The organism is Phyllobacterium sp. T2-21, from assembly GCF_055378485.1.
The window spans coordinates 1401651-1456537 of record NZ_AP027912.1 but is presented as its reverse complement, the minus strand read 5'-3'; the positions used below and the strand labels follow the sequence as shown (position 1 = coordinate 1456537).

Below are 54887 nucleotides of genomic sequence, written 5' to 3'. Positions count from 1 at the left end.
GCCCGGCATCGAGGCCGATGGGGACGACACCGAGCATCAGCCGGGCGAACCCGGTGTGCCGGCCTTGCAGCGCGCCGTCATCACGATCGGCGGCCAGCCCGTCGAGGCGGAGGACGACGAAGACGACGCGATCAAGCCGCTCCCCGAGCGCCTGGTCATCGAGCTGACGGCCTATCGCACCCTCGCGCTGCGCAACGCCGTCGCGGAGAACCCGCACGTCGCCATGACCGCGCTGCTCCACAAGCTGGTGTCGGACACCTTCATGACCCGCATGTATACGGGCGCCATGGAGGCCGGGGTGAAGCACGTCTTCTTCCCGGCGCAGGACGATGGGCTGAAGGACAGCCCGTCCGCCCGCGCGGTGCAGGACCGTCACGCCGCCTGGGCCGGCGACATCCCGAAGGACGACGATGCACTGTGGGATTGGCTCGCGGGCCTGGACGACGCCAGCCGGATGGCGCTGCTGGCGCATTGCGTCAGCTACGGCGTCAACGCGCTCTATGAGCGGCCGAACCCGCACAGCGCCGGCGGCGTGTCGCAGCACACGCTCGACATGCGGCTCGCCCAGGCCGACCGCCTGACCAAAGCGACGGGGCTCGATCTGGTGGAGGCCGGCTGGCGCCCGACCTTCGGCAACTACCTCAACCGTGTCACCAAGCCCCGCATCCTGCAGGCGGTTCGCGAGGGCATCGGCGAGCAGGCCGCGCAGCTCATCGACCACCTAAAGAAGGGCGACATGGCCAAGGAGGCCGAGAGGCTGCTCGCCGAGACCGGCTGGCTGCCCGAGCCGCTGCGCCTGATCGACGATGCCGAGGCGCCCACGCCGGAAGTCGAGGCTGGCGGCGAGGACGACGATGCGGCGCTGCCCGCGTTCCTCGCCGGCGACGACGAGGTTGTCACGGCGGAGGCCACCGACGACGAAGCGCACCTTGTCGCAGCCGAATGACGAGCACCCGGAGCGGCTTCGGCCGCTCCGGTCCTTTCCCCGATTGAAGGAGCATCGCCATGTCGCGATCCAACCCGTCGCCACGCCGCGTCGTCTTCCAGTACCTCGTTCCCGTACATGTCGAGGTCGAGGACGGCATCGTCGGCCGCGTGACGATCATCGACGAAACCCCGGTGCGCGCCCCCGTCGTCGTCGAAGGCGATCCCGCCTATCTCGCCGACGCCATCCGCGCCGCCGACGACGGCCAGGCCTGGCCATCCTGGCAGTTCGGCTACTAGCCGCGCCACCCCGAACCCACTCCGAGCCCGGCCCGAGCGCCGGGCTCTTTTCGTTTCCGGAGCCCGCCATGACCGATTTCTCCACCCGCTATTCCTGCCTGCTCGATGTCGGCACCTCCGCCAACGTCGCCCGGGCCTTCGACATCTACGCCGCCTTGATGGCCGAGAACGACCGCGAAGACCCGCCGGCCGAGCCGTTTCATCTATCTGTGACACCCGATCACGGTGCGTCGCGGCTCTGGCTGCGCGATCCCGGCACCGCAGATCCGCAGCTTGCGATCACCTTCGTGACGCGCTGCGCCGAGGCCCTCGCGCTGACCGGCCGTTGGGGATTTCAATGGGCCGGCATCGCCTCCGATCCCGTGGTCGATGGTTTCTCGGGCGGCACCCATGTGCTCGATCTTGCCACCGGCGAGACGATCGCATGGACGAGCACCGGCCGCTGGCTCGCCGACCGGCTTGCCAGGGGAGGCGCGCGATGAGCATCCCCGACCATGCCCGCGCCAACTTCCAGACGCTCCTGCGCGCCGCGAACAGTGGCGACCTGGCGCTGATGGAATGCACCGACGTAGCAACCGGCGAACCGCGCTACGTGATCTGCGCCGTCGGCCGCGATGACGGCGAGTTCGTCTTCACACCGTTCGGCCATCTCGCCGATGGCAATCCCTTCGAAATCTACAGCCCGCCGGACGCGTCGACATAGGCGAGCGCGCGCCCAATGTCCTCGCTCGCCGCTACCAGACCGCAACTTCCCACTGCCCGTTGACGCGGGCAAATCCGATTGGCCGGTTTTGCGGGCTCGCGTTCGGCCTGGTCGGATCGAGCACGATCTGCGTCATGCAGGTCACGCCCGGACCGACCCCACCCGGCGAGCAATCGCCGAGCTTCAGCGTCGCGTTCGCCAGCGACGTGCCCGTGAACAGGCGATGGCGCCGCACGGCCGCGGTCGCTTCGCCCTCGCTCGGCTCTGCGACGCCGGCGGCGACGGCCGGAGATGCAGTGACCGGCGAGATCACCGGCCTGAGCACGAAACCCGCACCGAAGCCGACAGCCAGACAGGCCGCGCCGAGAATGCCAATCGCACTGCCCTTCATCTCGCCTCCGATGCTCACTCAGCCGGCGCGGCACGCGCGAATGGTGCGAGGCACAGCGGCTTGTTTTCCTACGAGAACTTAGCGTCCCATCCGCACCGCCGGAAGCCGGTGCGACAGGCCGGGTTCCGGCCGCGCCAGAGTGAGAGGGTGGCCGGGACGGGTTTGAGCCCGTCCGGTCGAGAGAGAGCGCCGGGCCGGCTCGCTCCTGTTCCGCTCTCCGAGGTTCCTCTCATGCTTCATGATCCGCTTCCAGCCGCTCACGCGGCTTCGCTCCCGCTTGTCCCCCACACGCCGCCGGCCGCCTCTATCCTCGCCGCCGCCGAACGCATCCTCTCCCACCTCGAACAGGGCCGCACCGTTGATGCCGCCATGCTGCGCAGCGCCATGGAGGATGCCTTCGGCGCGTCCGACGCAGCCGGCGCGTGGGACTGGAAAGCCGCCTATGACGCCTGCGAGGTCGCGACCGTCCTGTTCCTACGCAAATACGGAAAGCCGCTTTTCCGTAAAGCCGCATCGCCGGCTTCACGACTCTCCGCGCTTGTGAAGATCGTCGGACTGTTACCGACGCACACGCGCCGATCCGAGGAGGCGCAGGCCTTCCAGCAATTCTCGACGCCGATCCCGCTCGGCCTTGCCGCGCTGACGGCGGCAACATTGGCCCCGGCAGATCGCGTGCTGGACCCGTCCGCCGGGACCGGACTGCTCGCCGTCCTCGCCGAGACCGCAGGCGCATCGCTCATCCTCAACGAGCTGGCCGAGACCCGCGCCGATCTTCTCACCTCTCTCTTTCCGGCCATGCCCGTCACGCGCTTCGACGCCGCCCAGATCGACGACCATCTCGATCCGGCCGCTGTGCCGAGCGTCGTCATCATGAACCCGCCATTCTCGGTGATGGCGAACGTCACCGGGCGGGTCGCGGACGCCGCCTATCGGCACATCGCCTCGGCGCTGGCCCGGCTGGCCGACGGCGGACGCCTCGTCGCCATCACGGGCGCGAACTTCTCGCCCGAGCTTCCGGCCTGGCGGGACGCCTTCGTGCGCCTGCAGGGACGCGGCCGCGTCGTGTTCACCGCCGCGATCGCCGGCTCGGTCTATGCCAAGCACGGCACGACCATCGAGACCCGCCTGACCGTCATCGACAAAGCGCCGGCCGAGGACCCCGAGCATTTCCCGGATTCGGCCGGGATCGCACCCGATGTCGCGACCTTGCTCGGCTGGATCGACGCGCAGCTTCCGGCACGCCTGCCGGTCTCGATCATGCGTCCCGCCGCGACACCGGCCGCAACGCCGCGCACGGTGCGAGGCTATCTCGCCCGCGCGGCGACGGCCCAGCCCGCCCGCCGTATCGCCCAGCTCGAAGGCGTGCCGCTCGACTATGAGACCATCGACTGGACGCCGCCGGAGACCGGCCGCCTGTCGGAGTCGATCTATGAGGCCTATGCGCTCCAGTCGATCCGCATCGCCGGCGCACAGCCGCATCCGACCAAGCTGGTGCAGTCCGCCGCCATGGCCTCGGTCGCGCCGCCAAAGCCGAGCTACCGACCGACGCTGCCGGCGCCGATCGTCGCCGACGGCATCCTATCCGACGCCCAGCTCGAGACGATCATCTATGCCGGCGAGACGCATGGCGAATATCTCGCCGGGGCCTGGACCGTGGACGAGACCGGCGATCTCGTCACCGCCGCGCCGGACGATGCCCCGAACGCGGTCCGCTTCCGCCGTGGCTTCATGCTCGGCGATGGGACCGGCGCCGGCAAGGGCCGCCAGTCTGCCGGCATCATCCTCGATAACTGGCTCCAGGACCGCCGCAAGGCAGTCTGGATCTCCAAGTCCGACAAGCTGCTCGAAGACGCCCAGCGCGACTGGTCGGCGCTCGGCATGGAACGCTTGCTGGTCACGCCGCTGTCGCGCTTCCCTCAGGGTACGTCGATCCGGCTGCCCGAAGGCGTCCTATTCACCACCTATGCCACGCTACGGTCCGACGACCGCGGCGAGAAGCTTTCACGGGTCAAGCAGATCGTCGAATGGTTGGGCTCCGATTTCGACGGAGTGATCATTTTCGACGAGTCCCACGCGATGCAGAACGCCGGGGGCGGCAAGGGAGAACGGGGCGATGTCGCCCCGTCGCAGCAAGGCCGTGCGGGGCTCCGGCTCCAGCACGCGCTGCCGAACGCCCGCGTGGTCTATGTCTCGGCGACCGGCGCGACCACCGTCCACAATCTCGCCTATGCCCAACGGCTCGGCCTGTGGGGCGGCGACGATTTCCCCTTCGCCAACCGCGCGGAATTCGTGGAAGCCGTCGAGAATGGCGGCGTCGCGGCGATGGAGGTGCTGGCCCGCGACCTTCGGGCGCTCGGCCTCTATACGTCCCGTTCGCTCTCTTATGACGGCGTCGAATATGAGCTGGTCGAGCACCAGCTCACACCCGAACAGACCCGCATCTACGATGCCTATGCCGGCGCCTTCGCCATCATCCATAATCATCTCGACGCGGCGATGCGCGCCGCCAATATCACCGGCGATACCGGCACGCTGAACCGGCAAGCGAAATCCGCCGCGCGCTCAGCCTTCGAGAGCGCCAAGCAGCGTTTCTTCGGTCATCTGCTGACCAGTATGAAGACGCCGACGCTGGTCCGCTCGATCGAGCAGGACCTGGCGGCCGGCCATTCCGCCGTCATTCAGATCGTCTCGACCGGCGAAGCCCTGATGGAGCGGCGGCTGGCCGAGATCCCCACCGAGGAGTGGAATGACGTCCGCGTCGACATCACGCCGCGCGAATACGTCCTCGACTACCTCGCCCATTCCTTCCCGGTACAGCTCTACGAGCCGTTTTCCGACAGCGAGGGCAACCTGTCGTCGCGGCCGGTCTACCGGGACGGCCAGCCGGTCGAGAGCCGGGATGCCGTCGCTCGCCGCGATGAGCTGATCGAGCGCCTCGCATCCTTGGAGCCCGTGCCCGGAGCCCTCGACCAGATCGTCCAGCGGTTCGGCACGGACGTGGTCGCCGAGGTGACCGGCCGCTCGCGGCGCGTGGTTCGCAAAGGCGACCGCCTTACGGTCGAGAACCGGGCGGGATCGGCCAACCTCTCCGAGGCGGCCGCGTTCATGGACGACGACAAGCGCGTCCTCGTCTTCTCCGATGCCGGCGGGACGGGTCGCAGCTACCACGCTGACCTTGCCGCCCGGAACCAGCGCCTGCGCATCCACTATCTCCTGGAGCCCGGCTGGAAGGCTGACGCGGCGATCCAGGGGCTCGGCCGCACCAACCGTACAAACCAGGCGCAGCCGCCGCTCTTCCGGCCGATCGCGACTGACGTGAAGGCCGAGAAGCGTTTCCTTTCGACCATCGCGCGCCGGCTCGACACGCTCGGCGCCATCACGCGCGGCCAGCGCCAGACCGGCGGTCAGGGTCTGTTCCGGTCCGAGGACAATCTCGAATCCCACTATGCGCGCGACGCGCTGCGCCAGCTCTACCTGCTGCTCGTGCGCGGCAAGGTCGAGGGCTGCTCGCTCGATCGCTTCGAGTCCGCCACCGGCCTGAAGCTGATGGACGACAACGGCATCAAGGATGAGTTGCCGCCGATCACGACCTTCCTCAACCGGCTGCTGGCGCTGACCATCGAGTTGCAGGGTATCCTCTTCACCGCGTTCGAGCAGCTTCTGACGGCGAAGATCGAGGGCGCGATCCGCAGCGGTCACTATGACGTCGGGCTGGAGACGTTGCAGGCCGAGAGCTTCGTGGTCACCGACAGCCAGGTCATCCACGTCCATCCCGGCACCGGCGCCGAGACGCGGCTGCTCACCATCACACGCCGGGAGCGCAATCGCCCGATCTCACTCGCCGATGCACTGGGCCATCTCGCCGATCCTCGCGCGCGCCCGCTGGTGAACGGTCGCTCGGGGCGCTCCGCCGTGCAGATGCCGGCGCCGTCGATGATGCTCGACGATGGCGAGATCGAACGCCGCGTCTGCCTGATCCGGCCGATGGAGCAGCATTATGCGCCACTGCGCATGATGGACGAAAGCCATTGGGAGGAAGCTGATCGCGCTCGCTTCGCCGCGGCATGGCAAGCGGAGCTTGCCGACATCCCGGAGTTCTCCGACAGCACGATCCACATCGTCGCTGGCCTGCTGCTGCCGATCTGGAAGCGCCTGCCGGACGAGTCGACGCGGGTGTATCGGCTCCAGACCGACGCGGGCGAGCGCATCATCGGCCGCCGGGTCTCGCCGGCCTGGGCCGCCAACGCCGCCTCGCAGGGGGCGAGCACGCTGACGCCGGAACATGCCTTCGCCGCGCTGATGGAGGGCAGTACGGTCCTCGATCTCGCCGAGGGCCTCCAGCTTCGCCGCGCCCGCGTCATGAGCGCCTATCGCCTGGAGCTGACCGGCTTCACCGAGGCGATGCGCGAGCGGCTGCGGGCCTATGGCCTGTTCAGCGAGATCATCTCGTGGAAGCTCCGCTTCTTCGTACCGGCCGACGCCAGCGGCGTGAGCATCCTCACCAAGCTACTCGACACCTATCCGGTGGCGCGCATCTCCGAACGGGAGGCCGCGTGATGTCGCGTCGCGATGCTTCCGATCTCGCGCAGCGTCTCGGCCGGCAGGCCGAGGCGGTGTGTCGCCATTACCTCTCCAGCGGGCGGCGCGAGGGCCGCTACTGGCTGGTCGGCGACGTGCGCAACACGCCCGGTCGCTCGATGTATGTGCGGCTCAAGGACTCTCCGAAAGGTCCGGCCGGCAAATGGACCGACGCCGCGACCGGCGAGCATGGCGATCTTCTCGACGTGATCCGGGAGAGCTGCGGCCTCATCGACTTCAAGGACGTCGCCGACGAGGCACGGACCTTCCTCAGCATGCCCGCATCCACGCCGATGCCGGCGAACCCACGTCAGGCGCCAGCGCCGCACGGATCGCCCGAGGCAGCCCGCCGCCTGATCGGCATGTCGCAGCCGATCACCGGCACGCTCGTACAATCGTACTTACGCGAACGCGGCATTACGGATTTACGCGGAACCGGAAACCTGCGCTTCCACCCGCGCTGCTATTATCGGCCCGACGAGCATTCTCCGACCGAGACCTGGCCGGCGATGATCGCAGCCGTCACCGACCTCCGCGACAGGATCACCGGAGCGCATCGGACCTGGCTCGACCCGCGACGCCGCGACAAGGCGCCACTCGACACGCCGAGGCGGGCGATGGGCGATCTTCTCGGCAACGCGGTGCGCTTCGGCACGGGCGGCGAAGTCATGGCGGCCGGCGAAGGCATCGAGACCGTACTGTCGGTCAGGCAGGTCTTGCCCGACATGCCGATGCTGGCGGCGCTCTCCGCAGCCCATCTCGCCGCCATCCTGTTCCCGGACACGCTGCGGCGGCTCTACGTCCTGCGCGACGACGATCCGGCCGGTGACGGTGCGCGCGACAGCCTGGTCGAACGGGCGAACGCGGCCGGCATCGAGGCGATCGTCATCTCGCCCCAGCTCGGCGACTTCAACGAGGATCTCCGCACCCTCGGCATCGACGCGCTCAGAAGCCAGACCCGGATGCAGATCGGGCCGCAGGACGTGGTGCGTTTCATGGCGCTAGTGGCATAGCCGGCAGGCAGGAAGGCGGCGGCGGTGCCGTCAGGCCCGTCCGGATGCCCCATACCGTCTGAGAGGACCGCGCCTCGGCCTTCGAGAGGGCGATCGGCCCACAGTCGGGCCGGCCCGGCAATGGCGGCGGCCGACTATTTTCCGGCGGCGCGTGCCGCGCCTTTCCATCGCGAGGCAAAATAGCCGGCCTTCGCCATCCTCCGCTGACGCTCCTGCCCTTCGCTGCGCTCCGGGTGCAGAGCCGTCCCGCCGATGGGCTTCGTCGCCATGAAGGCCGCGACGGTCGCGGTCCTACCGACGGAGCATCCCATGGACGACCACGACGACTTCGAACCCCACCACGAATCCTCACCCACCGACCACGTCCTCAACGAATTGCAGCTCCACGGCTACCGGCCCTTCGCCGACGAACCGGACCAGCGGCTTCTTCCGGACGGAAACGCAGTCGCGGGCGCCGTCGCCGACATCTTCGACGCGCTGATCGTCACGCTGGAGGACACACGCCTCGAACCCGACCTCGACGATCTCCTCTGGTCGACCGTCAACGTCTTCCATCGCGCCACCGAACGGATCGCACGCGAGCTCGACGATAACGAGCAGGCCCAGAAGCGCTCGCAGCGGGAACAGGACGGCAGCGAGGTGAAATCGGTCGAACTCGAGCGCCAGATCGCCGAGGGCATGACTCTCATCGAGCGCCAAGCCGCCTTCGAGCTCATGCGCGACCAGGCCGCCGAGCACTACGAGCGCCACGTCGGCAAGCCCTGGCTCCCGCGCAGCGGATCGAAGGTCAACCATCGCAATCTCACCTCGGCAATGATCGACAGCCGCGATTTCCTTATGGCGAAGAAGCGTGCCGAACAGGAAGTCCTTCTTCCTCCCGGCCCGAAGATCGTCGTCACCGGCGGGCTCGACTTCAACGATCACCCGCTGATCTGGGCCAAGCTCGACCAGGTGCACGAGAAGCACCCCGACATGGTCCTCGTTCACGGCAAGTCGCCGAAGGGCGCGGAGAAGATCGCCTCGCTCTGGGCGAAGAACCGCAACGTGCCGCAGATCGGCTTCGCGCCCGACTGGACGAAGCACGGCCGCGCAGCGCCCTTCAAGCGCAACGACGAGATGCTGGAGATCGTGCCGAAGGGCGTGATGCACTTCCCGGGCACGGGCATCAACGACAACCTCGCCGACAAGGCCAAGAAGCTCGGCATCCCGGTCTGGAAGTTCGGCGGCGCGTGAGCGCCGTCAGACTTCGCAATACTTGCCGATCGCGAGTATTATTGCGCGCCGGAATATCAGAAAGGAGACGCCGCTGAATCTCGACCTGGACCTTCCGCCGCGCTCAGAACCACTCATCATTCCCTGGCCATCGCCGGGAATGCCCGGTGGATTCCTTCAATTCAACGATCCCGAGACTTGGCGGAAATTCATCGTCAGCCTCGGCATCGACGAGCGCATCCCGGACGTCGTGCGCGCGAAGTTCGCACGAGCGCAGACGCTCTACCTCCTGGGCTGGGTCGACCTCGACGTGCTGAAAGCCGGCGAGCTTGCGGCGCTGATCGCCCTCGAACTCGCCACGATGGACCGATATGGCGACAAGATTCCGAAGAAGAGCCGCCCCTTCGCGGCGTTGCTGAAGCATATGGTCGACGTCGACGGCCTGACCGACGCGCACATCCCGATGACCGTCCGCACCGGCGGCACCGCGATCGGCTTCGTCACCGGCGACGCGAAGCCCAGCCTCAGCCAGCGGCGCAACGGCATGGCGCATGGCGATCCCTTCGACGGACTGCCGGTCGGCGGGCTGCTCGAGCTGGTTCGCGACCTTATCAACTATGCCTACCGGGACTTCATCGCCAACGCACCGGCATGGCGAATGCAGGTGCTTCCCGACTGACGGGACAGGACCGGCTCGCGGCGCCGAGCACCACACCCGCTTCTCTGCGCTGATCCTTGGTCAGACTGGCCGCTTGGTGCCATCAACCCGTAAAGGGTCGGCTATGCGAGCATGCCGCCGCTGCGGCTGCGCCTGCGCGGTGATTGCAGCGACCAGTCCGACACTTCGGGCGCCTGTCAGCGGGGGATGGTCCTCCGCTCGAAACAGGAGCCGGGTCGATGTCCCTCAAGCAAGCACATGCCTTCGCCTTCAGCCTCGCCACCTCGCTGATGGCCGCCATCGTCATCTTCCAGGCCGGCGACGGCACGCATTCCGTGATGCCCGCCAGCGAGTACGACGGCGACACCGCCGCGATTGTCCATGAGATCGATCCTTTCGCCTGACCGGGGCAACCCGGTCCGCCGAAGCGGAAATCCGCCGCGATTTCCGCTCCCGGCGCAGTCGACCTTCAGCTATAGTGCGGTCGCGCCGTGGTGGTGGTGGCAGGCGCAACCGTCAGACCTTTTGGCACGGAGGCCACCACTATGATCATCCTCGCTATACTCGCATCCCTCGCAGCAATAGGCCTGCTTTGCTGGCTGTTGTTCACGCTGGCCGTCTTCGCGCTGCCGGCCTTCGTCGGCTTCGCCGCAGGAGCCTGGGCCCACGGCACCGGCGCCGGCATTCCCGGCGCGATCCTGGTCGGCCTCGTCGCCGCGGCCGTCACCTTCGCGGTCGGCCAGCTCCTCATCACCTTCGCGCGGCCGATGTGGCTGAAGCTCTGCGTCGCCGTCATCTTCGTCGCGCCCGCCGCCGTCGCGGGCTTCCACGCCACCCATGGCATCGTGAAGCACCTGATGCCGTCGGACGCTTGGCAGATCACATTCTCCGTCGTCGGGGCCATCGCTGTCGGCATCACGGCCTTCGTCCGGGTCGCGGGAATGGCCACGGCCAGCGGCCCCACCGGCCGGGACCTCGCGCGGGCCTGACGTCACGCATGTCGTCATGGTGCGGGCCAGCGCGATGATCGAAGCGGCGATCCCCGTCAGGAGAATGGGCGGTTGCGGGGCTTGGAAAGCGGATCGTCGTTCGGCCCTGAGAGCGACCCACGGCGGGCGCAGGCGAAGCGTCAGCCGTCGTAGCGAGAACCGAGATCCGTTGATGCGGGGACGTCCGCCGGAGGCAGGCCGGGTCAGGATGCCGTGATCGGCCCAGACAAAGGACGACAGCTCGCCGGTGAGGTTCGTGGCGATGTCATCTTGGCGGCAGCGGCGGGCCGCCATCTCTTCCTTTCTGTCCGTCACGCGACCGCTCCAAACGGCCTCTCCAATGGCCTGATCTGGCCGAAGGCCGGCTTCGCCTCGATCGCCTATGACGCAACAGCCGCGTCAAACTTTCTTCCCCTGCCGGCTGCGCCGTCATTCCTCGCGAGACAAGAAAGCCCTCCTTAGCTGTCAGGCCCCTTCGGGGTGCGCCGTCGATCGCCTCCGGCCAACCGATCGCCATCGAGGCCGCAATGGTGCGGCTCGGGAACGGAAAACGGAGACTTACAATGGCGACCATCGGCACCTTCAAGAAGAGCGGCTCGAACGAGTTCACCGGCGACATCGTCACCCTCAGCGTCCAGGCCAAGAACGTACGCATCGTCCCCGACCAGCGCGCCACCGGCGAGAACGCTCCCAGCCACCGGGTCCTGGTCGGCCGCGCCGAGATCGGCGCCGCCTGGTCCAAGCGCTCCAACGAGGGCCGCGACTATCTGGGCCTCAAGCTCGACGATCCGAGCTTCAACGCACCGATCTACGCCAACCTGTTCGACGACGAAGGCGAAGACACCTTCTCGCTGATCTGGTCCCGCCCCAACGGGCGGCGCGGCGACTGAGGCTCCGCGCAAGGCCCCGGCCGGAAGGTCGGGGCCTTCGGTTGTGACAGCCAGGCGACCGAATCAGTCGCCGCGTTTTTGGATCGCACCGAGCCCTCGCAGGCACTTCTTGCTAGAAAATCACGCCGAGAACGACTATTATAGTCGTAGTTTTGGCGTGCGCGTAGGTCCGTATGGGAGGTGATCATGCATGATCACCGCCCGACAGTTTCGGGCCGCACGCGCGTTGCTGGGTTGGACACAGGAGACGCTCGCTGACAAGGCCCGGGTCTCATTGACTGCGCTCAAGCGCCTCGAATCCACCAGTGGTCTCGAGGTCTTTGAGAGTACGCGCGATGAGGTACGAAGGGCCTTCGAACGCGCCGGCATCGTCTTCCTGAACTCCGATCAGGGCAAGGGAGTGCTACTCGTCGATGCAAAGAAGGAAACCTGACGTTCGACACCTCGCCGCGTTGGCTCAACCTCCCGCAGCCGGGCCTTGCGTCATCCTTCCGATAAAATCATCGTTAACAATTCCCTCCGGATTGGATACATCTCGCGATCGGGGGATGTTGTGACCAAAGACGACTTTCTTGATCAGCCGCCGTCCGGGGCAGCGCTCACGGCCTATGACCACGCACATCTGAAGCTCTACGTCCGGCTGCTCGACGCCGAGAGTGAGGGCGCGGATTGGCGTGAGGTCGTCGCGGTGCTGTTCAATCTCGATGCGGGCGCCGATCCGGAGCGCGCCTTGCACGTCTACACCAGCCATCTCGACCGCGCGAAATGGATGACGAAAAGCGGCTTCTGCGAGCTTCTTCAGTGTCGCCTTCATTAAGGTGATGCGCAAACCGCATCACGTCGCGCCCACTTCGTCCTTCCCCCGCCTCGTTCAACCGGGAATCGTATCTGCCGCATAACTCGCGTTGCACGAATTTGCGCAGAGGCAGAGAAGGATGTCCGAAGATGAAGATTGGCGGTCCGAGGCCGCCTATGACTACATCGATAAGTTGACCCCCGGCGATCTTGCTTGGGAGTTCTTGCGTCGTAACCCCGATTATCGGAACGCATACCGTGACTTGGTAGCCACCGGGCGCCTTACCGAAGCTATCGCTCAGGAATTCGCTGAACGATGGGGGTTGCGATTTCGTCGCCGACCCTCGCAACTCGGCGCTAATCCAGCCGATCTTCTGGACCCCGCAAACCGATCCCGCGACACTTCCGTTCACCGTCGGACCTAACCCGGCGAGACATCTCCGCCTCCGCGTTGAGGATCTTCACGCCCACGCCATCATCGAGCATGATCCTGGTCTGATCCGGCTCGTACTGCGCGGCGAACCCCACGACGTCGCCCTGATCGGCGTTGATGATGCCCGCCCTCTTGGCGCGTTCATCATGTTCGATGAACTGACACCCGACCGGCTGACCGCGGTTGAACGCCTCTGGCACGCTATGTTCGGCAAGCGCGTGCCGCCCGATCCACGCCTGACGCCACAAAGACGTCAGCGCGCCCGCCAGATGTTGCGCGCCATCGACGCGCGCGCGAGCGGCGCCATCTACCGCACCGTCGCGGAGCATCTCTTCCCCCAGCACAAGATCGATGCAGCATCCTGGGTCGGCGACCCGATCCGGGAGATCACCATCCGTCTTGCCCGCGACGGCATGAAGCTCGTTCGCGGCGGCTATCGGACATTGCTGCGTCGCCCACGCCGGGATCGCTGATACCCGCTCGCGTGTCGATTTTAGCATCTTACTTCGACATCGTCCGGGGCGCCGTCTTCGCGCCACCGTGCTCGCAACCCGCCGCTTATTCGCAGCGGCCACCCGCGAGACCACGGAGGTTCGATCATGGCCGAAAAAGCCGCCAATCTACCGCCACGATACCTGAGAACGCAGGAGGCAGCCCGCTTCCTCGGGCTTTCCGAGCGCACCCTCGAAAAGCATCGCACCTACGGGACCGGCCCGACCTACCGCAAACTCGGCGGCCGCGTCGTCTATTCCGTTGACGACCTTCAAGCCTGGGCTGATCGCGGTCTCGTCACCTCGACCTCCGATCCGCGCGGCGGCACCGTTCTTCCGGCCAAGCGCCAGGCCGTCTCCCCTGCGGTCGCCGAACGTTTCCCGCGCTGAGTCCGGGCATGTCGGCGCGCCATCACAGCAGCGAACGCGAGCAGCTCGATCTCTTCCGGGCGCTGCCCGGCGATCTCGCGCTGCGCGATGCGCAGGACCTGATGGCGTACCCGTTCTTCGCGCTCGGCAAGTCCAAGCGGGTGGCGCCTATCGACTTCAAAACCGGCTCCATCGTCATCCGTGTCGAAGCCGTCCCCGAGCACGGCATGGCCACCATCTGGGATGCCGACGTGCTGATCTGGGCGGCCTCCCAGATCGTCGAGGCACGAGACCACGGATTGCGCCCATCGCGTCTGATGGCGACCACGCCCTACGAGATTCTTCAGTTCATCGGCCGCGGCGTCAGCCTGCGGGACTATGAGCGGCTGAAGGCCGCGCTCGACCGACTTCAGTCGACCACCATCGCGACGTCGATCCGCCAGCCGACGGAGCGGCGGCTGCACCGCTTCTCCTGGATCAACGAGTGGAAAGAGCGCGCCGACGGCAAAGGCCGCCCGCTCGGCCTCGAGCTGATCGTGCCGGACTGGTTCTACGCCGCCGTGCTCGACGACGCGCTCGTACTGACGATCGACCGCAATTATTTCGGCCTGACGGGCGGCCTGGAGCGCTGGCTCTATCGCCTCGTGCGCAAGCACGGCGGCAAGCAGGAATTCGGCTGGAGCTTCGATTTTCCGCATCTCCACGCCAAGTCCGGCTCGCTCTCGCCGCTCAAGCATTTCGCCTACGACCTGCGGGACATCGTCCGCCGGCAGCCTCTGCCGGGCTACCGCCTGACCATCGAGCAGGGCCTCGGCGGACCGGAAATCCTCTCCTTCGTGCCGACCGACCCGGATGCCCTCGGCATCCCGCGCCGTCGTCGCCGGAGCAACTCTCGCCCTGGGGATAAGCTGTGAATCGTCTCGTGCTATCAGGGACCGGCACTATCGTGCCATCGGGGACCGGACTCTCGTGCTATCGGGGACCGGAATCATCGATTCCTCGCGGTGAATCAGTAGCTTGCGAGCCCTCTAACTTATCTAACTTAGATTCCTACGGAATCTTTCTAACGCGACCGCGTTTTTCGGCCGCTGTGGACGAGTCCCCGATCGCCGGGAGATCGTCATGATCGTCGCGCTGCTCAACCAGAAGGGCGGCGTCGGCAAGACCACGCTCGCCCTGCACCTTGCTGGCGAATGGGCTCGCCGTGGACAGCGCGTCACGCTGATCGACGCCGATCCGCAAGGGTCTGCGCTCGACTGGTCCCAGCAACGCAGCCGGGAGGGGCTGGAGCGGTTGTTCGGTGTCGTCGGCCTGGCCCGCGACACGCTCCACCGAGAAGCGCCGGAACTGGCCCGCAACGCCGACCATGTCGTGATCGACGGCCCGCCCCGTGTCGCCGGGCTGATGCGCTCGGCGCTGCTCGCCGCCGATCTCGTGCTGATCCCGGTGCAGCCATCGCCGCTCGATGGCTGGGCCTCCGCCGAAATGCTCGCGCTGCTCGGCGAGGCGCGCATCTATCGCCCGCAGCTCGCCGCACGCTTCGTGCTGAACCGCTGCGCGGCCCGCACGGTTCTGGCCCGCGAGACCGCCGAGACGCTGGCGGATCACGACCCGCCCTTGCTCTCGACGACGATCGGCCAGCGCATCGTCTTCGCCGATGTCGTTCAGACCGGCCGGCTCGCCGCCGAGCAGGACGAGAATTGCCCTGGCGCGCGCGAGATCGCCGCGCTCGCAGCGGAAGTCGCGAGGATCGGCGCATGAGCGAACGGTCCCCGAAGCGCAGTTTTGCGGCGCGTCCGGCCGATCCCGAAGACTGGATCAAGGCGCCCGAACGCCATGCCTCCCGCAGTCAGCCCGCCGAGGACTTCTCGGCCCGGCTGACGATCGACGTCACCGCCGACATGCGCGGCCGCATCAAGATCGCCGCCTTTCAGCGCGGCCAGACCGTCGCCGACATGCTGCGTGCGCTGTTCGAGCGCGAGTTTCCACCCCCGTCAGGAGAAGGACAATGACCGGCCTTGTCGCCGTGCCAAAACGCGTCGGCCGTGCTGCCGACGAGCTGCCGCCCGAAGCGTTCACCCAGGTCGAACTCGTCTGGATCGAGAAGCACACGGAGTACTGGGTCCGCTTCGGCCGCGAGCGGCGCGAGCAGATCCTCGACCGCCGCCGTCGCATCCTCTTCTTCCCTCCCGGCAGCGTCTTCGCGCTCGTGCGCTGGGCGGCCAACGAGCACGGCACTGTCCTCTCGCGGCTCGACATCCTGCGCACGGTCGAGCGCAACGCAGCGTGCCAGACCGTTCCGACGGTCGCGCCCGGCGCAGAGGTTCTGCTGCATGTCGATGGCTGGCCGAAGGTCGAGCGCGTGCTCCAGCTCATCGACGCCATCGAGGCGCGCGGCATCGACCCGATCGACGTTTCGCCGGACCATTGGCGCCACGTCCACAACCGGATGACCGTCGGCGAAACGCCACGCGCTTATGGCCTTCGGCAGCATCGCGCATTTCTCCTGCGCCGGGAGATCGGCGCATGACCCGGCTCTCCTATGCCATCGTCACGACAGTGGCCGTGTCGCTTCTCGGCATCGCCTCCGTGGCATCGTTCGCGCCGAAGCTGATCTGGAACGCGTCCGCCAGCACGCCCGTCGGCTTCTACACGATAGAAGAACCCGGCCCGGTCGCCGTGACCGATCTGGTCGCGGTGGATGCCCCCGAGCCACTCGCCACTTTCCTGTCCGACGGCGGCTACCTGCCGCGCGGCGTGCCGCTGTTGAAGCGCGTCGCCGCGCTACCGGGACAGCGGGTCTGCCGGTCCGGGCTCGCCATCACGGTCGACGGTGTACCGATGGGTGAAGCCCTTGATCGCGATCGTCGCGGTCGCCCGCTCCCGATCTGGCAGGGCTGCCGGTTGGTCGCGAACGGCGAACTGTTCCTGATGAACTGGCAGGTCCGCGACAGCCTCGACGGCCGCTATTTCGGCCCGCTTCCGGCCACCGCCGTGATCGGCCGGGCCACCCCCCTCTACACCGACGAGGACGGCGATGGCCGCTTCGTCTGGCGCGCGCCGACGCGGTGACGGCCCGCCCATGACCCTGCCCACCGCAATCTGAAGGAGACGACCCATGCCCGTGATCGGTCAATTCATGCGCGAAAATGATGGCTTCATCGGCCACCTGACGACGCTGTCCTTGCATCAGGACATCATCATCGTCGCGGCCGAACCGTCCGATGCCGAGAACGCGCCGGACTACCGCGTCCATGTGCTTGACACCATAAGCAACGAGACCGGCGCGGAGATCGGCGCGGGCTGGAAGCGCACCGGCGAGAAGGCCGGCGAATACGTCTCGCTGCAGCTCGACGATCCGACCTTCGAACATCCGATCCGCGCCAATCTGTTCCAGTCGGCCGACGACAAGTCCGCCTGGGGCCTGCACTGGAATCGCCCGCCGAAGCGCGGCGAGCGGGACTAACGATGCCCGCCGCGCGCCGTCAGCCTGCCGTCGGAGGGAGGATCACCCTCCGACGTGCAGCCCTCCTTCTCCTTTCCGGCCTGATCCTCGCCGCGCCGGGGGCGAGCCCGGCCGGAGCACAGCAGGCGTCCGCCGAGCGGCCGTCGCGCAGTGATCCCTATGGTGCTTTTATCACCGAGGCGGCGCAGCGGTTCGGCGTCCCGGAAGCGTGGATTCGCGCCGTCATGCGCGTCGAAAGCGCCGGCGACGTGCGCGCCATCTCGTCGGCCGGGGCGATGGGCCTGATGCAGATCATGCCCGCCACATGGGCCGAACTGCGCGTTCGCCATCGACTCGGCAGCAACCCCTACGATCCTCGCGACAACATCCTGGCGGGCGCCGCGTATCTGCGCGACATGCACGATCGCTACGGATCGCCCGGTTTCCTGGCGGCCTACAACGCCGGACCGGGCCGTTACGAAGAGTATCTCGCCGGTCGCCCATTGCCGGCCGAGACGCGCGCCTATGTCACGACGCTCGCCCCAATTGTCGGCGGCGAAGAACTCGCCGGCCCAGTCGTGGTGGCGGCTGCCGATCCGCTCGCCTGGACGCGGGCGCCGCTCTTCGTCGTGCAGTCGGCCGGCAGCGGACCTGCCGCGCCAACGCAGTCCGAAGGCGCGCCCGGTAACAGCACGGCGTCTGCACCGGAGCGCGATCAAGGCCCGGCGGCTTCGCGCACCGATGGCCTTTTCGTCGCGCGCAATGTCGCCGGTGGCCCGCAATGACCGCGTTCGCACCCGTTCGCATTGTGGCGTGGTCTGGCGGGCAAATGGCGGTCCGGAGAGGAGGAGCAGTCAGCACAACCGCACGATGGCGAGATAAAAGCGCGCGAGGTGCGGCTTGGTGCGGTCGTGTTTTTTCAGGGACTTATGGCGCATTTGCGCGAGGTGCGCCTGATCGGCGCAGCCTGCGCTCTCGCGTTTTATTGAGGAATTTCCTTGGCTTTGCGCGATGTGCGGGGCCTTGGCCATGAGCGGAGAGGACGATTTCCGCATTCGCCCTGGCCGCATCCGCTCGACCCGGGCTCAAGCTGCGCGGCCCTTTATCGCGCAGGCGCTGGCAGCCGCGCAGCGAGCCGGTGGACGCGTCTCGCGCTCCGGCCAGATCAGCAAGGGCAATCGCTCGCGGTTTGGACGCGGACAGCGCGCGACCGTGCAGGCCAATCGGCTGCTCACGAGCCGATCGCGAAACACGGTCATCAAGACACGCGTCGTCCGTCATAGCGCGCGGGCTGCGCCGCTCTCCACCCACCTCAGCTATCTCCGCCGCGAGGGCGTCACCCGGGATGGGGAGAAGGCCCACCTGTTTGGTGCCGAGACCGAGGACTCCGATCCGAAGGCCTTCGCCGAGCGCACCCAGGACGATCGGCATCACTTCCGGTTCATCGTCTCACCAGAGGACGCGACCGAGATGAGCGACCTCAAGACCTATGCCCGCGAACTGATGGGGCAGATGGAGAAGGACCTGGGCACGAAGCTCGACTGGGTCGGCGTCGATCACTGGAACACCGACAACCCGCATGTCCATATCATCCTGCGGGGACGGACTGACGACGGCCAGGACCTCGTCATCTCCCGCGACTACATCAAGGAAGGCATGCGCGCCCGCGCGCAGGACCTCGTCACCCAGGAGCTGGGACCGCGCACCGATCACGAGATCCGCCGCAACCTGGGGCGTCAGGTCGAGGCGGAACGCTGGACCGATCTCGATCGCCAGATTGCCCGCGATAGCTATCGCACCGGCGTCGCCGACCTCGCCCCACATCCCGATCGGCAGCCAGACGAATTCCACGCGCTGAAGGTCGGTCGGCTGCGCAAGCTGGAGACACTCGGCCTCGCCGATCAGGTCGGTCCCGGCCAATGGGTCGTATCGGAGAATGCCGAGAAGACGCTGCGCGCGCTCGGCGAGCGTGGCGACATCATCAAGCGCATCCACCGCGGCCTGACTGAACGCGGCATCGAACGCGGCGCCGCGAGCTATGTGCTCGCCGGCGAGAGCATCGACGATCCGGTCATCGGCCGGCTGGTCGACCGCGGCCTCGATGACGAGCTGAAGGGCACGGCCTATGCCGTAGTCGACGGCACCGACGGGCGCACCCACCACATCAAGCTCGCCGATCTCGACGCCGCCGGCGACAGCGCACCGGGTTCGATCGTCGAGCTGCGCAAGTTCGACGACGCGCAGGGCCGCCGGCGTGTCGCGCTCGCCGTTCGCTCGGATCTCGATATTGAGCGGCAGGTCCATGCGACCGGCGCCACCTGGCTCGACCGGCAGGCGATCGCCCGCGAGCCGGTAGCCCTTGGCGGTGGCGGCTTCGGCGCGGAGGTGCGCCAAGCGATGGACCGACGTGCCGAGCATCTCGTTGGCCAGGGCCTCGCCGAGCGGCAGACGCGCGGCGTCAGCTTCTCGCCGGGCCTCATCGAAACCTTGCGCCAGCGCGAGGTCGAAGCGCTCGGCGAAAAGCTCGCGGCCGAAACCGGGCGTCCGTTCACCAAGGCCGGATCGGGCGAGTATGTGGCGGGCACCTACCGCCAGCGCTTCGCGCTCGCCTCGGGCCGCTTCGCCATGATCGACGACGGCCTCGGGTTCCAGCTCGTGCCCTGGTCGCCCTCCCTCGAACGGCAGCACGGTCAGCACGTCTCGGGCGTCTCGCGCGGCCCCGGCGGCGTCGACTGGAGCTTCGGCCGCAATCGCGGCCTCGGCATGTAACCCAACTAAGAAAGGAGTGCCCGCCATGTCGGCGACGAAGATCCTCTGGGGCCAGATCCTCACCGTCTTCCTGATCGTGCTGATGACGACCTGGGGCGCGACGCAATGGACGGCCTATCGTCTTGGCTTCCAGCCTCAGCTCGGCCAGCCCTGGTTCGAGCTCGTCGGATGGCCGATCTACTATCCGCCGGCCTTCTTCTGGTGGTGGTATTTCTATGACGCCTATGCCCCGCCGATCTTCGTCGAGGGCGCCTATATCGCAGCGTCCGGCGGGTTCATCTCCATCGCCGTCGCCATCGGCATGTCCGTGTGGCGGGCACGCGAAGCGAAGAATGTGGAGACCTACGGCTCAGCCCGCTGGGCGCGGCCTGAAGAGGTGAAGGCCGCCGGCCTCCTCGGTCCAGACGGCGTCGTGCTCGGCAGGCATGAGCGCGAGTATCTTCGCCACGACGGCCCGGAGCATGTGCTGTGCTTCGCGCCGACACGTTCCGGCAAGGGCGTGGGCCTGGTCGTGCCGTCGCTCCTGACCTGGCCGGGCTCGGCGATCGTTCACGACATCAAGGGCGAGAACTGGACCCTGACCGCCGGCTACCGCGCCCGGCACGGCCGCGTGCTGCTGTTCGATCCCACAAACGCGAAGTCGGCGGCCTACAATCCGCTGCTCGAGGTGCGCCGCGGCGAATGGGAAGTCCGTGACGTGCAGAACATCGCCGACATTTTGGTTGACCCGGAAGGCTCGCTCGAGAAGCGGAACCACTGGGAGAAGACGTCGCACGCGCTTCTGGTCGGCGCGATCCTGCACGTCCTCTATGCCGAGGCCGACAAGACATTGGCGGGTGTCGCGGCCTTCCTGTCCGATCCGAAGCGGCCGATCGAATCGACGCTCGCGGCGATGATGAAGACCGCCCATCTCGGCGAGGCCGGGCCTCATCCGGTGATCGCCAGCGCGGCTCGTGAACTGCTCAACAAGTCGGACAACGAGCGGTCGGGCGTGCTGTCGACCGCGATGTCCTTTCTCGGTCTGTATCGCGATCCGGTGGTCGCGGAAGTAACCCGCCGCTGCGACTGGCGCATCGCTGACGTGGTCGGCGGCAAGCGTCCGACGACGCTCTACCTCGTGGTCCCGCCATCCGACATCAATCGGACCAAGCCACTGATCCGCCTAATCTTGAATCAGGTTGGACGCCGGTTGACGGAGGACTTGCAGGCTAAGGGCAACCGGCACCGCCTGCTGCTCATGCTCGATGAGTTTCCCGCGCTCGGCCGCCTCGACTTCTTCGAGAGCGCGCTCGCTTTCATGGCCGGTTACGGCCTCAAGGCCTTCCTCATCGCGCAATCGCTGAATCAGATCGAGAAGGCCTACGGCCCTAACAACTCAATTTTGGACAATTGCCATGTCCGCGTGAGCTTCGCGACCAATGACGAGCGCACGGCCAAACGCGTTTCGGATGCCCTCGGCACCGCGACCGAGATGAAGGCGATGAAAAACTATGCTGGCCACCGGCTATCGCCCTGGCTCGGCCACTTGATGGTATCGCGCTCGGAGACCGCCCGACAGTTGCTGACGCCCGGCGAGATCATGCAGCTCCCGCCCTCCGACGAGATCGTCATGGTCGCCGGCATTCCGCCGATCCGGGCGAAGAAGGCCCGCTACTACGAGGATCGCAGATTTCAGGAACGCATCCTCACGCCGCCCACACTCACCAAGCCGGCGAGCGCAATGACCGACGACTGGAGCACGCTCGCCATACCGGCGGCTCCCAAGCTGAGCACGGTCATCGCAGTGCAGGACGGGTCCGATGACGATCCGACGGATTCCGAACGCCGGCATCAACCCGAACTGAGCCGGACCCAGGCCGTCGAGCGAAAGCCGGTGCTCGAAAATGAATTCGAGATCGATCCCCGTGACGATGTCGACGAGGATGCCGCACGCCTGAGCCGCATGACGCAGACGATGCGCCAAGTCGCCCGCCAAGCCTCGCTCGATCCGGGCGACGGTATCGAACTTTAGGATGTGTCGGTGAGCAAGCCTCCGAAAAAGCAACGCCTCTCCGTGTATCTCGACCCGGATGTCATGAAGGCGCTCGCGGCCCATGCGGCGCGGCGAGACCTGTCCCTATCGCTGGTTGCCGAGGCTGGCATTGCTTCGTTTCTCTCGCCGGACGCCGCTGAGCGGCAGGAGGCAGCCACGACGAAGCGGCTCGATCAACTCGACCGTCGCCTGGCGCGAATGGAGCGCGACCTCGGCATATCGGTCGAGACGCTAGCTGTATTCATCCGTTTCTGGCTGACGTCCAATCCGCCGTTGCCGGAGCCGGCCCAGGTCGCGGCACGCGCCAAGGCGGCCGAGCGCTACGAAGCCTTCGTGACCGCGCTCGGCCGACGACTCGCGCAGGGACCGAAGCTCAGACAGGAGATTGCGGAAGACATCCCGCCCGCGCGTGACGCGGAATAATCACTGATCCGCGCATCACAAGTATTCGGGCGTTCCGCCGTTTTCCTGTCTTTGTACGCCACAGTACGACTGCCACATCATGGTTGTTGTCAGGCCATGATTTCTGCCTCTTCTACTCATCCCCGATCCAGGGCCGCGCATCGCGGACCCGCAAGAGAACGGGGACGACGTGGCGGCACCTCACCAGAAATCGGAGGCGATCCTTCGCGGCGCGCGCATGCTGCGCACAGCCCTCGGGTCAGCGATCGCCACGTTTCTGGAAGATCCCGCGATCGTCGAGGTGATGCTCAATCCCGATGGGCGGCTCTGGGTCGACCGGCTTTCAGAGGGTCTTTCCGACACCGGTGAACGACTGTCGCCCGCCGATGGCGAGCGGATCATTCGCCTTGTCGCCCATCACGTCGGCGCCGAAGTTCATCCAGGCGCCCCGCGGGTCTCGGCCGAACTGCCCGAGACGGGGGAGCGGTTCGAGGGGCTGTTGCCTCCCGTGGTGTCCGCGCCGGCTTTCGCGATCCGCAAGCCCGCCGTCGCTGTGTTCACGCTCGGCGACTATGTGGCGTCCGGAATCATGGCGGCGGATCAGGCCGAAACGCTGCGCCAGGCCGTTGCCGATCGGCGCAACATCCTCGTCGCCGGCGGAACCTCGACCGGCAAGACGACCCTCACCAACGCGCTGCTGGCAGAGGTCTCGAAGACCTCGGATCGCGTCGTCCTGATCGAGGACACGCGCGAGCTGCAATGCGCCGCGCCCAACCTCGTCGCCATGCGGACGAAGGACGGCGTCGCCTCGCTCTCCGATCTTGTTCGCTCCTCGCTCCGCCTGCGACCCGACCGCATTCCCATCGGCGAGGTCCGCGGCTCCGAGGCGCTCGATCTTCTCAAGGCTTGGGGCACCGGCCACCCGGGAGGCGTGGGGACGATCCACGCCGGCACCGCCATCGGCGCGCTGCGCCGAATGGAACAGCTTATCCAGGAAGCCGTCGTCACGGTCCCCCGCGCGCTGATCGCCGAGACGATCGATCTGGTCGCCGTGCTCTCCGGCCGCGGCGCCTCGCGCCGGCTTGCCGAACTCGCCCGCATCGAGGGCCTCGGCCCCAACGGCGACTACCGCGTCACGCCCGCAAGCCAACCCCTCACAGGAGACCCGTCATGATCAAGCATGCTTTGCGCTTTCGCCGCCACATCGCCACGGCGGCGTCCGTCACCTTCCTCACGCTCGCACTGGCACCGGCCGCGCATGCGTCGGGCTCATCGATGCCGTGGGAAGCCCCGCTCCAGTCGATCCTGGAATCGATCGAGGGACCGGTCGCCAAGATCATCGCGGTCATGATCATCATCATCACCGGGCTGACGCTGGCCTTCGGTGACACGTCGGGTGGCGCCCGCAAGCTGATCCAGATCGTGTTCGGCCTGTCGATCGCCTTCGCCGCATCCAGCTTCTTCCTGTCGTTCTTCTCGTTCGGCGGCGGGGCGCTCGTCTGATGGCCGACGGCGCGGATCATGGCGGCGAGGTTCCGGGCTTTTCCGTGCCCGTCCACCGGGCGCTGACCGAGCACATCCTGCTCGGCGGCGCCCCACGTTCGCTCGCCATCCTCAACGGCACACTGGCGGCCGCGCTCGGTCTCGGCCTCCGCCTCTGGCTAGTGGGTCTCGCCCTTTGGGCGGTGGGGCACTTCGCGGCCGTCTGGGCAGCCAAGCGCGATCCGCAGTTCGTCGACGTCGTGCGCAAGCATCTGCGCATCCCCGGCCACCTGTCGGTCTGAGGAGCGACACCGATGATGAACCTTGCCGAATATCGTAATCGTAACACCCGGCTCGCCGACTTCCTTCCCTGGGTCGCGCTGGTCGGCGAAGGCGTCGTACTGAACAAGGACGGCAGCCTGCAACGCACTGCACGCTTTCGCGGACCTGACCTCGACAGCGCCGTACCGGCCGAGCTGGTCGCGGTCGCCGGCCGCCTCAACAATGCCTTTCGCCGCCTCGGCTCCGGCTGGGCCATCTTCGTCGAGGCACAGCGGCACGGCGCTGCGACCTATCCCGCCAGCATGTTCGCCAACAGCGCCTCGGCGCTGGTCGATGCCGAACGCAAGGCCGATTTCGAGGAAGCCGGCGCGCATTACGAGTCCAGCTACTTCCTCACCTTTCTCTATCTGCCCCCGGCCGAGGATGCGGCGCGCGCCGAAACCTGGCTCTACGAGGGCCGCGAACATACCGGCGTTGACGCACATGAGATCGTGCGCGGCTTCGCCGACCGCACCGACCGCATCCTCAACCTCATCGACGCTTTCATGCCGGAATGCGCGTGGCTCGATGATGCCGAGACGCTGACCTACCTGCATTCGACCATCTCGACGAAACGGCATCGAGTCCGTGTTCCCGAGACGCCGATGTATCTCGACGCGCTGCTGGCCGATCAGCCGCTCACAGGCGGCCTCGAGCCCCGGCTTGGCAACGCGCATCTGCGCATCCTCACCGTCGTCGGCTTCCCGACCGCGACCACGCCCGGCATTCTCGACGAGCTGAACCGGCTGGCCTTTCCCTACCGCTGGTCGACGCGCGCGGTACTGCTCGACAAGACCGACGCCACCAAGCTGCTGACCAAGATCCGGCGGCAATGGTTCGCCAAGCGCAAGTCGATCGCGGCCATCCTCAAGGAAATCATGACGAACGAGGCCTCGGCGCTCGTCGACACCGATGCGGCGAACAAGGCGGCCGACGCCGACATGGCGCTGCAGGAGCTGGGCGCCGATTATGCCGGCCAGGCCTATGTGACGGCCACGATCACGGTCTGGGACGACGATCCGCGCATCGCCGCCGAGAAGCTCCGGCTGGTCGAGAAAATCATTCAGAGCCGCGACTTCACCGCGATGGCCGAGACCATCAATGCCGTGGACGCCTGGCTAGGTTCGCTGCCCGGCCACGTCTACGCCAACGTCCGGCAGCCACCCATCAGCACATTGAATCTCGCCCACATGATCCCGCTGTCGGCGGTGTGGGCGGGACCGGAACGGGACGAGCACTTCGATGCACCCCCACTGCTTTACGGCAGAACGGAGGGCTCGACCCCGTTCCGGCTTTCCATCCACGTCGGCGATGTCGGTCATACGCTGATCGTCGGGCCGACCGGCGCCGGCAAGTCGGTGTTGCTCGCACTCATGGCGCTCCAGTTCCGGCGCTATCCGCAATCCCAAGTCTTCGCTTTCGACTTCGGCGGATCGATCCGCGCCGCGGCGCTCGCCATGCGTGGTGACTGGCATGACCTGGGCGGTGGCCTAACGGACGGCGCCGACGACAGGGTGTCGCTGCAACCGCTGGCCCGCATCGACGACGTCGCGGAGCGGGCCTGGGCCTCCGACTGGCTGATCGCGATCCTCTCCCGCGAGAGCGTAACGGTCACGCCCGAGGTCAAGGAGCATCTCTGGTCGGCCCTGACCTCGCTGGCATCGGCGCCCGTCGCGGAGCGCACGTTGACGGGCCTCTCCGTCCTGCTCCAGTCCAACGACCTGAAGCAGGCGCTCCGACCCTATTGTGTCGGCGGGCCCTATGGTCGGCTGCTCGACGCTGAGGCCGAGCATCTCGGCGAAGCCGATGTTCAGGTCTTCGAGACCGAGGGATTGATCGGCACCGGTGCTGCCGCCGCCGTGCTGGCCTATCTCTTCCACCGTATCGAGGACCGCCTCGACGGGCGGCCGACGCTGCTCATCGTCGATGAGGGCTGGCTCGCGTTGGACGACGACGGTTTCGCCGGTCAGCTCCGCGAGTGGCTGAAGACGCTCCGGAAGAAGAACGCCAGCGTTATCTTCGCCACCCAATCCCTCTCCGATATCGACGGATCGGCGATTGCGCCCGCCATCATCGAGAGCTGCCAGACCCGCATCCTGCTCCCGAACGAACGCGCGATCGAGCCGCAGATCACCGCCATCTATCGCCGCTTCGGCCTAAACGATCGCCAGATCGAGATCCTCGCGCGGGCGATGCCCAAGCGCGACTACTACTGCCAGAGCCGCAGGGGAAACAGGCTCTTCGAGCTGGGCCTGTCGGATGTGGCGCTCGCGCTTTGCGCGGCCTCGTCGAAACAGCATCAGGCACTGATCGCCGCGGTTCACGCCCGTAGCGGCACGGACGGGTTTCTCACCGAGTGGCTGGCCGAAAACCGGCTCGCCTGGGCCGCCGACCTCGTAGCCGACCTCACCAACGTCACCCCCCAACATAATCCGGAGGCACGCCCATGACCCGTTCCGTTCATTCCCGCTCGCGCGCGCTGCGCATGAGCGCCGCGCTACTCGCCGCGCCGCTCGCGCTGTCGCCGATCTTCGCCCCGCCGGCAGCCGCGCAGTGGGTCGTCTACGATCCGACCAACTACGCCCAAAACGTCCTGACGGCCGCTCGCACGCTTCAGCAGGTCAATCAGCAGATCACCCAGCTTCAGAATGAAGCCACCATGCTGATCAACCAGGCGCGCAATCTGGCGAGCCTGCCTTACTCCTCGCTGCAGCAGCTTCAGCAGTCCGTCCAGCGAACCCAGCAGCTCCTGCAACAAGCGCAGGGCATCGCCTACGATGTCCAGCGCATCGACCAGGCGTTCACGTCGACCTACGGCAACGCCTCGATGTCGGCCTCCGATCAGGCGCTCGTCGCCGGAGCGCGCGAGCGCTGGCAGAACACCGTCGGCGGTTTGCAGGACGCCATGCGCGTGCAGGCGGGCGTCGTCGGCAACATCGACACCAATCGCGGCGAGATGTCGGCACTGGTCGGCCAGAGCCAGGGCGCGACGGGCGCCTTGCAGGCGACACAGGCCGGCAATCAGCTTCTCGCCCTTCAAGCCCAGCAGCTCGCCGACCTCACCGCCGTCGTCGCCGCCAACGGGCGTGCCCAGAGCCTTTCCGAGGCCGAGCGCGCCGCCGCGGCTGAACAGGGTCGCGAACAGCGTCGCCGATTTCTGACGCCAGGCAGCGGCTATCAGCCCGGCAACGCCCGCATGTTCCCGAGCGGCAACTGAGGACGTGGTCATGGACGGCAAGATGCTCGCGCGGGTCGGGGCGGTTGTATTCGTCGCGGTCGCGGTCACCGCCACGGCGATCGAGATGACCCGGAAGGAGGAGCCGCCCGAGCTATGGCCGTCCGGCCGCGCCACTCAATCGCAGAGCGATCCGCTGCGTGACGAGTTGATCCGTTGCCAGGCGCTCGGCGAAGCCGGCCCGCGCGATTCAGCTTGCCTACGCGCCTGGGCGGAAAACCGTCACCGCTTCCTCGCGCCTGGCGCGCGGCCCGCCGAGCGGTTGCCGGACATGCCGCCCGCGCAGCGCGATGGCCTCACGCCTCAGTCGGAACGAAGCAACGCACCAGCCGCGACGCCCGCCACGCCTGAGCTCGACGAGGCGCGATAGCATCATGGGCAGCACCGGCGTCATCGACCACTTCCTCGAGGTTTTCACCCGCTATATCGACAGCGGGTTCGGCCTCCTCAGCGGCGAAGTCGCCTTCATCGCAACCACCCTCATCGTCATCGACGTGACGCTTGCGGCGCTGTTCTGGTCGTGGGGCGCCGACGACGACATCGTAGCGCGGCTGGTGAAGAAGACGCTGTTCGTCGGTGTCTTCGCCTACATCATTGGCAACTGGAACAACCTCGCCCGGATCATCTTCGAGAGCTTCGCCGGTCTAGGTCTGAAGGCAAGCGGCACGAGCTTCTCGACCGCCGACCTGATGCGCCCGGGCAAGGTCGCCCAAACCGGCTTGGATGCTGGCCGGCCGCTGCTCGACTCGATCTCCAGCCTGATGGGCTACTGGTCCTTCTTTGAGAACTTCATCCAGATCGCCTGCATGTTCCTCGCATGGGTGCTGGTGCTGCTCGCCTTCTTCATTCTCGCGATCCAGCTGTTCGTCACGCTCATCGAATTCAAACTGACCACGTTGGCCGGCTTTGTGCTCATCCCGTTCGGTCTTTTCGGGAAGTCTGCCTTCATGGCCGAGCGCGTCCTCGGCAACGTCATTTCCTCCGGCATCAAGGTCCTGGTGCTCGCCGTCATCATCGGCATCGGCTCGACGTTATTTTCCGAGTTCACGTCCGGGTTCGGGGGGCAGAACCCGTCGATCGACGAGGCTATGGCGATCGTCCTTGCAGCTTTGTCGCTGCTCGGTTTGGGAATTTTCGGCCCCGGCATCGCCAGCGGCATCGTTTCCGGCGGCCCGCAACTCAGCGCTGGCGCTGCGGTTGGTACCGGCCTAGCCGCAGGCGGAATGGTCGCACTCGGTGCTGGCGCTGTCGGTGCCGCCGCATCCGGAGGTGCAGCCCTGGCTGGCGGCGCCGCCGCTGCGGCTCGTGGCGGCGCTGCGGTCGCCGGCGGCGCTTCGACCGCTTACAGCCTTGGCTCTGCCGGTCAGTCGGGCGCGGCTGGTGTCGCTTCCGGTCTCGGTGGCGTTGCCCGCGCTGGCGGAAGTGCCGCTGTCTCTCCATTGCGTCGGGCCGCATCGCGCGCCGCCGAAAGCATGAAGTCCAGCTTCAACGCGGGCGGCAAGGCCGCCTTCGAGGCGACGGGCGGCTCCTCCACCATGGGCTCGATCGGCGGTGACGCTGCCGGTGACGGTGCCGCGTCCTCGGGTTCCGCCGGTGCCGGCGGGCCACCCGCCTGGGCGCAGCGGATGCGCCGCTCCCAACACATGACCCATGCCGTGCAAGCCACGGCCCACGCTGTCCGCTCCGGCGACGCCCACGGCGGCGGCTCCTCCGTCAACCTGTCCGAAGGCGATCGCTGATGTTCAAACGACCCTCTACCCACTACGGCAAAGCCCCCGAACCCGAGACGCCCTACCAGCGTGCCGGCCAGGTCTGGGATGAACGCATCGGCGCCCCGCGCGTGCAGGCCAAGAACTGGCGCTTGATGGCATTCGGCTCGCTGATCCTGTCGGCCGGCTTCGCCACCGCGCTCGTCGTGCAGTCGGCACGGGGAACGATAGTTCCTTGGGTGGTCCAGGTCGATCGACTCGGTCAGGCACAAGCGGTCGCTCCCGCCGAGGCGGACTACCGTCCGACCGATCCGCAGATCGCCTTCCACTTGGCGCGCTTCATCGAGCAGGTTCGCTCGATCCCGGCCGACGCGATCATCGTGCGGCAAAACTGGCTGCGCGCGTATGACTTCACGACCGATCGCGGTGCCATGGCGTTGAACGACTACGCCAGGTCCAACGACCCGTTCACACGGGTCGGCCGCCAGCAGGTCGCCGTCGACGTCTCCAGCGTCATCCGCGCTTCGCCGGACAGCTTCCGCGTCGCGTGGGTGGAGCGCCGCTACGAGAACGGCCAGCTCGCCGAGACAACCCGCTGGACTGCGATCCTGACGATCGTCGTGCAGGTCCCCCGAAACGCCGATCGGCTGAGGGCGAACCCGCTCGGCATCTACGTCAACGCCATCAACTGGTCACGGGAGCTTGGGCAATGAAGCCGTCTTTCCGTAAAGCCGGAAGCCCGGCTTTACACACATTCGTATTCCCGGCTCTCCGCAGGGCCGCAATCCCGATGGTCCTGCTGGCGACAACCGCACTCGCCGGCTGCGCTACGACCAACCCCCCGCCTGAAATATCCTACGACAACGCGGCTCCCGCGGTGCAGACCGTCGATCCACCAGCGCCCGTCACTGTGGTCGAGCTGCCGCGGCCGCTCCCGCTACCCGGCCAGTTGCAGCGCGTGCCGGAGACGCGACGCGCGCCCGAGCCGGCCAACCCGACGGCGCGCGTCAACCAGGCCAACGAGGCGGCCCGCGTCCAGCCGGTGCGTGATGGATTTATCAATTCGATGCAGGTCTATCCCTGGACGCAGGGTGCGCTCTACCAAGTCTATACGGCGGTCGGACAGATCACTGACATCGCGCTCCAGCCCGGCGAGCAGCTCGTCGGCGCAGGACCCGTCGCCGCAGGCGACACGGTACGGTGGATCATCGGCGACACCGAGAGCGGATCGGGTGCGACGCGCCAAGTCCACATCCTGGTGAAGCCGACACGGGCCGACCTGATGACCAACCTCGTCATCAACACCAACATGCGCACTTATCACATGGAGCTTCGCTCGACCGAGCGGACCTATATGGCATCGGTCTCGTGGCAGTATCCACAGGATCAGCTTATCGCATTGCGTCGGCAGAATGCCGAGGCGCAAGCCGCCCAACCCGTGGCGAGCGGCGTCGATCTCGCCAACGTCAACTTCCGCTACGCAATCGAGGGGGACCGCGCGCCGTGGAGGCCGCTCCGCGCCTTTGACGACGGCCGACAGGTCTTCATTGAGTTCCCGCGCGGCATCGGCCAGGGCGAGATGCCCCCGCTCTTCGTCGTGGGCGCCGAAGGCAACACCTCCGAATTGGTCAACTATCGCGTCCGCGGCCATCACATGATCGTCGATCGGCTCTTCGCCGCGGCCGAACTGAGGTTCGGCTCCGGCGACCGGCAACGGCGCGTTCGCATCACCCGCACCGATGGGAGGCCGACCTCGTGAGCGAGAGCCCGCCCCGGAGTGGGGATGCCCCGGACGACGATCCGCAGCCCTTGACCGGCGAACCCGCCGGTCCCGCGCCAATGCGGCTGCGGGCCGAGCCGCCGCGTGTGACGCGGCTGTCGCGTAAGGTGTTGGCAGGGCTCGGCCTGATCGCCAGCGTCGGGCTTGGCGGCGCATTGATTTACGCGCTTCAAACGCGGGACGGCGCCCGGCCGAATGAGGAGCTGTATTCCACCGAGAACCGCTCCACAGCCGATGGCCTGGCCGGGCTACCGCGAGACTATGCTGGCGTGCCGCGGCTTGGTCCGCCGCTTCCCGGAGACCTCGGCCGGCCTATCCTCAGCACACAGGATCGCGGCCAGCCAGTGCCGACCCCTGGCATCGCCACGCCCAATCCCGGCATCAGCCCGGAAGAGCAGCGGCGCCTACAGGAGATCGAGACCGCGCGGACGAGTCGCCTATTCTCCGGATCGGAAAGCCGGGGTGCGCCCGCTGCGGCGGGGGCGGCCCCGGCACTCCCGCCCGCACCGGATTTGGCGAGCCTTGGCCTCGCGCCGCCGCCAGCAACTCCCTCCGCACAGGATCGTCAGAACGCCTTTCTCAACGCGGCCACCGATCGACGAACGGTGTCTCCCGATCGCGTCGTTGCTCCGGCGTCGCCGAACATCCTTCAGGCCGGCGCAGTCATCTCGGCGGCACTCATAACCGGCATCCGATCGGACCTCCCGGGCCAGATCACCGCCCAGGTGACCGAAAACATCTACGACAGTCCCACAGGACGCATCCTGCTCGTGCCACAGGGCACGCGCGTCATCGGCCAGTACGACAACAATGTGCAGTTCGGGCAAAGCCGTGTGCTGCTTGTCTGGAACCGGCTGATCTTTCCGAATGGTCGCTCGATCGTTCTCGAGCGCCAGCCTGGTGCCGACGCCGAGGGATATGCCGGCCTGCAGGATGGGGTGGATTACCATTGGTGGGATCTCGCCAAGGCGGCAGGACTTTCGACGCTCCTCAGCGTTGGCGCCGAACTTGCCGTCGATAATGATGACCGGCTTATCCAGGCGATCCGCAATGGCGGCCAGGACACGATCAATGACGCCGGACAGCAGATCGTCCGCCGTCAGCTCAACGTGGCGCCCACTCTCACAATTCGCCCAGGCTACCCAGTCCGCGTCATCGTAACGCGTGATCTCGTGCTCGAACCCTATGGGGAATGAATATGTCTAAGCTCAAGCTAGGTCCCCTCGCGGACGATAAACCCGTAAAGGTTCAGGTCGAGCTGCCAGCCCCTCTGCATCAGGACTTGGCCGATTACGCGGACCTCCTGGGCCGCGAGCAAGGCCAGCCGGCGGTGGAACCCGCTCGGTTGATCGTCCCGATGCTACAGCGGTTCATCGCTACAGATCGCGGCTTCGCGAAGGCGCGGCGAGCGTCCACGCAGCGGAAGGCTGATTAGGCGGCGCCTACTTTCATACCGGGTAGAGCGTCGAAACACTTCAGTAGAAGGGGCAGCGCTGGATTATCGTTGTCGCTAGACGAGATCATTGCTGCGGTCGGCGCCCGGCTGGATCGAAGTGGCACCAGAGCAAGGTCTGGACGGCGAACCGCACTCGTGATGGTAACCCCAAACCCCTGTTCGACCATCGTCAGCAGGGTCTCTCGACTGACCTGTTGAATTGAAAGTTGGACGGCACTCTCGACCGCCCCGACCATCCGTCGCAGCATCGCAGCGAGTTCTCGTCCGGCCCCATCGGAGCGGGACAGAAAGATTTCTCCGCAGAGGTCATCCCAGACGAGATTAGGCCGCGATGCCAATTTGTGACCTGGGGACAGCGCGACGAACAGATCCGGTTCACATAGGCGTCGGATTTGGAGCGCAGGGTCTCTAGCCGCGCCCAGGCTGATTGCCGCGTCTAGCAACCCCCGTCTGACACCCAGTGTGTTTGCTTCTGACGTTCCTTCCTCGAGTTTGACCTCAATCGTCGGGTATCGGAGCCGGAAGCTCGCTAGAAGGTCGATGATAGGGCACGCGGGAAATGCTTCGAGCATTCCGAACCTGACGACACCGGTCGTCTGCTTCCGTGTAGTGCGGATTTCCGTCGCGGCTTCGCGAAGGAATCTCGCACCCACTACCGCCTGCTGAAGGAAGCGTTCCCCCTCGGGCGTCAAATCAGCGCCTGATCGCGTGCGGTGGAATAGCGAGCACCCAAGCTGGCGCTCAAGTATCTGAACCCGACGGCTCACGGTGGATTGCGATATCGCAAGGCGCTCGGCCGCGCGTCGAAAACTACCCGCCTCAGCGACCTGAACGGCGTACTTCAAGTATCGAAGGTCCAGCGTCAGATCGGGCATGACACTTTTCCCATGGCTGTGGCCCGCTTGCAGGAGATCGAGCCCAGAAGCCGGAGCCGTCGGAAGCGCGCCCGCTCAAGCCGCCTCGCGCATGAAAAGGTTGCATGCGTATCGATCCCAGATGTGGAATCCGAGCCGAGCCCTTTGTTGAGCATGACCATATCCGAATCCGTGAGAGATGTATGCGTCGGTCATACATTTCTCCCATCTTGATGTCTATGCGCGACGCATATATTATTTCGGAATGGAGCCTGAGGTCGCCAAATATCATTTTGGTGCTCTGGCGCTGGCGGTCGCCGAAAGCATCGCCAGCGTCTCGGCCTCGCTTTCACCCAGCGGCTCCGCGACCGCGATGATGATATTTCTGAGTTTGGAGCCTGGGCTTCCAATCAGTGTTCTAGCGACCCGGATTAGGCTGTCGCATGCTGAAACGGCCCCCGAATTCCCCGGACAGGTCTCACCCTTAAAATAAGGGTTGGGAGTAATGTCGTGCCTATGACTGGTTCTTATCCGAAGATTGAGGTCCTGACTGGACCTGAGCGGCGTCGCCGGTGGTCGGTAGCCGAGAAGTTGGAGATCGTCGCGCAGACGCGTGAGGCGGGCGTCACGGTCAGCCTTGTCGCACGCCGGTGCGGCGTGTCGCCGAACCAGCTTTTCACCTGGCGGCGGCTTGCCGAGCAGGGGGCGCTGACCGCGACGGCGGCTGAGGAGGAGGTTATCCCGGCGTCTGCCTTCCGGGCGCAGCAGGAGCAAATCCGGGAATTGCAGCGCCTCCTGGGCAAGAAGACCCTGGAGGTGGAAATCCTGAAGGACGCCCTCGACGTGGCGGAGGATATAAAAAAACGGAGATTGCGGTCGCTGTCGCTGCCCAAGGACGGTTTGCCATGAGCACCGTCGCCGCGACGCTGGAAGTGGCCCGTTCGCATCTCGCCGCGCGGCTGGCGCAGCGGACGGCCGGGCGCTCTCCACAGCGCAGAGGCCGTCCGCCCCTGCCGGAAGAGGCGCTCCTGGCCGAGATCGAGACGGTCATCGACGACATGCCGACCTACGGCTATGCCCGCGTCTGGGCCAGGTTGCGCCGCAAAGCCCTGGCCGAGGGCCGTGCGCCCGCCAATCGCAAGCGGGTCTATCGGGTGATGAAGGTCCATGGCCTTCTGCTCGAACGCCATGCTGGTGGGGTCGAGCGCCGTCACGACGGCCGCATCGCTGTCGAGCGCTCCAACCTGCGCTGGTGCTCAGACGGCTTCGAGATCGGCTGCGACAATGGCGAAAAGGTCCGCGTCGCCTTCGCGCTCGACTGCTGCGATCGTGAAGCCATGGGCCATGTCGCCACCACCGAGGGCATCAAGGGCGAAGATGTCTGCGACCTGATGGTCACCGCCATCGAGCACCGCTTCGGCAAGGTCAACCGCCTGCCGCAGACCATCGAATGGCTGACCGATAACGGCTCCTGCTTCATCGCAGGTCCGACCCGCCGCTTTGCGCGCGATATTGGCCTGGAGCCGCTCACGACCCCGGTCCAGAGCCCGCAGAGCAACGGCATGGCCGAAGCCTTCGTGCGAACCTTCAAGCGCGATTACGTCTCGGTGAATCCCATCCCCGATGCCAAAACCGTCATGCTCGCCCTGCCGGAATGGTTCGACCACTACAACGAGCTTCACCCGCATAGAGCGCTCGGATATCGTTCACCCCGCGAGTTCATCGCGGCCCATGCAGCACCGTGAGAAATGTCCGGGCTTTTGGGGGCTACAGCACATGCTGGAACAGTGAGGCTGATCGACAGACTGGTACAGGACGATTTGGTGGAACGACGCCGGAATAATGCAGACCAACGCGCGCGACTTATCCACCTCACCGGTTCGGGGGAACGTCTGACTGGAGCTTTACTCAAAGCGCGAGAGCGCGTCATCGATGAGTGTGTCTCTGCGTTGTCGCGCGGAGATCTCGACATCCTCGGCACTCTATCCGAACGGCTGCTTTCAGCTAATGGGTTCGACAAATCCGGCTCTAGCAGCCTCTGCCAACTGCTCGGCTACGGAAAACAAGTCCATTCAGGACCCGTGGGCCAGACAGGGCGGTCCCGGCGCCGAAACGTTGCCCGTTGAGGCTGACAAGATGATTGAGCAGGTCTACAATTGGCTTCGATAGCCCTCGAATTTCTGCTTTGCGTGCTTGCCTTCTGGTTTGGGTATTCCGCCAATCAAGGTGGAACGTGCCTAGTCGTCGCTGCTCACGAAATCCAGAAGCGACGCCCGCCGAGGATGTTTGTTGGATTTCTAGCGGCGTCAGCAGCTGCGGGCCTTATCTCGATACCGCTTGTCTGGTCTGGAGCGCTGGGCGCTACTCTCACGCCGTCGACTAGCATCAACTGGCTTCTCTTAGTTGGAGTGACCTGCCCCCCGGAAGTTCCCTCGCTGTGATGTAGAGTCTGCCCAACCTGAGAAGGAGCAGACGAGATGAGGAAAAGCCGTTTTACCGAGGCGCAGATCATCGGGATGATCAAGGAACATGAGGCGGGTTTGCCGACCTCCGAGCTTTGCCGGAAGCACGGGTTGAGCCCCGCGACCTTCTACAAGCTGAAGGCCAAGTATGGCGGGATGGACCTGTCGGACGCAAAGCGGCTGAAGCAGCTCGAGGACGAGAACGCGAAGCTGAAACGCCTGCTGGCGGATGCGATGTTGGACAACGTGGTTCTGAAAGATCTGTTGGGAAAACCCTGACGACACCGATGGCGCGGCGGGACGCGGTTCTGCGGGCGATGAAGGGTCATCCGATCTCTCAACGCCGGGCCTGCGTCCTGATCGGTGTCGATCCGAAGACTGTGCGGCGTGAGCGGCCGCCCGATAACCCGGAAATCCGTGAGGAGATGCACAAGATCGCCGAGAAGCGTCGTCGCTTCGGGTATCGGCGTGTGGGCATCATGCTGGAGCGCAAAGGCATGATCATGAACGAAAAGAAGCTCTACCGCATCTACCGGGAAGAGGGTCTGTCAGTGCGCCGCCGTCGTGGCCGCAAACGGGCACGCGGCAGTCGGACACCAATGCCGGTGCCGCTGCGGCCGAACCAGCGCTGGTCCCTGGACTTCCTGTCCGACACGTTCGGGGCATGCCGCAAGTTCCGCATTCTGGCGGTCAACGACGATTGCTGCCGCGAGAACTTGGCCCTGATTGCCGACACCAGCATATCGGGGGCCAGAGTGGCGCGAGAACTTGACGCCTTGGTTCGCATCTACGGCAAACCGGCTTGCCTCGTCAGCGACAACGGAACCGAGTTCACCAGCAAGGCGATCCTGAAGTGGGCCAACGAGAACGGCGTCGAATGGCATTACATCGATCCCGGCAAGCCGCAGCAGAACGGCTACATCGAGTCCTTCAATGGCAGCCTGCGCGACGAATGCTTGAACGAGGAGATCTTCGACAGCCTGGCCGATGCCCGCCGAAAGCTGGCCCTGTGGCGCTACGACTACAACAACGTCAGGCCGCATTCCTCACTGGGCAATCGGAGTCCAGCAGAAGCGCGCCGGGCGCTTGAGCAATCTGAGGGCTCCGCGCCCGGCGCGCTTGCCCAACCCGAAACCGACCACTATCAACCCCAAGGACTCTCGTTATGAACGAGGGAACTTCCGGGGGGCAGGTCACCGCCAATGGGCAAGTGACAAGCGGTCGGAAAAGGGCCCATTTAATGTGGTGGAGGGGTCTCCACTTTACGGGATCTTCTGCGAATAAGTCAGACAGGAAGGCGACGATGGAGCAGGTACCGGCTGTTGAGTTGGATTTGGCAAAGCCGGTTGGCTAGGTTCACGGCGTCAACGCACAGTGCAATGTGCCCTGATTGGGACGCACAGCAATGTTTTCGAGCCCAGCGATGCACCATTCGGGGTCATAACGCGCCTCCGTCCCGTCTGAGCGCCATATCCAATGATCCCCATTTATGTCCTAGTTCGATCCGTCTTTCCGGCATGCGGTCCTATCAGCGATACTGATCGGCCAAGGCGGAAGGTGCTCGCTCAATCGAACGCGCGCGCAATGCTGGTGTTGGGTACCGCAGCTTGCATCCTAGCCCAGCATTCAGCCATGCCGCCGCGCGATCCATGTCCAGGCGGTCTCGCGTTCACTGCCGCATCCATGTCTACCAACTGATCATGTTACCTTAATCTCTGCTTCACTTGGCGCGGTGCTTCTCCCGTGACGCGAGCGAACACCCGTGAGAAGGCTGCGGCACTATCATATCCGACGCTGTCGGCCACGGTCTTGACCGGCTTGCCTGCGGCAAGAAGGTCACGCGCAATCGTCATTCGCCACCGGGTCAGATAGTCGATCGGCGTCCGCCCAACGCAGGCGCGAAAATGCGTGGCAAAACGGGTGCGCGACATGCCGGCCACCTCTGCCAGATCATCAAGAGTCCACGAATGCCTTGGCTGTTCGTGCATCGCCGTCAGCGCCTTGGCCAATCGCGGATCGGCAAGGCCGCCCAGCACACCATCATTCACCAGGCCACTGGCGACAACATGACGCACTACCAGGATCAAGAGATAGTCGAACAAATGGTCGATGGCGGCCTGACGCCCATTATTGTCGCCAAATCCTTCGACAAGCAGAAGATCGCAGGCGGGCCCCAGCGTCGGGTTCTCGGCCAGCGGCAGGATGACAAGGTCGGGCAGTCCTTCGCCAATCGGGTTGCCATTATCGCCGCCCAGATCGACCTTCGCGCAGACCAGATCAGCCCCGCCTTCCGCAGCGCCAGTGAACCGATGCGCCTGTCCGCGCGGGAAGAAGAGCAGCGTTGGTTCGTTCAGAATGAGATCGGCCTCACCAGATCGGCTCAGCGTCAACGCGCCGCTCTTGAGAAGGTGGAGGTAGCCGCAATCGGCAAATTGCGCGGTCGTACACAAGTTGCCGGTAAAGAATGTCCGGGCGCTCACGGCAGTGTGGGCAAAGAGAGCGGCAAAGATGTCCATGTGAACGATCTGCAATGAAGTTGGCACCAATCTGCACCGATAACAGCCGATAGAGGCGTTGTGCAAGCCCGCACTGACCAACAGAGGAAACGCAAATGCCCCGCATCAACCCCGTAGAACTCGCCACTGCCGACACCGGCGTCCAGGCCACCCTCGGCGCTGTTAAGGCGAAGATTGGCATGGTCCCGAACCTTTTTGCGACCTTCGCTCATGCTCCTGCCGTGTTGAATGGCAACCTCGCCTTCGCAGATGCACTGGGAAGTGGTGTGCTGACCGCTGCACAGCGCGAAATCGTTGCGCTTGCCGTCGCCCAGTACAACAGCTGCCACTATTGCCTGTCGGCGCACACGCTGCTCGGGAAAGGTGCCGGCCTTTCGCCAGAGGCTATCCGCGCCGCCCGTCTGGGCAAGGGCCAAGATCCCCTCGACGATGCGATCGCGACGCTTGCCTTGCGCATCGTTGAAACACGCGGTCAGGTGAGCGACAGCGATCTGTCAGCAGCCCGCCTTGCCGGCCTCGACGACGCCCGCATCGTCGAAATCGTCGGTAACGTCGCGCACAATGTTCTGACCAACTTCATGAACAACGTCGCCCAGACCAAGATCGATTTCCCGGTCGTCGATGTGGCGGTTGCGGCCTGATCATAATGCGTGCGGGCCGGTGCAGGACATCGGCCCGCTCCTCAATCACTTCCATAGGGAACCCTTGCCATGAAACTGCAATTCCTTACCCCTGCGCTGCATGGCGTGCTTGACTATGTCGCCGCTGCCGCCCTTATTGCGCTGCCATTCCTGCTCGGCTTTCAGGGTATTGAGCTTTGGCTCTCTGTTGCCGGTGGGGCGGGCTTGATTGCCTACAGCCTGCTCACTGACTATGCATTCGGTGCGGTCAAGCTGGTGTCGTTCGATGCACACTTGTTGCTCGATCTTGCCGCAGGAGTAGCCTTCATTGCCGCGCCATTCTTGCTTGGCTTCACCGCTCTGGCTTCGATCTACTACCCGGTTATGGCAGCTGGCGTGATCGCGGTGGTTACCTGTACCTCGCGAGCCAACCAATCAGGCCGAAAGAACGCCGCTGCCTGAGCACGTGTGGATCGGCGTGCAAAAAGAACCCCGTTATGGGGGTGATCGGCGTCTAAAAGGGACCCCCACCTCGATGGTTTAGGTGCGTCGGCTTGGTTGTAGCCAAGCGGCGGGATCGGGATGTTGATTTTGGAGACGGTGGTAAGGATCCGGCGCGAGCACGCCGATGGTAAGTCGATCAAGGCGATCGCGCGAGACCTGCGGGTGTCGCGCAAGGTGGTGAGGAAGGCGATCCGCGCTCCGGAGGCGGGCTTTGCTTATCGGCGGTCAGTGCAGCCGCTTCCCCGGATCGGCCCGTTCCAGGAGCGCCTAGACACTCTGCTGACGGAGAACGAGGCACGGCCCCGGCGCGAGCGGCTGCGGATGACGCGGATCCATGACCTGCTGCTGCGCGAGGGGTTCGACGGCTCCTACGATGCAGTGAGGCGCTATGCGAAGCGCTGGCTGGATAACCGGCGCAAGGATGCGGGCGACGGCGCAGCGGCGTTCATCCCGCTGATGTTCCGGCCCGGCGAGGCATACCAGTTCGACTGGAGCCACGAGGATGTGGAGATCGCTGGCAAGCCGATGCGCGTGAAGGTCGCGCATATGCGGCTTTGCGCATCGCGGGCGGTGTTCGTGCGGGCCTATCCTCGCGAGACGCAGGAGATGGTCTTCGATGCCCACGCGCGGGCGTTCGCCTTCTTCGGCGGCGTGCCGACGCGGGGGATCTATGACAACATGAAGACCGCGGTGACGACGGTGTTCACGGGCAAGGAGCGGGTCTTCAACCGCCGGTTCCTGATCATGGCCGACCACTACATGATCGAGCCCGTCGCCTGTTCGCCGGCGGCCGGTTGGGAGAAGGGCCAGGTCGAGCACCAGGTGCAGACGATCCGGGGCCGGTTCTTCCAGCCCCGGCTGCGCTTTGCGAGCCTGGAGGAGCTGAATGGGTGGCTGGAGGCTGAGTGCCGCCGCTGGGCAGCGCTGCATCCTCATCCCGATCAGCGCGAGCTGACCATCGCCGAGGCATGGGACGCCGAGCGCCCGTCGCTCCAGGTGATGCTGGCGCCGTTCGATGGCTTCCACGAGACGCCGCACGCGGTGACCGGCACCTGCCTGATAAGCTTCGACCGCAACCGCTACTCGGTCATGGCCAAGGCGGCCCGACGCGCGGTGCAGGTGCGCGCCTACGCCGACCGGATCGTGGTGCGCCTGGACGACGAGGTGGTCGCCGAGCATCCCCGCTTCTTCGGCCGGGATCGGATGATCCTTGATCCCTGGCATTACCTGCCAGTGCTGGCCAAGAAGCCGGGCGCCTTGAGGAACGGGGCACCGTTCCAGGACTGGGATCTGCCACCGGCACTGGCGCGGCTCAGGCGCAAGCTGGGGACGGGCGATGAAGCCGACCGCCGGTTCGTGCGCGTGCTCTCTGCCGTGCTGACCGACGGGCTCGAAGCGGTCGAGGCCGCGATCCGCGAGGCGCTGGCCGCCGGTGCTGCCAGCGATGACGTGATCCTCAATATCCTGGCACGGCGTCGTGAGCCGCCCCGGCCACCGACCATCGCCACGTCCGAAGCGCTGGCGCTCAGCCGCCCGCCGGCCGCGGACTGTGCTCGCTACGACCTGCTGCGAGGCGCCCGTGCAGCGGCATGAGATGATCGCCGCCATGAGCGGCCTGGGCCTCAAGGGCATGGCTGGCGCCTTCGACGAGGCGGTCACCACCGGCATCCAGCGCAAGCGCACCGCCATGGAGATCCTGACCGATCTGCTGCGCGCTGAGGCTGCCCATCGCCATGCGGCATCGATCCGCTATCGCATGACCGCGGCCAGGCTGCCGGCGGTGAAGGACATCGATGCGTTCGTGTTCGAGGGGACGCTGATCGACGAACAACTGGTGCGCTCGCTACATGCCGGCTCGTTCCTGCCCGGCCAGCGCAACATCGTCCTGGTCGGCGGCACCGGGACTGGGAAGACTCACCTGGCGATCGCAATCACCGCCAGCGTCGTGCGTGCCGGCGCCCGCGGCCGCTACTTCAACACCGTGGATCTGGTGAACCGGCTCGAGGAAGAGAGCCGCCTCGGCAAGGCCGGTACGCTTGCGGCCCAGCTCTCCCGCCTCGACCTCGTCGTGCTCGATGAGCTCGGCTATCTGCCGTTCGCCCGCTCGGGCGGCCAGTTGCTGTTCCACCTCGTCAGCAAGCTCTACGAGCGCACCTCGGTGATCATCACCACGAACCTGGCGTTCGGTGAATGGCCGACCGTCTTCGGCGACCCCAAGATGACGGCCGCGCTGCTCGACCGCATCACCCATCACTGCGACATCGTCGAGACTGGCAACGACAGCTGGCGGCTCAGAAACCGGAGCTAAAACCCTCCCCCCAGACCCCCCACCCGGCGGTTGACCCGGTGGGTCCACAGGAACCTCCCACGGCCGGCACCGCCAGCGCTTGAGGGGGGCGCGCGGCGCCGGCCGTGGGTCCCTCCTATGGACTACCGGGACAACCGCCCCCCAACCCGCAAAGGGGGTCCCTATTGCACGCCGATATGGGGTCCCGGTTCGACGCCTATTTACACCGCAAATCGTGTAAGAGTTTGGCTTGCTGTCTATGCTCCGCGCACATATAGATGCGGCAATGGATGGACCTCGAGATCGCAACATTTTCGGGGCGTTCGCACTCATGATCAGCGACGACATCGTTCGCGCTAGTTCATCGCGGGCGCCGGAAGCTGGCCCTGCTGCCTCTGCATTGGCGCTGCTCGCGCACAAGCCTGGGCTATCTATTCGTATGCTCGCGGTCGGCGTGGGCCTGTCACACGCAGGAACGGTTCGTCTCGTGGACCGGCTAGCGGCCGAAGGGCTGATCGAACGCCGGGGTCATTCAACAGACGGACGCACGCGGTCTCTCTATCTCACTGAGTCAGGGAAGGTTGCGAGCGACGGCGTGCTCGCATCGCGGGACGAAGTCATCGCCGAGGGTCTTTCGATCCTCGATCCTGCCGAAGTGAAGCTCCTGTGCGATATCGCCGAACGCGTCCTCCGCGCTCGTTTGGAGAACCTCGAGCACTCATATCGGATTTGTCGGCTCTGCTGCTACGATGGCTGCACCAACTGTCCAATCGACGCCGAACTGCACGAAAGAGGCGTGGATCGAGAAGGCAGCGACGGCGCGTAACCAGCTTGTTGACGTGGCGGCGTCAGTGCTGCGCGATCAAATAAGCTGCGAGGAAGCCCACAACGGTTATGAAACCGATGAACGGAGGCGCCTTTTCGAAGGCTTCTGGAATCATTGCCTCAGCCAGCATCGCGATGACCGCGCCCGCAGCGAAGGAAAGAATTGCGGGAGCTTGCGTATCGGCCGAACCAAAAAGCAGATTGCCCAAAGCTGCTGAAATGCCCACGAGAAGTGGGATGCCGATCCAGATCGTGAAGATGTAGCGTCGAGATCGCCCGGCGACTTTCATACCCGATGTACTCGACAGACCCTGCGGCACGTTTGCGAGAAAGAATCCAGCGATCACCGCAACGCTGATCGCGCCGCCGTTCGCGACCGACATCCCGATCACCATCGCTTCCGGGATGCCGTCAAGGACGCTGCCGAGCGCGATCGCAGCGCCGCTCCCGTGCTGCTCGCCCTCACGCGGCTGCTCGGTGCATTCACCGCATCGCTTGCGATTCTTCGCGCCACGCCGAGACAGGTAGAAATTGGCTCCGCTGAAGATCGCAGCGCCGGCAAGCAGCGCGATGACCGCTGTGGGCCCGAGATCGTCCGAGACCCGTTCTCCAATGAGCTCGGTGGCTACAACTGCTATCAAAACACCGCCGCCAAAGCCCATGACGGCTGAAATCATGCGGTGAGTGAGCTTGCCAAAGAGGGCATCCGCGACGATCGCGCCGACAAGCAGCCCACTGCCTGACAGCAATCCCCACAGGCCCGCGATCACGTACTCAGGCATCACGACCTCGCTTCGCATCGCGAGACGCGAAGCCGAACATGAGACAAAGCCGCGCCAGTTTGGAACTCATCGATCTGACCTGTCCAAGCGCCAATTCGCTCGCTCGAAATGGCAGCTATAACCCTGGGGATTCCGGGCGAGATAGAGTTGGTGCTCAGCTTCCGCCTCCCAGAACGGCTCCTCCGGGTTGATTTCGGATACCACCGGGCCAGGCCAGCGGCCTGACGCTTCGATCTCGGCGATCGTTTTTAAGGCCACGTCCATTTGGGCCTGCGACGTGTAAAAGATCGCCGAACGATAGCTTGGACCGACGTCGCTACCTTGCTGCTCGTAAGTTGTCGGGTCGTGGATCTGGAAGAAATATTCCAGGATCTTGCGATAGCTCGTCACCGCCGGATCAAATGTGATCTCAACCGCTTCCGCATGGCCATGATGACGAGCATATGTAGGGTCAGGCATCTCTCCGCCTATGTAGCCAACGCGCGTGCCTACGACCCCCCTGGCTCGCCGAAACAAATCCTCCAAGCCCCAGAAACACCCACCAGCAAGGATTGCGCGTTCTCGACGCATGGTTTCGCTAACTGATTGACCGTGACTTTTTGCGGAAGTCACGATTACGGCTCCACCTTCGTGGGCGTGATGAATGCTAATCCGTCTATCAACTCGGTTTGCACATCCGACCCTCGGAGGAGCGTCAAGTCCACCGGACAGCGATCAGCAATCTCAAGTATCCGCGCACGCTGCTCATCACTCAACGGCCCCTCCAGAACGACCGTCCGTTTGAAGCGATCGGGGGGCATCATATCTGCCACTTTCATGTGCTCGACGGTCGTGCTCGCGCGCTCAAGCGGAAATCCCTTGCGGTTCGCGTAAAGTCGCATCGTCATGACGGTGCAGGCCGCTAGACCGGCTGACACCAATTCATAAGGGGACAATCCGCTGCCAAGTCCGCCGACCGACGGCGGCTCGTCCGCAAACAAAGTGTGCTCGCCGCTGCGCACCGTAAGCTGGAACTTTCCGGCTAGCGTCTCCGTGGCGCTCACGCCCTTCGCCGCTTCAACTTGCGGGAGGTCGTCCACGAGTGGCGGAAGAAAGCGGTTGGCCCAGGCAGCGACCATAGCGGCAGCGTAGTTCGCGTCGCCTGCATCGCTGAGGAGGTGATCCGCCGTATCAAGCGATATGAAGCTCTTTGGGTGGCGCGAGGAGACGAAGATGCGCGACGCATGGTTGATCCCAACCACCTGATCGACCGGGGAGTGCATAACCAGCACCGGACGTCGTAGTGAGTTGATGGCCGTCTCCACATCGATTGCTTGCAAAGACTCGATGAAGCTACGACTGATCACGAATGATCGACCGGCGATTTCGACCGAGGCTTCCCCGTCTTCCCTGATGGCGTCGAGGTCATCTTGCTTAAAGATGCTCAGGATATGGTGCAGGTCCGCCGGCGCACCGATCGTTGCCACCGCAGCGACATCTGGTAGCTCTGACGCGGCTACGATTGCTGCAAGGCCGCCAAGACTATGCCCGATAAGAAGAGAGGGGGTCTTACCGGCGGCCTTCATCGCCTTTGCGCCTGACCTGATATCCTGAACGTCCGAGGCGAAGTTCAAAGCATCGGCGGTCGGCTCGCCGATCCCAGCGCCGGCAAAGTCAAATCTCAAGACGCCGATGCCCGCGCGCGACAACGCGCGCGATATGTGAACTGCGGCACGGTTGTCTTTTCCGCAGGTGAAGCAATGGGCGAAAATCGCCCAGCCGCGAGGTGTTCCCTCCGGGGGTTCTAGCCGCCCGGAAATCCGTGAACCTGCCGCGTTGAGAAACGTGAACGCAGTGCCTGCCATGTCTTCGAGCCTCCCACACGCCGCGGTGCGAGCGTGCCAGCGCGCAAACTCGGCCGAACCGATCGACATATTCGCGACCAAACCCAGCACCGCAGGACATCTCTTTTATATGCGTGGCGCATATAGACAAGCCCCTCGGTCATGATTATATGCGTCGCGCATACTTCTGTAGGGCGTCCGCGGGGGACGTTCAGTCAGCGGTAGCATCTGTCAGGCGCACGGGCCGAAGGGCTATGGAACTCAATCAGGTCAGCTATTTCATCAACTTGGCCGAGACGCTGAATTTCACGGCAGCTGCTCGTCTTAGTGGTGTCTCCCAACCAAGCCTGACCCGCGCGATCCGCCGCCTGGAGGAAGAACTGGGTGGACCGCTGATTTATCGTGACGGGAAGAACAGCAGGCTCACCGGCCTCGGTCAGGATGTCGAACTCGAGTTCCGCCGCATGCTGGTCGCGATGAAAAGCGTAAGGCATCACTCGGAAAACTGGGCCATGGGACGACACCGCGTTCTCGATGTCGCGGTCGCTCCGACGGTCGGCCCAAAGGCTTTCACGACATTTTTCGACAGCGCCTTGGAAGAGGTTCCGTCAATCGAGATCAAACTGCATTCGCTACAGTCGAGCGAAGACACGTCGGAGGTGCTCTCAGGTAAGTACCATGCTTGCATCCTACCCCGCGAATCGAGACCGGACCGCAAGCTCGATGTCCGGCCCCTGTTCAAGGAACGGTTCGTGCTGGGCTGCTCCGTCAATCACCCTTTAGCGGAGACCGACACCGTTCGCGGCGAAGACCTCCTGGCCTTCCCGTTCGTGGATCGGCTGAAATGCGAGTTCCGCGATCAGATCCTCGATCACTTCGCTCGGCGGGAGGTGCTCGTCCGCCCTCGTTTTCGCTCAGATCGAGATGATTGGGTCCAGCGTGTCGTCGCTGAAGGGCGGGGGATTTGCATTCTGCCTGAACGATCGGCTGCCGCGCCTGGCTTGGTAACCAGACCGATTGAGGGTTTCGCCCTGGAACGTGAGGTGGTGATCGCGACCGTTTCAGGGTCCACGGCGCCGGTCGAGATACGGAAAATTGCACAACTCGCAGCGCGTTACGAGTGGAGTTGACCTCGCAAGCAAAGTGCACGGGCGGTATCAAAACTATACACACGACGTATTGGATAAAAACTGGAGCCGCTGCGATAGTTGAGGCGACCACCGCAAAGATAAACTGAACGTAGTGTGCCTGGACCTCTAACTAAGTATTGGAGACCATCATGAAGTTTGAGAAATCAAAGGAAGCAATTGAGCGCCTGACGCCGGAACAGCGCCGGGTCACCCAGCAGGACGGCACCGAGCGGCCCTTCACCGGCGAGTACAACGATAACAAGGAGGCGGGCATCTACGTCGACGTCGTATCCGGTGAGCCGTTGTTCGCGTCGACGGACAAGTTCGAGTCGGGCACCGGCTGGCCGAGTTTCACCAAGCCGATCGTCCCGGCGCACGTCAACGAGGTTCGAGACAGCTCGCATGGGATGGTACGGACTGAAGTTCGCTCAGTACACGGCGACAGCCATCTCGGTCACGTGTTTCCGGATGGTCCGTCCGACCGCGGCGGCCTGCGCTACTGCATCAACTCAGCAGCGCTTCGCTTCATCCCACGCGATGAGATGGAAGCCGCGGGCTACGGTGAATATCTCGATCAAGTAGAGGAGGCCTAACATGCAGCAGCGCGCTGTTCTCGCAGGCGGGTGCTTCTGGGGTATGCAGGATCTGATCCGCAAGCAGCCCGGAATCGTCTCGACCCGCGTGGGTTACACCGGTGGCGACGTGCCAAACGCCACCTATCGCAATCATGGCACGCATGCCGAAGGGATCGAAATCATCTTCGACCCCGAGGTGACGAACTATCGCAACATCCTGGAGTATTTTTTCCAGATCCACGATCCGACCACGAAGAACCGTCAGGGCAATGACCGCGGACTCTCATACCGGTCGGGCATCTACTACGTCGACGACGAACAAAAGCGCGTCGCAGAAGACACGATCGCTGATGTTGACGCATCCGGACTGTGGGACGGCAAGGTGGTCACCGAAGTCGAACCCGTTGGGGATTTCTGGGAAGCAGAGCCAGAGCACCAGGATTATCTGGAGAAGCGGCCGGGTGGCTACACCTGCCATTTCCCTCGCGCAAACTGGGTGCTCCCCAAACGTAATGACGCTGGCGACACTCAGCGCACCGCCGGAGAGGCAGCGGAATAGCTGCAACGGCCAGCGCGGCTAAGCCCCTGGATCGTAAGCATCGGGACCGCATCGACCAGCGATGCGGTCCCCGAGCCAGCCAATCAGGCGGTCACGCTTCTTCGCTGAAATCACGTTGTGGGATCGCCCAGCATGCCAGACCTTTCATCGTTTCCGATCACTCAGCGCTGGCCCGCCTCCAACACTGATCTGTTGCAGCTCTATGCGGCTCCGACGCCAAACGGCGTCAAGGTCTCCATCATGCTGGAGGAGACCGGCCTCCCATACGAGCCGCACTTCATCGACATCAGCCGGAATGAGACCAAAGACCCGGCTTTCGTGTCTCTAAATCCCAACGGCCGCATACCCGCGATCATTGACCCATCCGGTCCGGACGGTGAGCCGCTCGGTCTTTGGGAATCCGGTGCGATCCTCGTCTATCTTGCCGAGAAGACCGGCCAACTGATCCCAGCGGCGGCAGCCAGGCGTTACGAAGCGCTCAGTTGGGTATTTTTCCAAATGTCGGCGATCGGCCCGATGTTCGGTCAACTGGGTTTCTTCCTGCGTTGGGGCGGCAAGGACTATGAGGACAAGCGGCCTCAGCAGCGGTTCGCCGACGAGTCCAAGCGCCTCCTGGGGGTGTTGGATCGCCAGCTCGAAGGGCGCAACTGGATCGTCGAGGACTACTCCGTCGCCGACATTGCGACGCTCGGCTGGGTCAATGCCCTGGTCGGCAGCTATGACGCCGGCGACCTGCTGCGCCTTGACGATCACCGGAACGTCCGAGCGTGGCTAGACCGCGGCCTTGCTCGGCCAGCTGTGCAGCGGGGCCTGCTCATCCCGGCGAGGCCGGCATGAGCGTCATCGCCGCGTATTACTACAACGAGGGTCGGCGGATCCGCGAAGTCGCGATCGACGAGCGCGTCGAGCTCGACAAGAGCCGTTCGGGCTTCTGCTGGATTGGGCTCAGCGAGCCGTCAATAGGCGAACTGAAGACGCTTCAGGCGACCTACAATCTGCATCCATTGGCGATCGACAACGCGATGCACCCGATGTGCCCGCCGAAGCTCGAAGTTTACAATGGCGAGCTTTACGTCGTCGCCCAGACGGCCGAGCTGGTTGGAGATCGCATACGCTACGGCAAAACGATGTTCACTGGCCATAACCACCTCATCACCGTGCGCCACGGCAACGCCGGGGCATTGGGCAATCTTCGAGAGCAACTGGAGGGCTCGCCCGCCCAGTTCGGAAAGGGCGTCGATTACGTCCTTCACGCGATCCTGCACCGGATCGTAGATCAGTATCTTCCCATCTTCGAAATGATCGAAGATGACGTTCTCGAGATGGAGAGGCGGTCGCTCGACGATTTCCTCGGGCGAGAGGAAGTCGCCCGCATCTTCGGCTTACGATGCGAGCTAACGCGCTTTCAGCGTACGCTCGGCGCTATGGCGGAGCTGGTGCGCAAGCTCGTGCGCGGACACTTTCCATGCATCAGCGCTGAAGTTCGCCCCTACTTCAACGACGTCGCGGACCATGTCGATCGCGTTCAGTCCATGGTCGACGGCCTCCTCCAGGTGTTGTCCACTGTTTTCGAATTCAGCAGCCTGCTGGAAGCGCAGAGAACAGGTGTCATCACGCGCCAACTCGCGGCCTGGGCGGCCATCCTTGCGGTCCCGACGGCCATAGCGGGGATATACGGGATGAACTTCAGGAACATGCCTGAGCTGGATACAGCCTACGGCTACTTCGTCGTGCTCGGACTGATGTTGACGTTCTGCCTGTTCCTGTTCGTGCGCTTCAAGCGAGCAAAATGGCTATGACGGAAGCCCACGCTTCGCGCGCTGATTGGTCGATGCGCCATTGCGTGCTCTCCGCCCTGGCGCGATCCTTCCAATGCGAATTCGAGGTGCGTTTATGCCGACCCAAGTGACAGACGTTCTGGATGCCGTGCAGTCCTTCGTGGCGAAAGGCTATGACCGAGAATATCGCGTGAAGGACGGCGCTCTCGTCGATCTCGAACTCGGATCAACGCTCGATCCATGCAGCATTCGCGTCGACGCAGCATTGCGTCTCGAAAGCGGGGACGGGGCCGAAGACGCGTCCAACATTTACGCCATCACCGATCCGGCGACCGAGCACAAAGGCCTGCTGATCGATGCGTTCGACGTATTTGACGAGATATGTCACCGCGACCTGTCTGAACGGCTTATCGAGCACCGCGAGACAGCCCCGGCTGGCGACGAGGACGTCCCGAGCAAGCATGGGCTGCGCAAGGTCTATAAAAGCGAGTTCGATCGCGATCCGGAGCGCTACGTGTTGAGAGAGGGCTTTCCGGACTTTCCAGCGTGTCCGTTCGGGGGCGCATTCAGCATCCTCGGCTTCGATACTGCAGAACAGTCCTACGTTTGGCTCGTCACGAGCATCATTCGGGACCCTCGGCTAATCAGAATTCCCTACCAGGGCGAAGACGTCATTAGCGACGAATGACTCGTTCGCTGTTCGCGGAGACCGCTTCTCGAGCAATCGCCCAGGATGTGCGTCGGCTCCAAATCACGAAGTAACGAGGACAAGATGGACTGGAACAAAGACCACATTCGGGAGACCATGCTGTCGCTTGAGACGGCCGCACTACACAGCGCTCGAGACAACTATCTCGATTACGTTTCCACCGCGCGCCTCGATCGGAGCGAGCCGATAGAGAACGACGAGCAGGCGCAAGCCGAGGTCGCAAGCGATTTCGCTGAAGCGCTCGACGACACTCTCGATGATTATGCGGATAAGCTCGACAAGCTGCGTGCGATCGATTTCGGGCCGAAGTCAGCCGTTGCGGAGGGCGCCGTCATCAAGCTGTCCGGCAAGTACTTCGTGATCGCAGTGTCGACGAGTAGGTTTACCTGTCATGGGCGTGAGCTCATGGGTATTTCCACGATGGCCCCGATCTTCGAGGCGATCGAGGGTGCGCGGGCGGGTGAAACCGTGCAGTTCAACGGCCGGGACCTCACCGTTGAGGCCGTTGCCTAGGCGAGGACCCGCCGTGCTGCATTATGCAGCCCCACAGAAATTCAATCCGGATCTTAGGCGGCCGCGGCCCAGCGGTTGGCACACACAACATCTGGGGGGTGAGGCTGCGGACAGATAGCGTCAAAAGCCTTGCCGACCCAACGGCTATCTCCCGGGGCCGTTACATCGAACCGATGTTGAGTTTATGCCCCTAGAGACGCTCATGATCCCCACGCCCCACCACGGAAAGCCTACCTGCACAGCCAGAAGACCGAAGGCCATGCCATACACGCTGGCTCCCAACGCCAAGGGAAGGATGGCAAGAGCACCCCGCTTCATTTCATGGGCCCCGCTTTGAGCGGGAGCACACACTGTCTCGTCCATGGCGGGCTTCGCTTCGTTTGGGCCAAGCGTCTGCATCAGCTGACTGGCCTTCGGCCGCGAATGATCATTTCTGTGGCTTAGCTTGCGTTGTTATCATCGCATCGAGGGATCCGGTGATCATCGCCGTGCTTGGGCAGCGTATGGCGCGTGTCTCGATGGCGCGGTGAGTACGCCTGCGCGCACCGGCCAACACCGCCAGCGCAGTGAGCAACGCCGCCGCGTAGAGAAACAAGCCGCCGGGCCCCACTAAATCCATCACTACTCCCCCGATGAGCGGCCCAGCAGCGGTCCCGATACCGTTGAGCAGAAGAAGCCCGCGAGCTGTGCCCAGAAGCCGACCCGCAGGAAGATCGTCGTTGGCGACGGCTAGACATAGCGAATAGATGGGAATGCCGAAGCCGCCGAACAGCGCGCCCGCGGCGAGTAGCAGAGGCAGAGGCGCGTCCGCCGCCATCGCTACGGCGATAGCGGACGCTGCGGAAGCCAGGGCCGCGCCGGCGATGACGAGGTTTCGCGACACCTGGTCCGATAGCCATCCGAGAGGCCATTGCAGGGCGAGCGTCCCACCAAGGACTGCCGCCATGAACGCGGATATGCCGCCCACATCGAGGCCGATCCTCTGTGCAAAGTTAGGTCCCAAGCCCCAGAAACCGCCTATGGCCAGGCCCGCCAGGAAGACGCCGACCGATGCTAGAGGCGAGACCGCGAAAAGATCGCGGAAGGCGACGGGTTCCTGTCGAACATCGGCCGGCGGATGGCTGGGCAGCAGAGTGACTGGGACGACCGCCGCCGATATCAGCAGTGAGACGATCAGGAACAGGGTCACGTCTGCAGGTGGGGCCACGTTTAGAAGTGCTTGGCCAAGAGCCCACGAGCCCATCGAAACGACGCCGAAGATCGACAAGAGCTGACCGCGTGTGGACGGAATAGCGTGAGCGTTGAGCCAACTCTCAGTCGCAAGGATCATGCCGGCATAGGCGAAGCCGGTTACAAGCCGAAGTGGCATCCATGCGCTCGCGTCTACGAATGCGACATGGAGGAGAGAAGTCATCGAAGCGATCGCCGCGAAGCCAGCGAAGGTCCTGACGTGACCGACAGACACGATGATCCGGGGCAAAACCAGCGCGCCGATCGTGAAGCCCGCGAAATAAAAGGACATCATTGCGCTGATCGTCCCGGCCGAGAAGCCTTCCTGACCAGCTCTCACAATCAGGAGAGTACCCAGCAGACCATTGCCCAGGAGCAGTGTGGCGACACTTAACAACAGCGCCGCAACCGGAGCCAAAACGAGTCCCCGCGCGCACGCTGCCTTTACGTCGTCCATCGCCTGGCTCATTTCCGAGCCTGACGCGGAGGCTGATACTCCGCGGAACTGATGAACTGAGCAAAGGCTTCGCACCAGATGACAACGGTGCTGTAGTCTCGAACATCGATATCGGCGGGCACCTCTACGATGAAGCCGTTGAACGTTTTCACATCGCCCACCCGAGCGGATGCGTCCTTGATCGCGAGGAACGCTTCCTCTGTGTCGACGAAGTGTGGGGTGAGATAGAGCTTGTAGTCCGGCCCCGGCGAGAGGCGGCCGATGTGCGCGATCCGGAGAGGCAAGACCCGCACTTCACCTTCGCCCCAATGCAGCAGGTCGCTGCCGGCGAGATCCCGAACAAGCCTTCCGGAATAAAGCGCTTCAGGCGTCGAGCTGCGCAGGACAGCTTCGGTCGGCGAAACCGGCGCGGTCAGGATCGGGAGCATGTAGATGCCACCAGCAAAGCCTGCGGCGGCGGCGGCGATATGGGTGGCGGCTAGAATGAGCCAACGTGGCATCTTTCACGTGCTCTCCAGTTCCGCCACCAAACGATCCGCGTCGAGATGAAAATCCGAGAAGACGATGCGACCGTTGGCGTTGATGACGGTAAACCACGGCGTTCCCCGTGTTCTGTAATCTTCCATGAATGTGGGAAAAGCCGCGCCAGCTGGCGGCTCGTCATGCCCGAAAGCAATGGGGAGATTGTATTCGACTTGATTGATGCGCAGTTTCTCGAAGGTATTTTCGTGGGCACCTTCGAAGACCGTTTGGATCACTGCAAACCCGACACCTCTGGATTCCAGCGCTCCGTGCAATTTCTGCAGAGTGGGAAATCCATGCAGATGGCAGCCACGGCACCAATGCTGAAACGCGAACACGATCTTCGGGCCTACGCCCAGATCCGATAGTTGGATCGGCGTGGCGAGGTTGCCGCCATCTACACCGATCCACCGTTGCACACGAAGCTGAGGAGCTTGACGTTCGGCCGGGCTCATTCTTCTCTCCAACCACGATGCAGACACCCGATGCCTGGCGAAACATCGCGTCCACAGCGGCTTTGCTATGCGTTACTGCTCCCTGAGCCAGAGGGTCGCGTGGTCGATGAGACCAATGCTCTTCGCAACTATACCCATCGAAACAAAGCGTTCGCGTGATCGACTATGAATTCCCACGCTGAACTTTTCCAATAGCGACGTGACATAGTTTCTATATCTTCGACGGGAGCAAATCGGAGCGTGCGTTCGACCTGGGTGACGTCAAATCTGGAAAGCGGGCGCAGCAGGTAGCTTACGTTTGTGGGCTGTCGCTCGGTACGCTTCTTCGATTGTCTCTACAGCCGTCGGCGCCACGACGCGTCCCTCGAGGTAATCGTCGATCTCATCGTAGGTCACGCCGTAGACATCCTCATCTGGGCGCAACGGCATGAGATCGTCCAAATCCGCAGTCGGAACCTTGCCGATTATCTCAGGCGGGGCGCCAAGGTGAACCCCAATCGCGCGAACACGTCGCTTGTTGAGACCCGCGAGAGGCAGAACATCCGCGGCGCCATCGCCAAATTTGGTGAAGAACCCCATGACCGCTTCCGCTGCATGGTCCGTACCGATCACTAGGCCACCCAGGCTTCCAGCGAGCGCGAATTGAGCAATCATGCGCTGGCGCGCCTTGACGTTACCTAGCGCTCTGCCGCGGTCGTGAGGATCAACTGGATCGTATCCGGAGTACGTCAGTTCCGCCCAAAGAGCGTCCGTTGCGGGCCTCACATTGATCGCCACCGTACGGTCAGGCTTGATCGTCGAGAGAGCAAGTTGAGCATCGTGCTCATCCGACTGAATGCCATAAGGTAGCCGCACCGCAAGAAACTCGCACTCGTACCCGGTGCGGCGAAGCTCCTTCACGGCCGATTGCGCCAGCAGGCCCGCGGTCAGGGAATCGACGCCCCCGCTGATTCCAAGCACATACGCTCGCTGGCCAGACCTTCTCAAATAATCGCGAAGGAAGCCGATACGGCTCGCGGCCTCTTGTTCAGCATCGAACGTTTGAGAGACGCCGAGCGCTGCGATGATTTCAGCTTGAGCGTGCATGGCGACCTCATGACGTGAACCGCAAGCAGGCGATGACCGTGCCTTCTCCGTCCGACAGCCGGCGGCGTTCGCCTAACATCCCACGGGCGCACATACGCGTGCAACGCTGGTCGGAAGGTATTGAAACTATAGCGAGCAGACATTGGGCAAAGATGCTGCTCTACCGCTATAGTCGAGGTGCGATTAGCGCGATTCATAGTGATGATAAACAGATCTATACTGATACGGCATTCGGTTGTCTGAGTTTCAGCCTGTCGATCCATTCGGCATCATGCAAGTGCGAAGATCATCTACGCAGTAGCCTGAGATTAAGTCGGTTCCGGTCTGTCGTGACGAGCAAGGGGGTTCGGCATGGTCACCAGAGGTTTCACCGGCCGCGGTTCAGGCGGCGACCACGATGGCCGCATTCCGCCGGGTCAACATCTCGTAGAAAATTTTCCCGTACTGACCGCGGGACCGACGCCACGTATCGAGACATCCGACTGGAAGTTTACGGTCAAGATCGGTCCAAAGCCGATCAAGGTCTGGACCTGGAGCGAGTTTAACGCCCTTCCGAAAACCAACGTAACTAAAGACATACACTGCGTTACGTCATGGTCGAAGCTCGACACCAAGTGGGAAGGCGTGCTGATCGAAGACATCCTCGCGGATGCAGGACTCGAGCGGCCCACCGATTTCGTCTTGGCCCACTGCTACGATGGCTATTCGACCAATGTCCCGCTCGCCGACCTTCTGGCCGGTAAGGCGATGGTCGCGACTGGGTATGCGGGCGAGCCGCTTCCCCGTGATCATGGCGGACCGGCGCGCCTGCTAGTACCTCATC

General features: G+C 64.4%; 62 protein-coding genes (2 of these 62 cut by a window edge). 52 read left to right on the top strand and 10 right to left on the bottom strand.

From position 1 onward, the window contains the following. The 4 genes from ACZ5FP_RS07305 to ACZ5FP_RS07290 all read left to right on the top strand — a co-directional run. On the top strand, nt 1–946 hold the end of the coding sequence (locus ACZ5FP_RS07305) for a ParB/RepB/Spo0J family partition protein (RefSeq protein WP_100964849.1). Its footprint begins 1193 nt before the window's first position; only the last 946 of its 2139 coding nucleotides appear in the window; its start codon lies beyond the left edge, outside the window; the stop codon is at nt 944–946. Nucleotides 947–1005: 59 nt separating this feature from the next. Further along, nucleotides 1006–1224 (top strand): hypothetical protein, encoded by a 219-nt coding sequence (locus tag ACZ5FP_RS07300; protein WP_099503655.1) that lies wholly within the window; start codon nt 1006–1008, stop codon nt 1222–1224. A gap of 68 nt (nt 1225–1292) precedes the next feature. After that, nucleotides 1293–1706, top strand: coding sequence for a hypothetical protein (locus tag ACZ5FP_RS07295; RefSeq protein ID WP_099503657.1), 414 nt, complete (start codon nt 1293–1295; stop codon nt 1704–1706). Next, a complete protein-coding gene (locus ACZ5FP_RS07290; RefSeq protein ID WP_099503659.1) occupies nt 1703–1927 on the top strand; it encodes a DUF6117 family protein in 225 nt (74 codons plus the stop codon). Before ACZ5FP_RS07295 ends, ACZ5FP_RS07290 begins: the two co-directional genes overlap by 4 nt. A gap of 31 nt (nt 1928–1958) precedes the next feature. Here the strand turns inward: ACZ5FP_RS07290 and ACZ5FP_RS07285 are convergent, their stop codons facing one another. After that, nucleotides 1959–2318, bottom strand: a complete 360-nt coding sequence (locus ACZ5FP_RS07285) for a hypothetical protein (protein WP_099503661.1) — start codon at nt 2316–2318, stop codon at nt 1959–1961. A 231-nt stretch (nt 2319–2549) separates the two neighbouring features. On the opposite strand from ACZ5FP_RS07285, the gene ACZ5FP_RS07280 reads away from it, so the two are divergent. From ACZ5FP_RS07280 to ACZ5FP_RS07120, 33 genes are all read left to right on the top strand, one after another. Next, the gene (locus ACZ5FP_RS07280; RefSeq protein ID WP_099503663.1) at nt 2550–6875 is read left to right on the top strand and encodes a strawberry notch family protein; all 4326 of its coding nucleotides are present in this window, start codon (nt 2550–2552) and stop codon (nt 6873–6875) included. Beyond that, entirely contained in the window at nt 6875–7909 is a 1035-nt protein-coding gene (locus ACZ5FP_RS07275) for a DUF7146 domain-containing protein (RefSeq protein WP_099503665.1), read from the top strand. Before ACZ5FP_RS07280 ends, ACZ5FP_RS07275 begins: the two co-directional genes overlap by 1 nt. Nucleotides 7910–8218: 309 nt before the next feature. Then, nucleotides 8219–9142 carry a DUF2493 domain-containing protein gene (locus ACZ5FP_RS07270; RefSeq protein ID WP_099504010.1) on the top strand — a complete coding sequence of 308 codons (924 nt, stop codon included), beginning with the start codon at nt 8219–8221 and terminating at the stop codon, nt 9140–9142. A 22-nt stretch (nt 9143–9164) separates the two neighbouring features. Continuing rightward, a complete protein-coding gene (locus ACZ5FP_RS07265; RefSeq protein WP_199777575.1) occupies nt 9165–9800 on the top strand; it encodes a hypothetical protein in 636 nt (211 codons plus the stop codon). A 218-nt stretch (nt 9801–10018) separates the two neighbouring features. Beyond that, a complete protein-coding gene (locus tag ACZ5FP_RS07260) occupies nt 10019–10183 on the top strand; it encodes a hypothetical protein (protein WP_162894760.1) in 165 nt (54 codons plus the stop codon). A gap of 141 nt (nt 10184–10324) precedes the next feature. Continuing rightward, complete coding sequence (locus ACZ5FP_RS07255; RefSeq protein ID WP_099503667.1) at nt 10325–10768, top strand: hypothetical protein; 444 nt, start codon at nt 10325–10327, stop codon at nt 10766–10768. Between the two features lie 563 nt (nt 10769–11331). Then, entirely contained in the window at nt 11332–11658 is a 327-nt protein-coding gene (locus ACZ5FP_RS07250) for a DUF736 domain-containing protein (protein WP_099503669.1), read from the top strand. Nucleotides 11659–11848: 190 nt separating this feature from the next. Continuing rightward, on the top strand, nt 11849–12091 hold the full coding sequence (locus tag ACZ5FP_RS07245; RefSeq protein ID WP_024021493.1) for a helix-turn-helix domain-containing protein: 243 nt from the start codon (nt 11849–11851) through the stop codon (nt 12089–12091). A 120-nt stretch (nt 12092–12211) separates the two neighbouring features. Beyond that, nucleotides 12212–12475: a DNA -binding domain-containing protein gene (locus ACZ5FP_RS07240; protein WP_099503671.1), complete on the top strand. Its 264-nt coding sequence runs from the start codon at nt 12212–12214 to the stop codon at nt 12473–12475. 118 nt (nt 12476–12593) lie between these two features. Next, complete coding sequence (locus tag ACZ5FP_RS07235; RefSeq protein ID WP_246842050.1) at nt 12594–12878, top strand: transcriptional regulator domain-containing protein; 285 nt, start codon at nt 12594–12596, stop codon at nt 12876–12878. Between the two features lie 154 nt (nt 12879–13032). Next, a complete protein-coding gene (locus ACZ5FP_RS07230; protein WP_210408505.1) occupies nt 13033–13359 on the top strand; it encodes a DUF2285 domain-containing protein in 327 nt (108 codons plus the stop codon). 126 nt (nt 13360–13485) lie between these two features. Continuing rightward, complete coding sequence (locus ACZ5FP_RS07225; protein WP_099503675.1) at nt 13486–13767, top strand: helix-turn-helix transcriptional regulator; 282 nt, start codon at nt 13486–13488, stop codon at nt 13765–13767. 8 nt (nt 13768–13775) lie between these two features. Then, complete coding sequence (locus tag ACZ5FP_RS07220; RefSeq protein ID WP_099503677.1) at nt 13776–14660, top strand: replication initiator protein A; 885 nt, start codon at nt 13776–13778, stop codon at nt 14658–14660. A 208-nt stretch (nt 14661–14868) separates the two neighbouring features. After that, a complete protein-coding gene (gene parA / locus ACZ5FP_RS07215) occupies nt 14869–15507 on the top strand; it encodes a ParA family partition ATPase (protein WP_099503679.1) in 639 nt (212 codons plus the stop codon). Continuing rightward, nucleotides 15504–15758, top strand: coding sequence for a ribbon-helix-helix protein (locus ACZ5FP_RS07210; protein ID WP_099503680.1), 255 nt, complete (start codon nt 15504–15506; stop codon nt 15756–15758). The genes parA and ACZ5FP_RS07210 overlap by 4 nt, the downstream gene beginning before the upstream one ends. Beyond that, nucleotides 15755–16276: a DUF2840 domain-containing protein gene (locus tag ACZ5FP_RS07205; RefSeq protein ID WP_099503682.1), complete on the top strand. Its 522-nt coding sequence runs from the start codon at nt 15755–15757 to the stop codon at nt 16274–16276. Before ACZ5FP_RS07210 ends, ACZ5FP_RS07205 begins: the two co-directional genes overlap by 4 nt. Continuing rightward, a complete protein-coding gene (locus tag ACZ5FP_RS07200; RefSeq protein WP_099503684.1) occupies nt 16273–16818 on the top strand; it encodes a S26 family signal peptidase in 546 nt (181 codons plus the stop codon). The genes ACZ5FP_RS07205 and ACZ5FP_RS07200 overlap by 4 nt, the downstream gene beginning before the upstream one ends. 46 nt (nt 16819–16864) lie before the next feature. Next, a complete protein-coding gene (locus ACZ5FP_RS07195) occupies nt 16865–17212 on the top strand; it encodes a DUF736 domain-containing protein (RefSeq protein ID WP_099503686.1) in 348 nt (115 codons plus the stop codon). Nucleotides 17213–17214: 2 nt separating this feature from the next. Then, on the top strand, nt 17215–17976 hold the full coding sequence (locus ACZ5FP_RS07190; protein ID WP_464662867.1) for a lytic transglycosylase domain-containing protein: 762 nt from the start codon (nt 17215–17217) through the stop codon (nt 17974–17976). Nucleotides 17977–18220: 244 nt separating this feature from the next. Then, the gene (locus ACZ5FP_RS07185) at nt 18221–19960 is read left to right on the top strand and encodes a relaxase/mobilization nuclease domain-containing protein (RefSeq protein WP_099504014.1); all 1740 of its coding nucleotides are present in this window, start codon (nt 18221–18223) and stop codon (nt 19958–19960) included. 25 nt (nt 19961–19985) lie between these two features. Next, a complete protein-coding gene (locus ACZ5FP_RS07180; RefSeq protein WP_099503690.1) occupies nt 19986–21971 on the top strand; it encodes a conjugal transfer protein TraG in 1986 nt (661 codons plus the stop codon). A 9-nt stretch (nt 21972–21980) separates the two neighbouring features. Continuing rightward, nucleotides 21981–22415 carry a CopG family transcriptional regulator gene (locus tag ACZ5FP_RS07175; RefSeq protein WP_099504016.1) on the top strand — a complete coding sequence of 145 codons (435 nt, stop codon included), beginning with the start codon at nt 21981–21983 and terminating at the stop codon, nt 22413–22415. A gap of 169 nt (nt 22416–22584) precedes the next feature. Continuing rightward, a complete protein-coding gene (gene trbB, locus ACZ5FP_RS07170; protein ID WP_099503692.1) occupies nt 22585–23568 on the top strand; it encodes a P-type conjugative transfer ATPase TrbB in 984 nt (327 codons plus the stop codon). Next, the gene (locus ACZ5FP_RS07165) at nt 23565–23897 is read left to right on the top strand and encodes a TrbC/VirB2 family type IV secretion system protein (protein ID WP_099503697.1); all 333 of its coding nucleotides are present in this window, start codon (nt 23565–23567) and stop codon (nt 23895–23897) included. The genes trbB and ACZ5FP_RS07165 overlap by 4 nt, the downstream gene beginning before the upstream one ends. Continuing rightward, nucleotides 23897–24178 carry a VirB3 family type IV secretion system protein gene (locus ACZ5FP_RS07160; RefSeq protein ID WP_099503699.1) on the top strand — a complete coding sequence of 94 codons (282 nt, stop codon included), beginning with the start codon at nt 23897–23899 and terminating at the stop codon, nt 24176–24178. Before ACZ5FP_RS07165 ends, ACZ5FP_RS07160 begins: the two co-directional genes overlap by 1 nt. Nucleotides 24179–24190: 12 nt before the next feature. Beyond that, nucleotides 24191–26647 carry a conjugal transfer protein TrbE gene (gene trbE / locus ACZ5FP_RS07155; RefSeq protein ID WP_099503701.1) on the top strand — a complete coding sequence of 819 codons (2457 nt, stop codon included), beginning with the start codon at nt 24191–24193 and terminating at the stop codon, nt 26645–26647. Further along, on the top strand, nt 26644–27414 hold the full coding sequence (gene trbJ / locus ACZ5FP_RS07150) for a P-type conjugative transfer protein TrbJ (protein ID WP_099503702.1): 771 nt from the start codon (nt 26644–26646) through the stop codon (nt 27412–27414). Before trbE ends, trbJ begins: the two co-directional genes overlap by 4 nt. Before the next feature lie 10 nt (nt 27415–27424). Then, nucleotides 27425–27802: a putative entry exclusion protein TrbK-alt gene (gene trbK-alt / locus ACZ5FP_RS07145; protein ID WP_099503704.1), complete on the top strand. Its 378-nt coding sequence runs from the start codon at nt 27425–27427 to the stop codon at nt 27800–27802. 4 nt (nt 27803–27806) lie between these two features. Further along, nucleotides 27807–29171, top strand: a complete 1365-nt coding sequence (gene trbL / locus ACZ5FP_RS07140; protein ID WP_099503706.1) for a P-type conjugative transfer protein TrbL — start codon at nt 27807–27809, stop codon at nt 29169–29171. Beyond that, on the top strand, nt 29171–29854 hold the full coding sequence (gene trbF / locus ACZ5FP_RS07135; RefSeq protein WP_099503708.1) for a conjugal transfer protein TrbF: 684 nt from the start codon (nt 29171–29173) through the stop codon (nt 29852–29854). The genes trbL and trbF overlap by 1 nt, the downstream gene beginning before the upstream one ends. Next, nucleotides 29851–30900 (top strand): P-type conjugative transfer protein TrbG, encoded by a 1050-nt coding sequence (trbG, locus tag ACZ5FP_RS07130; protein ID WP_099503710.1) that lies wholly within the window; start codon nt 29851–29853, stop codon nt 30898–30900. Before trbF ends, trbG begins: the two co-directional genes overlap by 4 nt. Beyond that, complete coding sequence (locus tag ACZ5FP_RS07125) at nt 30897–32117, top strand: TraB/TrbI/VirB10 family type IV secretion system protein (RefSeq protein ID WP_099503712.1); 1221 nt, start codon at nt 30897–30899, stop codon at nt 32115–32117. Before trbG ends, ACZ5FP_RS07125 begins: the two co-directional genes overlap by 4 nt. Before the next feature lie 2 nt (nt 32118–32119). Then, nucleotides 32120–32356 carry a DUF2274 domain-containing protein gene (locus tag ACZ5FP_RS07120; protein WP_099503714.1) on the top strand — a complete coding sequence of 79 codons (237 nt, stop codon included), beginning with the start codon at nt 32120–32122 and terminating at the stop codon, nt 32354–32356. On the opposite strand, the gene ACZ5FP_RS07115 is transcribed toward ACZ5FP_RS07120, so the two are convergent. Continuing rightward, the gene (locus tag ACZ5FP_RS07115; protein ID WP_099503716.1) at nt 32353–33252 is read right to left on the bottom strand and encodes a LysR family transcriptional regulator; all 900 of its coding nucleotides are present in this window, start codon (nt 33250–33252) and stop codon (nt 32353–32355) included. The genes ACZ5FP_RS07120 and ACZ5FP_RS07115 overlap by 4 nt on opposite strands. 495 nt (nt 33253–33747) lie before the next feature. Between ACZ5FP_RS07115 and ACZ5FP_RS07110 the strand changes: the two genes are divergently transcribed. Together ACZ5FP_RS07110 and ACZ5FP_RS07105 are read left to right on the top strand one after the other, a co-directional pair. Then, nucleotides 33748–34976, top strand: a protein-coding gene (locus tag ACZ5FP_RS07110; protein WP_464662866.1) for an IS3 family transposase whose coding sequence is annotated in 2 segments (ribosomal slippage) — nt 33748–34078 and nt 34078–34976 — 1230 coding nt in all. Because the reading frame shifts where the segments join, the coding sequence is not laid out codon by codon here. 732 nt (nt 34977–35708) lie between these two features. Then, a protein-coding gene (locus ACZ5FP_RS07105) for an IS3 family transposase (protein ID WP_100962981.1) occupies nt 35709–36862 on the top strand; the annotation gives its coding sequence in 2 pieces (ribosomal slippage) (nt 35709–35967 and nt 35967–36862; 1155 coding nt in all). Nucleotides 36863–37396: 534 nt separating this feature from the next. Here the strand turns inward: ACZ5FP_RS07105 and ACZ5FP_RS07100 are convergent. After that, nucleotides 37397–38209, bottom strand: coding sequence for an AraC family transcriptional regulator (locus ACZ5FP_RS07100; RefSeq protein WP_100962516.1), 813 nt, complete (start codon nt 38207–38209; stop codon nt 37397–37399). A gap of 95 nt (nt 38210–38304) precedes the next feature. On the opposite strand from ACZ5FP_RS07100, the gene ACZ5FP_RS07095 reads away from it, so the two are divergent. From ACZ5FP_RS07095 to ACZ5FP_RS07075, 5 genes are all read left to right on the top strand, one after another. Then, entirely contained in the window at nt 38305–38850 is a 546-nt protein-coding gene (locus ACZ5FP_RS07095) for a carboxymuconolactone decarboxylase family protein (RefSeq protein ID WP_058456592.1), read from the top strand. A 69-nt stretch (nt 38851–38919) separates the two neighbouring features. Then, on the top strand, nt 38920–39291 hold the full coding sequence (locus ACZ5FP_RS07090) for an SPW repeat domain-containing protein (RefSeq protein ID WP_058456593.1): 372 nt from the start codon (nt 38920–38922) through the stop codon (nt 39289–39291). Between the two features lie 120 nt (nt 39292–39411). Further along, a complete protein-coding gene (gene istA / locus ACZ5FP_RS07085) occupies nt 39412–40926 on the top strand; it encodes an IS21 family transposase (RefSeq protein ID WP_100962518.1) in 1515 nt (504 codons plus the stop codon). Beyond that, nucleotides 40913–41641 carry an IS21-like element helper ATPase IstB gene (gene istB / locus ACZ5FP_RS07080; RefSeq protein WP_100962519.1) on the top strand — a complete coding sequence of 243 codons (729 nt, stop codon included), beginning with the start codon at nt 40913–40915 and terminating at the stop codon, nt 41639–41641. The genes istA and istB overlap by 14 nt, the downstream gene beginning before the upstream one ends. A 310-nt stretch (nt 41642–41951) precedes the next feature. Continuing rightward, entirely contained in the window at nt 41952–42446 is a 495-nt protein-coding gene (locus tag ACZ5FP_RS07075; RefSeq protein ID WP_210408504.1) for a MarR family winged helix-turn-helix transcriptional regulator, read from the top strand. 22 nt (nt 42447–42468) lie between these two features. Here ACZ5FP_RS07075 and ACZ5FP_RS07070 read toward each other — a convergent pair whose 3' ends face one another. The 3 genes from ACZ5FP_RS07070 to ACZ5FP_RS07060 form a co-directional block, all read right to left on the bottom strand. Then, a complete protein-coding gene (locus tag ACZ5FP_RS07070) occupies nt 42469–43227 on the bottom strand; it encodes a ZIP family metal transporter (protein WP_069311316.1) in 759 nt (252 codons plus the stop codon). 66 nt (nt 43228–43293) lie between these two features. Continuing rightward, nucleotides 43294–43797, bottom strand: coding sequence for a peptide-methionine (S)-S-oxide reductase MsrA (msrA, locus tag ACZ5FP_RS07065; RefSeq protein WP_058193752.1), 504 nt, complete (start codon nt 43795–43797; stop codon nt 43294–43296). 44 nt (nt 43798–43841) lie between these two features. Then, nucleotides 43842–45071: a bifunctional alpha/beta hydrolase/OsmC family protein gene (locus ACZ5FP_RS07060; protein ID WP_058193757.1), complete on the bottom strand. Its 1230-nt coding sequence runs from the start codon at nt 45069–45071 to the stop codon at nt 43842–43844. A 233-nt stretch (nt 45072–45304) separates the two neighbouring features. Here ACZ5FP_RS07060 and ACZ5FP_RS07055 point away from each other — a divergent pair, with 233 nt between their 5' ends. The 7 genes from ACZ5FP_RS07055 to ACZ5FP_RS07025 all read left to right on the top strand — a co-directional run bounded on the left by ACZ5FP_RS07055 (nt 45305) and on the right by ACZ5FP_RS07025 (nt 50314). Further along, a complete protein-coding gene (locus ACZ5FP_RS07055; protein ID WP_170233918.1) occupies nt 45305–46180 on the top strand; it encodes a LysR family transcriptional regulator in 876 nt (291 codons plus the stop codon). Between the two features lie 149 nt (nt 46181–46329). Then, nucleotides 46330–46773 carry a peptide-methionine (R)-S-oxide reductase MsrB gene (msrB, locus tag ACZ5FP_RS07050; protein WP_058193748.1) on the top strand — a complete coding sequence of 148 codons (444 nt, stop codon included), beginning with the start codon at nt 46330–46332 and terminating at the stop codon, nt 46771–46773. A 1-nt stretch (nt 46774) separates the two neighbouring features. After that, nucleotides 46775–47314 carry a peptide-methionine (S)-S-oxide reductase MsrA gene (gene msrA / locus ACZ5FP_RS07045; protein WP_058193745.1) on the top strand — a complete coding sequence of 180 codons (540 nt, stop codon included), beginning with the start codon at nt 46775–46777 and terminating at the stop codon, nt 47312–47314. Between the two features lie 132 nt (nt 47315–47446). Beyond that, nucleotides 47447–48151 (top strand): glutathione S-transferase N-terminal domain-containing protein, encoded by a 705-nt coding sequence (locus ACZ5FP_RS07040; RefSeq protein ID WP_058193743.1) that lies wholly within the window; start codon nt 47447–47449, stop codon nt 48149–48151. Then, nucleotides 48148–49113, top strand: coding sequence for a magnesium and cobalt transport protein CorA (locus ACZ5FP_RS07035; RefSeq protein WP_168846905.1), 966 nt, complete (start codon nt 48148–48150; stop codon nt 49111–49113). The genes ACZ5FP_RS07040 and ACZ5FP_RS07035 overlap by 4 nt, the downstream gene beginning before the upstream one ends. A 94-nt stretch (nt 49114–49207) precedes the next feature. Continuing rightward, the gene (locus tag ACZ5FP_RS07030; protein ID WP_058193739.1) at nt 49208–49780 is read left to right on the top strand and encodes a hypothetical protein; all 573 of its coding nucleotides are present in this window, start codon (nt 49208–49210) and stop codon (nt 49778–49780) included. Between the two features lie 84 nt (nt 49781–49864). Further along, on the top strand, nt 49865–50314 hold the full coding sequence (locus ACZ5FP_RS07025; protein ID WP_058193737.1) for a hypothetical protein: 450 nt from the start codon (nt 49865–49867) through the stop codon (nt 50312–50314). A 427-nt stretch (nt 50315–50741) separates the two neighbouring features. Here the strand turns inward: ACZ5FP_RS07025 and ACZ5FP_RS07020 are convergent, their stop codons facing one another. The 4 genes from ACZ5FP_RS07020 to nadE all read right to left on the bottom strand — a co-directional run bounded on the left by ACZ5FP_RS07020 (nt 50742) and on the right by nadE (nt 54064). Beyond that, nucleotides 50742–52001 carry an MFS transporter gene (locus ACZ5FP_RS07020; protein ID WP_058193734.1) on the bottom strand — a complete coding sequence of 420 codons (1260 nt, stop codon included), beginning with the start codon at nt 51999–52001 and terminating at the stop codon, nt 50742–50744. 8 nt (nt 52002–52009) lie between these two features. Beyond that, nucleotides 52010–52501, bottom strand: a complete 492-nt coding sequence (locus ACZ5FP_RS07015) for a DM13 domain-containing protein (RefSeq protein WP_058193732.1) — start codon at nt 52499–52501, stop codon at nt 52010–52012. Between the two features lie 3 nt (nt 52502–52504). Continuing rightward, nucleotides 52505–52978 (bottom strand): peroxiredoxin family protein, encoded by a 474-nt coding sequence (locus ACZ5FP_RS07010; protein WP_071537974.1) that lies wholly within the window; start codon nt 52976–52978, stop codon nt 52505–52507. Between the two features lie 261 nt (nt 52979–53239). Continuing rightward, a complete protein-coding gene (nadE, locus tag ACZ5FP_RS07005; RefSeq protein ID WP_058193727.1) occupies nt 53240–54064 on the bottom strand; it encodes an ammonia-dependent NAD(+) synthetase in 825 nt (274 codons plus the stop codon). 351 nt (nt 54065–54415) lie between these two features. On the opposite strand from nadE, the gene ACZ5FP_RS07000 reads away from it, so the two are divergent. Continuing rightward, nucleotides 54416–54887 carry the 5' portion of a sulfite oxidase-like oxidoreductase gene (locus tag ACZ5FP_RS07000; protein WP_058193725.1) on the top strand. 134 nt of this gene lie beyond the right edge of the window, so only the first 472 of its 606 coding nucleotides appear in the window; the start codon lies at nt 54416–54418; the stop codon falls past the right edge of the window.

Bases quoted from the DNA above. Each gene is read 5' to 3' on its own strand.
- ACZ5FP_RS07300 (WP_099503655.1), top strand. From the start codon at position 1,006: ATGTCGCGATCCAACCCGTCGCCACGCCGCGTCGTCTTCCAGTACCTC.
- ACZ5FP_RS07295 (WP_099503657.1), top strand. From the start codon at position 1,293: ATGACCGATTTCTCCACCCGCTATTCCTGCCTGCTCGATGTCGGCACC.
- ACZ5FP_RS07290 (WP_099503659.1), top strand. From the start codon at position 1,703: ATGAGCATCCCCGACCATGCCCGCGCCAACTTCCAGACGCTCCTGCGC.
- ACZ5FP_RS07285 (WP_099503661.1), bottom strand. From the start codon at position 2,318: ATGAAGGGCAGTGCGATTGGCATTCTCGGCGCGGCCTGTCTGGCTGTC.
- ACZ5FP_RS07280 (WP_099503663.1), top strand. From the start codon at position 2,550: ATGCTTCATGATCCGCTTCCAGCCGCTCACGCGGCTTCGCTCCCGCTT.
- ACZ5FP_RS07275 (WP_099503665.1), top strand. From the start codon at position 6,875: ATGTCGCGTCGCGATGCTTCCGATCTCGCGCAGCGTCTCGGCCGGCAG.
- ACZ5FP_RS07270 (WP_099504010.1), top strand. From the start codon at position 8,219: ATGGACGACCACGACGACTTCGAACCCCACCACGAATCCTCACCCACC.
- ACZ5FP_RS07260 (WP_162894760.1), top strand. From the start codon at position 10,019: ATGTCCCTCAAGCAAGCACATGCCTTCGCCTTCAGCCTCGCCACCTCG.
- ACZ5FP_RS07255 (WP_099503667.1), top strand. From the start codon at position 10,325: ATGATCATCCTCGCTATACTCGCATCCCTCGCAGCAATAGGCCTGCTT.
- ACZ5FP_RS07250 (WP_099503669.1), top strand. From the start codon at position 11,332: ATGGCGACCATCGGCACCTTCAAGAAGAGCGGCTCGAACGAGTTCACC.
- ACZ5FP_RS07245 (WP_024021493.1), top strand. From the start codon at position 11,849: ATGATCACCGCCCGACAGTTTCGGGCCGCACGCGCGTTGCTGGGTTGG.
- ACZ5FP_RS07235 (WP_246842050.1), top strand. From the start codon at position 12,594: ATGTCCGAAGATGAAGATTGGCGGTCCGAGGCCGCCTATGACTACATC.
- ACZ5FP_RS07230 (WP_210408505.1), top strand. From the start codon at position 13,033: ATGTTCGATGAACTGACACCCGACCGGCTGACCGCGGTTGAACGCCTC.
- ACZ5FP_RS07225 (WP_099503675.1), top strand. From the start codon at position 13,486: ATGGCCGAAAAAGCCGCCAATCTACCGCCACGATACCTGAGAACGCAG.
- ACZ5FP_RS07220 (WP_099503677.1), top strand. From the start codon at position 13,776: ATGTCGGCGCGCCATCACAGCAGCGAACGCGAGCAGCTCGATCTCTTC.
- parA (WP_099503679.1), top strand. From the start codon at position 14,869: ATGATCGTCGCGCTGCTCAACCAGAAGGGCGGCGTCGGCAAGACCACG.
- ACZ5FP_RS07210 (WP_099503680.1), top strand. From the start codon at position 15,504: ATGAGCGAACGGTCCCCGAAGCGCAGTTTTGCGGCGCGTCCGGCCGAT.
- ACZ5FP_RS07205 (WP_099503682.1), top strand. From the start codon at position 15,755: ATGACCGGCCTTGTCGCCGTGCCAAAACGCGTCGGCCGTGCTGCCGAC.
- ACZ5FP_RS07200 (WP_099503684.1), top strand. From the start codon at position 16,273: ATGACCCGGCTCTCCTATGCCATCGTCACGACAGTGGCCGTGTCGCTT.
- ACZ5FP_RS07195 (WP_099503686.1), top strand. From the start codon at position 16,865: ATGCCCGTGATCGGTCAATTCATGCGCGAAAATGATGGCTTCATCGGC.
- ACZ5FP_RS07190 (WP_464662867.1), top strand. From the start codon at position 17,215: ATGCCCGCCGCGCGCCGTCAGCCTGCCGTCGGAGGGAGGATCACCCTC.
- ACZ5FP_RS07185 (WP_099504014.1), top strand. From the start codon at position 18,221: ATGAGCGGAGAGGACGATTTCCGCATTCGCCCTGGCCGCATCCGCTCG.
- ACZ5FP_RS07180 (WP_099503690.1), top strand. From the start codon at position 19,986: ATGTCGGCGACGAAGATCCTCTGGGGCCAGATCCTCACCGTCTTCCTG.
- ACZ5FP_RS07165 (WP_099503697.1), top strand. From the start codon at position 23,565: ATGATCAAGCATGCTTTGCGCTTTCGCCGCCACATCGCCACGGCGGCG.
- ACZ5FP_RS07160 (WP_099503699.1), top strand. From the start codon at position 23,897: ATGGCCGACGGCGCGGATCATGGCGGCGAGGTTCCGGGCTTTTCCGTG.
- trbE (WP_099503701.1), top strand. From the start codon at position 24,191: ATGATGAACCTTGCCGAATATCGTAATCGTAACACCCGGCTCGCCGAC.
- trbJ (WP_099503702.1), top strand. From the start codon at position 26,644: ATGACCCGTTCCGTTCATTCCCGCTCGCGCGCGCTGCGCATGAGCGCC.
- trbK-alt (WP_099503704.1), top strand. From the start codon at position 27,425: ATGGACGGCAAGATGCTCGCGCGGGTCGGGGCGGTTGTATTCGTCGCG.
- trbL (WP_099503706.1), top strand. From the start codon at position 27,807: ATGGGCAGCACCGGCGTCATCGACCACTTCCTCGAGGTTTTCACCCGC.
- trbF (WP_099503708.1), top strand. From the start codon at position 29,171: ATGTTCAAACGACCCTCTACCCACTACGGCAAAGCCCCCGAACCCGAG.
- trbG (WP_099503710.1), top strand. From the start codon at position 29,851: ATGAAGCCGTCTTTCCGTAAAGCCGGAAGCCCGGCTTTACACACATTC.
- ACZ5FP_RS07120 (WP_099503714.1), top strand. From the start codon at position 32,120: ATGTCTAAGCTCAAGCTAGGTCCCCTCGCGGACGATAAACCCGTAAAG.
- ACZ5FP_RS07115 (WP_099503716.1), bottom strand. From the start codon at position 33,252: ATGCCCGATCTGACGCTGGACCTTCGATACTTGAAGTACGCCGTTCAG.
- ACZ5FP_RS07100 (WP_100962516.1), bottom strand. From the start codon at position 38,209: ATGGACATCTTTGCCGCTCTCTTTGCCCACACTGCCGTGAGCGCCCGG.
- ACZ5FP_RS07095 (WP_058456592.1), top strand. From the start codon at position 38,305: ATGCCCCGCATCAACCCCGTAGAACTCGCCACTGCCGACACCGGCGTC.
- ACZ5FP_RS07090 (WP_058456593.1), top strand. From the start codon at position 38,920: ATGAAACTGCAATTCCTTACCCCTGCGCTGCATGGCGTGCTTGACTAT.
- istA (WP_100962518.1), top strand. From the start codon at position 39,412: ATGTTGATTTTGGAGACGGTGGTAAGGATCCGGCGCGAGCACGCCGAT.
- ACZ5FP_RS07075 (WP_210408504.1), top strand. From the start codon at position 41,952: ATGATCAGCGACGACATCGTTCGCGCTAGTTCATCGCGGGCGCCGGAA.
- ACZ5FP_RS07070 (WP_069311316.1), bottom strand. From the start codon at position 43,227: ATGCCTGAGTACGTGATCGCGGGCCTGTGGGGATTGCTGTCAGGCAGT.
- msrA (WP_058193752.1), bottom strand. From the start codon at position 43,797: ATGCGTCGAGAACGCGCAATCCTTGCTGGTGGGTGTTTCTGGGGCTTG.
- ACZ5FP_RS07060 (WP_058193757.1), bottom strand. From the start codon at position 45,071: ATGGCAGGCACTGCGTTCACGTTTCTCAACGCGGCAGGTTCACGGATT.
- ACZ5FP_RS07055 (WP_170233918.1), top strand. From the start codon at position 45,305: ATGGAACTCAATCAGGTCAGCTATTTCATCAACTTGGCCGAGACGCTG.
- msrB (WP_058193748.1), top strand. From the start codon at position 46,330: ATGAAGTTTGAGAAATCAAAGGAAGCAATTGAGCGCCTGACGCCGGAA.
- msrA (WP_058193745.1), top strand. From the start codon at position 46,775: ATGCAGCAGCGCGCTGTTCTCGCAGGCGGGTGCTTCTGGGGTATGCAG.
- ACZ5FP_RS07040 (WP_058193743.1), top strand. From the start codon at position 47,447: ATGCCAGACCTTTCATCGTTTCCGATCACTCAGCGCTGGCCCGCCTCC.
- ACZ5FP_RS07035 (WP_168846905.1), top strand. From the start codon at position 48,148: ATGAGCGTCATCGCCGCGTATTACTACAACGAGGGTCGGCGGATCCGC.
- ACZ5FP_RS07030 (WP_058193739.1), top strand. From the start codon at position 49,208: ATGCCGACCCAAGTGACAGACGTTCTGGATGCCGTGCAGTCCTTCGTG.
- ACZ5FP_RS07025 (WP_058193737.1), top strand. From the start codon at position 49,865: ATGGACTGGAACAAAGACCACATTCGGGAGACCATGCTGTCGCTTGAG.
- ACZ5FP_RS07020 (WP_058193734.1), bottom strand. From the start codon at position 52,001: ATGGACGACGTAAAGGCAGCGTGCGCGCGGGGACTCGTTTTGGCTCCG.
- ACZ5FP_RS07015 (WP_058193732.1), bottom strand. From the start codon at position 52,501: ATGCCACGTTGGCTCATTCTAGCCGCCACCCATATCGCCGCCGCCGCC.
- ACZ5FP_RS07010 (WP_071537974.1), bottom strand. From the start codon at position 52,978: ATGAGCCCGGCCGAACGTCAAGCTCCTCAGCTTCGTGTGCAACGGTGG.
- nadE (WP_058193727.1), bottom strand. From the start codon at position 54,064: ATGCACGCTCAAGCTGAAATCATCGCAGCGCTCGGCGTCTCTCAAACG.